Origin of the sequence: Ferruginibacter sp. HRS2-29 (assembly GCF_024343615.1) — a bacterium.
Classification (GTDB): domain Bacteria; phylum Bacteroidota; class Bacteroidia; order Chitinophagales; family Chitinophagaceae; genus Ferruginibacter.
Genome location: NZ_RJUB01000015.1, coordinates 1 through 57,671 on the forward strand (window position 1 = coordinate 1; position 57,671 = coordinate 57,671).

Here is a 57,671-nt window from a genome sequence, read left to right on the forward strand (position 1 = left end):
ATTATCCATTATTCAATTATCCATTATTCAATTATCCATTGTTTTATTTTCCCGCAAAATATTTCTGTGCCAACGCCCTGTCATCCCCATAAATATCATCGTAAAAGCGGATGCTTCCATTTACCAGTTCACAACCGAAATAGCGGATAAACAAAGGAAGCCTGTTTTTCACAGGGATCTTATGCCGTTCTTTGGCCGCGATCCAGCTCACGATAGAATCGCTGTTGTATTTCAAGGAATCCGGTTGTTTGGATAAAATGCTATCGTTTCTTACCAGGTAAAACGCCAGTTTCTGCCATTCCTGCACCCGTACACAGCCATGGCTCAGGCTGCGCATGCTGTTGCCAAAAAGGTATCGCTGGTTGGTATCGTGCAGGTAGACGGAGTACGGGTTATCAAAATTAAATTTGATCACGCCCAATGCATTGTCGTCGCCGCTCCCCTGCTGCACCCTGTACGGGATGCCTTTGGAATATTTCGCCCAATTCACACTGTACGGATCCACACGCTCGCCTTTGTTATCAAGGAGGTAAAACCCTTTGCGGGCAAGATATCCGGGATTGCGTTTCAAAGCCGGCAATGTTTCTTTTGAAATGATGCTGGTAGGTATTGTCCACGTAGGATAAACCATCATATCCGTGATGGCGCTGGTGAGCAATGGCGTTGGCGTGCCGGGCTTGCCGCAAATGATCTTCGATTCGAGTGCAACAGAATCGCCTTCGTACAACTTCAGGTAATACGCCGGAAGATTCACCCAGATATATTTCTCCGGCATTTTCTCCGGAAGCTGTTTATAACGGTCAAGCGTAAGCGCAATTCTCCTGAACCTTTCTTTATCCGTCATGTTCATTATTCTCACCAGGGCCGTCGAAATTTTTCCATCTGCTTTCAATCCTTTTTTTGCCTGGTAATGTTTGATCGTATTGCTCAGGGCTGCAGAATCGAATTGGCCCGTAGAAGAAGTGATACCGCTTTCGGTCATCCGTTTCTGTATCTTTTTTATGAAAACCAACGAGTCCTGTGCATTTTTATAAGGGTATTCTATGTAGGTATAAACCTTATTATCCATGCTGTCTACAAACTTGCGTATGCCCGATTTCAGCAGGCTATAGCCCTTATTTTTCGGTTGCAATGCCGTGGTCACTGCCGCGAAAGAAGCGCCATTTCTTATCTTTTCCATCTCAGGGGTAAAATAAGTTTTGTACAACACTTCTTTATTTTTCCAGGCAAGGCTATCCGGCTGAAGTCGCCCTTGTTTGAGATCCTGCAGCAGGTGCATGAATGCATCGGTAAACAGCAATTCGGCTTTTGCCCACGCAACTGCATCGGTTCTGTTCACCGAATCAGCATCCATCATTTTTTTGAAATTATTTATTTTACCAAACTGGTAATCTTCAGCGAACAGCCCATCCAATGCAGCCTCTTTGAGGTATGCGACAAGGCTATCCGCAGGCTGCTTCCATTTTTCCGAACTGCTCCATACGGGGGTGTAGTCATTCTGCCTGTAATAATATTTCAGCACGGGTAAAAAACGTAACTGCAGGCTGTCATCCATTTTTCCTTTATTGGCTTCGGCATTTTCGAGCAGCAAACGAATATTTTTGCTCACAAAACCATCCATGGAAGCAGGATCCGAAACAAGCTGTCTCTCTTTTTCTGTGCGTTTGGTATTACAGGAAAATAGCAGGATCGAAAATGCAGCCAGCAGGCAACAATATGTCTTCGTTAGGTTCATATCAGGACGAAATTGAGTATCTTGAAGAAAGCTTTTATGAAAAAAAATCCTTCACATACATACAAGATAATAATATGTTTCAGATATGTTATTATTTTAATGGTTGTTTTTTCAACAAGTATCGCCACGGCCGGTGCACAGGATACTACGCTGAATAAATACGGTCTCTGGGTGATCGGCAAGCCGGTTGTCTTCCAGCAAACTGTTGTACATTCTCCTTATAAAAAGATGGTAAACATCTATCAATTTGTGCCGGGCATCAGGCTCGATCTGCGTTATGCGGGCAAAAACAATTTCATGAAGCAGATATTGTATCCGCCTACTGCCACCACTTACCTGCGATTGCCTGCGGCAACAGCATTGGCTAAAGTGCAAAACGAGTTGAAACAAAAAGGCCTCGGGTTGAAAATCTGGGACGCATATCGTCCATACAGTATCACCGAAAAGATGTGGGAGCCGGTAAAAGATGACCGATATGCCGCCAATCCTGCATTTGGCAGCGGCCACAACCGCGGCGTTGCTGTAGACCTTACCATCACAGACCTGCTCACCGGCAAGGAAATAGACATGGGCACGGGCTTTGATGATTTCAGCGATTCCGCTCATCATGATTATAAAAAATTGCCCGGGAATGTACTGGCAAACAGGCTGCTGCTGCGTACTCTCATGGAAAAATATGGCTTCAAGGCACTGGAATCCGAATGGTGGCATTATGCATTGCCGGAGGCAAAGAAATATGAACTGCTTGATCTTAGTTTTGAAGATCTGAAAAAACTGAAATAAGAGTTTCAAAGACACAAAGTTTCGCAATGAAATAATCTTTGCTTTAAGCCTTTGTGAAACTTTGTGCCTTGGTGACTTGGTGGTTCAAAACCGCTAAATTTGCATCTGAACCATTCTCAATGAAGTATTACATCATAGCCGGTGAAGCAAGCGGAGACCTGCACGGCAGCAACCTCATCAAGGAATTACACCGCCGGGATCCGGCAGCGGATATCCGTTGCTGGGGCGGCGATAAAATGCAGACTGCCGGGGCTACGCTGGTGAAACACTACCGCGACCTGGCTTTCATGGGTTTCACCGAAGTGATCAAAAATCTTCCGACCATTTTTCGCAATCTTTCTTTTTGCAAAAAAGATATCCTAGCCTATCAGCCGGATGCGTTGATACTGATCGATTACCCGGGGTTCAATCTGCGCATTGCAAAATGGGCGAAACAACAGGGATTGAAGATCATCTATTACATTTCGCCACAGGTGTGGGCATGGAAAGAAAACCGCGTGAACGGCATTAAAAAGAATGTTGACAAAATGCTGGTGATACTCCCATTTGAAAAAGATTTTTACAAAAAATGGAAATACGAAGTAGAATATGTTGGTCACCCGCTGGTAGAAGTGATCGATGAATTCATTGAAACACATGAGCATTCCGATCTTCCGCTTATGCAAAAAAATGCAGGCACCATAGCGTTATTGCCCGGCAGCAGGCAACAGGAGATATTAAAGAAGTTGCCCATCATGCTGCAGGTGGCCGAACATTTTCCTGACTATAGTTTTGTGGTGGCCAAAGCACCCGGCCTGGAAGATGATTTTTACAACGGGTTGCTCAGGCCTTATAAAAATGTATATGCTGTTGTGGGTAAAACCTACGACCTTCTATATCGCTCGAAAGCCGCACTGGTAACCAGTGGTACGGCTACGCTGGAAACTGCGTTGTTTGCCGTTCCGGAAGTGATCTGTTACAAAGGGAATAGCATTTCTTACGAGATCGCGAAGCGCCTGATCAAGATAAAATTCATCGGGCTGGTAAACCTCATCATGGATAAAGAAGTGGTAAAAGAGCTGATACAACACGAACTGACGGTAGAAAACCTCACTAAAGAATTGCAGGTATTGTTGCACGATACCGACCGCAAGATGACTTTGCAAAAAGATTATGCAGCACTCAAAAAATTATTGGGCGCCGGCGGGCATGCATCTTCCAATGCAGCTAAAAGCATTGTTACCTTCCTGCGGAACACCCCTTAATGCTTACGGAAAAGCCTAATGGCCAAAACGATCATGGCGAAAATAAACAGGAAAATAGATATCCTGTTGATGCCATGCATATATCTGGTAAACTTGCTGTTGTCGGCACCCGGATCTTTTTTCTTCAGATAAAGATATTCCGCTACCTGTTTTAATATTCCCATAAAACAAAAATAGTTCAAAAGTTGAAGGTTCAAAGTTTTTCGATCCGAGACGTTTTAACTAAAACGACGTATTTACAAACTGTAAGTACCCTTTGAACCTTCAACTTTCAACCTTCAACTTTGAACTTTTTAAACTTTTAAACTATCTTCGGGTATGACCAGGGAAGAAAAATTTATGCTGGAAGCGATCGGGTTATCGCAACAGGGAATCGATAATAATGATGGCGGCCCGTTTGGCTGTGTGATCGTGAAAGACGACAAGATCATTGGCCGCGGCAATAACAAAGTTACTTCTACCAACGATCCTACCGCTCATGCTGAAGTAGTAGCGATCCGGGATGCCTGTAAAAATCTGGGCACGTTTCAGCTTGATGGCTGCGAAGTATATACTTCCTGCGAACCATGCCCGATGTGCCTTGGCGCAATTTACTGGGCACGCCCTTCGGTGATTTATTATGCCAACAATCGTGAAGATGCGGCCGATATCGGCTTCGATGACTCGATGATCTATGAAGAAATGAAAGCATCCATCAACGAAAGAAGAATCCCCATCATTTCCCTGAGCAGGGAAACTGCCCTTGCGGTTTTCAATAAATGGAAAACAAAATCTGATAAGACCAGTTACTGATCCTTATTTTTTTCAAGAATGATCTCTGCAGCTATGCTCACCGCAATCTCAGCCGGCGTCTGGCTTTTGATGGGTATGCCTATCGGTGAATGGATAGTTGAAACGATTTCCGGAGGATAACCAGAAAATAATTTGTTCACTTTATACTTGCTGCCCAGAAGACCAATATACCGGAAATGTTTGTCCTGTAAGGCTTTCAGAGCTATATCATCTGTGCGGTATCCGAATGTCATGATCACCACGTAAATATTTTTCCCGGAATGGATCAATTGGCGAAGCGATTCATAGCCTGCCACCACATGTTTTTCATGGGCATATATATTCGCCTCCATCGTATTCAGATCACTACGTTCATCATACAGGTGAATGTAAAAATCCATATCACGCATCAGCTTTGCAAGCGACAATGCGCAATGCCCGCCGCCGATAATGTGCAGTGTATTTTTATATCCTGTTCTTTCAACTAACGTAAATGCCTGCTCGCTTTTCGGTTCAAAGCAGAAATCACCCGGAGGTATTTCATCAGAAAACCTGATCCCTTCTTCAGTCAGGTGAAGAGTGCCTTGTTCATTTTTTTCCAGTGATGACAACAGGGAATTTATGGCAGCCATATCTTTATCCTGCATGGGATAAAGGAAAATAGTTTGCTCTCCGGAACAGATCATCCCGCTTTGATTTTTGCCTGCCGATTTATCGTGTATCTGCCGGTAAACAGCAGCAGCCATGCCTTTTTCAGCCAGCCGGGCTTTAGCCATTTCCACAAACTTGTGTTCCATCATTCCCCCGCCGATCGAGCCGCAGAAGTCACCATCTGAAGCCACAGCCATTTTGAAACCCTGCCGCCCAGGCGAACTTCCCAGGCTATGCAGCACATACAGCAAAACAACATTTGTTTTTGCCTGGTATTTTTGCGCTATGAATTGCCACACTTCCATTCCTCAAATTATAATTATGCTTTCCTGTTTTCCAGGATTTTTTTGAATGAACGGCCACGAATCTCTTCCAATGTAAGTCCCGTCACCAGCACTTCTTCTTCGGTGATGGCGCCGCTGTTGAGGGCCCGCAAAAAATAATTCAACAATCCTTGCCCGGTTGCGGCATCATCAAATACATCGCCAATCAGCGTAGCGCGGGCAGCTTTTTCTACAAATGTTTTTAATCGCTCTACCGCATCATCATAACTTTCCAGGAAGAACGCGAATACAGCAGCATATCGCATCGGGAATTGCGCCGGGTTAAGATCCCAGCCCTGGTAAAAGCCATTCCACAACGAATGACGGATATGCTCGTAACCCTTGCGCCACGCCCTGTGCACAGTTTCCCTGTTTTCTTTCAATTGCTCCTCAGTCATATCATCGCCGCGATGCGGGCCGATAGGCATCGTATTCGTAGCGCCATCACTCAGCCAGATGCCGGTATGCGCCAACGCTACTTTTGTCATGTGATGCGCAAAGTCGCACACGGGGTGATCCATCTCCTGGTATTTAGCGGTAATGCTGCAGGAAGCAGTATAATCGTATGTTCCAAAATGCGTGGCAATGCATCGCCCTTTGCTCGCCTTCATAAAGCGGTACAACGGGTTTCGGCCATCCGCATCCATGATGGATTGCGTGGTTTCCACCATCATTTCCATTTTTAAAACACCCACCGCCAGGTTGAGTTCTTCTTCCAGTATCTCAAAAAAATCCACGAGCGTTGCCACCTGTTCCGGGATGGTAACTTTTGGCAACATTACAATGAAATTTTCCGGCAGTATACCGCCGGTTTCTTTAACCAGTGTGCTGATAAATATATCCAGCGTACGCAAACCACGCTCTTTCATTTCTTCTGTGAACGGCTTGATGCGTATGCCGATAAATGGAGGCAAAGATTTTTTCTTCAATCCTTTCGCTACTTCTTTCGCGGCGCTTTCAGCGGTCGCGTCTTCTTCTTCATTGCTGCGGTTTCCATAACCATCTTCAAAATCGATACGGAAATCTTCCACCGCTTCAGATTTCAGTTTCGCTATAACTTTTTTATACACCTGGTAAGAAAGGTGGGCCGGATGTTTTTTCTTTTCTTCCGCAGAAAGTTTTTCGTACTCCTCCGCTACTTTAGCAGCAGCACTTTCCTGATCGACCGCTTCAATACCTTCCAGCCGGAAAACTTTTCCGAAACTTAAAAAATCAGGTGCATAGGTATCGAACGTCTCCAAAGCCCTGGCCCCTAAAGTTTTTGCAGCATCATGCTTAAAAAGATTAGCGCCACCGTACACTGTATGTACGGCCTGTCTTTCGGGCCTGTCTCCGGGATATATTTTTTGAAAAGCCGTATTGGCTTCTTTCAGTTTTTCAAATATTTTCTTTCTCTTTTTTGAAGGAATTGATGTGCTCATATTATTTTTTTAGTGTCATCTTTTGTTACAAACGCTCCGGGGTTGGGGGAAACCCCGGAGGTTTCTTTTAACCTCCGGGTGTTTGGTCTAACCCCGGAGCTTTCTTTTAACCTCCGGGCGTTTGGTCTAACCCCGGAGGTTTTACTTTAACTCCGGGTGTTTGGTTTAACCCCGGATGTTTTACTTTAACCTCCGGGCGTTTGGTCTAACCCCGGAGGTTTTCTTTCACCTCCGGTGTTTGGTCTAACACCGGAGGTTTTACTTCAACCTCCGGGCGTTTGGTCTAACCCCGGAGGTTTTACTTTAACTCCGGGTGTTTGGTCTAACCCCGGAGCTTTCTTTTAACCTCCGGGCGTTTGGCCTAAAACCATGCCGGGTCAACTTCCACGATATGTCGAATATCCGTAAGGGTTGATCAATAATGGTATGTGGTAATGTGCTTCGTCCGGCACGGTGAAAAAGACTTCCACTTCCGGATAAAATCCTTTGATATTATTTGCCCTGAAATAATTAAATGTTTCAAATACCATTTTATAATTCCCCGGCACTACATACTTTTCTGCCGGAAGAAAATCACCTACACGGCCATCCGCATTGGTAACGCCTTGCGCCAATGTGTACCAGGTATTGTTTACAAAATGTTTCAACCGAACAGTCATATTTTTTCCAGGTACACCAAGCGATGTATCCAACACATGCGAAGTCAGTTGGCTCCCGTTCACTTTTGTCCAGTCTGCCGCAGGGATCACTTTTTTAAACCGCTGTATAGTTATTTTCAATTGTTCGCCCATGGCGATGATAAGTTCCTCTTCATAATTATTGCTGCTCCTGTCCTGCAGGATACGCAACATTTCGGGGGCAGTTTTCCCGTTGGCAAAAACAATAAATATGAAACCGAATTTAGCTTCATACAGATCATTCGCTTTCGACAGCTGTTCGATCACATCCTCGGAAGCAGCATCTACACCAGATTGCTCCGAACCTGCAAGGTGTTTTGTAGAAGGAAATTTTTCTGCAATACTTTTTGTATCACCGATCTTCGGGTGTTGCGAAAAAGCTTCCAGCCAATCCTGCCGCGAACAGCCATGATACCATATCTCCCCGGCAGAACGCACCAGTTCTTTTTCCGATTCAAAGGGAAACCTTGTCATGATCAGCGATTGCCAGGCACCCGATCCGCAGGTAGTTGCCAGCAACTCGTGTGCCTGATGTTTTTCCAGTTTGTTGAATTCCTGTAATGTCATAATCTTATTTTAATGATGCCCCCTGGTCTATCCAGCAGCGTATAAGTTCACGTTCCTTTTCGGTCATGTTTGTTTTGTTATTCTGCGGCATGCTCTTCGTAAGGACCACACGCTGCATGATCTTGTCCTTCAGTTTCACAATATTATCCGGCGTATCGTATGTTATTCCATTGGGCGGCGCTGTATAAAAATCGTCTGTCGGGCTCGCGGAGTGACAACTGATGCAGCGTTGCTGTATGATCGCATTTACTTCCGCGAAGCTAACTACAGACTTACATTCGCCGGGTTTTTGCGGAGCAGAAATATAAGCAGCCGATAAAAGGATAAGGATGGAAACAGGCAATACCCAAACCGACAATTGCCCTTTCTCTTTGATGTTAAGATAATGTTTTACCCCCGCTGCTCCCAACGAAATGATAGCAAGTATCACCCAAGGATACTCGAAACCGAATGTAGAGGGAAAATGGTTACTGATCATTACAAATAATACCGGCAGGGTAAAATAGTTATTGTGCAATGAGCGCAAACCCGCATTCTTACCCAGTTTGGGATCAAGGGGTTTATTTTCAGCAGCGGCTTTTACCATAGCTTTCTGCGCGGGAATGATCACAAAAAAAACATTGGCCACCATGATAGAACCAAGCATCGCACCAAAATGCATATATGCAGCACGTGCGCTGAATACATGGCAATAAAAATAAGCGAAGCCGGTACAGATGATAAATCCTGTGAGCGCAAACCAGATACCTTTTTGTACAAGCGATGTTTTGCAGATAAGATCGTACAATATCCAGGCTACCACAAAAGAACCAACACCGATCGATAGTCCCGCCAGCGGCGAAATATCCAGTACATTCTTATCGATCAACAAGGCTTTCGCATTAAAATAATACACTACAAATAATAAACAAAAACCTGAAAGCCACGTGAAATACGCTTCGTATTTGAACCAATGCAAATGTTTGGGAATTGTTTTGGGAGCAACTTTATATTTTTCCAGGTAATAAAAACCACCGCCATGTACCGCCCACAGATTACCTGCAAGTTCTTCGCGTACATCTTTTGTCCGGTTCAATGCATTCTCTAAAAACACAAAATAGAACGATGCGCCAATCCACGCGATACCAAATGTGATGTGCATCAGTCGTATCACAATATTCATCCATTCCATCAGGTGCCCTTCCCAGATAGTGCCTTTAACGATGAGGTATAACGATACTACCATACATACCGACGTTAGCACGATAGCAGTGTACACAAAAGTTTGAGCCGTTACTACATCTCTTACTTTGACAGTTGCGGGAGCATCTTCCCCGTCTTCGTCCTGCACCTCCTGTTTGTCTACGGCACGCAGATAGTAGGTCATGATAACCAGCATGACCAACACAATAAATAATATGGATAATAAAACGTACCCGCTCATAGTTATGCTTTTTTGCCAAATAACCTCAGCCTGCTTACACCTCCATCGGGAAAAATATTCAATCGCACATGCGAAAAAATTTCTTTATTGCTGATATCAAATTCATGTTCGGCATCCGCACCCAATTTTTGCGAAGGCAAGATCGTCTGCCATGCTACTTCATCATTGATCACTTTAGAATCCTCTTCCGCGTAGCAGGCTTCGATGGTACAACTATCAGGATAATTGCCTTTGAAATGACCCGTATCCACCAAAGCTTTCTCTATTGTTCCTTTCGTAGCCAGCTTCACGATCACCCAATCCCTGTTGCCGGGAGTCCGGTTGCGCTTGGTTTCCCAGCCATCGCCCATGTTGGCGCCACGATTAGGCATGATAAGATTTCCCATATGACTGAAGAACATATCGTTGCAGGCGATGGAAACAGCACCATTGATGGCGGCAGCCAGATCTATCGTTTCATCGTTACCGGTAGTATCCCAGTTTTTGAAAATTTCTCCGTAAACCCTGAACCTCGCTACACCGCCATCAGGATAAATATGCAGACGGACATGTGTAAAAATTTCACTGCTGATACTTTCGTAAAAATTCTGACTGCCTGCATCGAGAGGTGATTTCGGCAATATTTCTTTCCATGGCACTGCTTCCCAATCGGTAACCTCTTCGCTGAGGTAAGCCGCTTCCACAGAAGCATGTGGCGGATGATTGCCAAGGAAAAAATTCGTATCAATATCAAAACCTTTTATACGGCCCGGCGCAGCCAATTGAATAACTGCCCAATCATGTCCCGGAGTACGTTTGCGCCTGCTTTCCCACCCATCCATCCATTTTCCCCGATCGGTATATTTATCGGTGATAAAGATCCCGCGACCTTGCAGGATAAGATTCTCTTTCTCCGCGAAAAAATCATCCGTTGCATATAATACCTTTCCACCAAGTCTTGCCGCCGCAAGATCATTGAGCGCCGCAAAAGCAGGAGGGTTTTTAATTATTTCTTTTACTTTTTCAAAAGCCATCGGCCAGCATTTTTATGAATGATCGTATTGTTTTTATAAACAGAAAAACCATTTACAATTGTTTCTTTTATAACACCAGTAAGGGTTTTACCGACATAAGGACTCGCTTTGTGCCGGTGCAAAATATCTTCTTCTCTGATCAATGACTCTTCTTCGGGATGCCACACCACCATATCGGCATCGTATCCCTTTTTCAAATATCCTTTTCTGTCATTTATTCCAAGAAAAATAGCAGGCTTCTCCGTCAGCATCGGTATGAACTGTTCCAGCGTTGCAGTGTCTTTCATCGCCGAATATCCTGAAGTTAATAAAAATTGTAAACCGGCTATTCCGCCCCAGGCTTTCAAAAGATTCCCGGTATCCAATTCTTTTACCGAAGGTGGCGCGGGTGAATGATCTGTTGCCAGAAAATCAAGCGTACCATTTACCAGCGCAGCTTTCAACAATTGATTGTTGGCCGCTTCGCGGATGGGTGGTGCACATTTGTAAAGTGTATCGTTATCCGGGATCGATCCGGCATTAAAGAAAATATAGTGCGGGCAGGTTTCAGCAGTCAATGGCAGACCGGCTTTTTTTGCCGCAGCAATTGAGTCCAATGCTTCGGCAGAAGAAACATGAACGATATGTGTTTTACAATCATATTCCTCACACAACGAGATCATCAGACCGACCGCATCATTCTCCCATTTTTTTGGCCGGCTGGCAAGGTATTCCCGGTAATTTCCTGGAATTGTTTCGAGCCGGGTCTCTACCGGAGTATCATACAATTCACAATGCGCCAGCAACGGAATACCGTATTTCGCGATGAGTGGCATCGCCTGCTCCATATCACTTCTGGTTACATTCGGAAATTCATCGATACCCGAATGCGTAAGAAAACATTTTATCCCCAGCACGCCTTCGTTCATCAGTCCTTCGAGTTCATCAACATTTCCGGGGACCAGGCCACCATAAAAACCAACATTCACATTCAGTTTGCCTGCAGAAGCTTCCAGTTTTTGTTTCAGCTTATCCGCTGAAACCGTTACCGGATCGGCATTCAACGGCATATCTATGATAGTGGTAATACCACCTGCGGCAGCTGCCTGCGTGGCCGTATCAAAACCTTCCCAATCGGTGCGGCCAGGTTCATTCACATGTACATGCGCATCGATCACGCCGGGCATCAACACCGCACCCTGCTTATCTTCAGCCCCGGGTATTTTTTCAAAAACAACCTCCGAGATCTTTCCATCGGTGATCGTAATTGTTGCAGGTTGCAGGCGGCCATCTATCCAGCACCGGTCACTATATATGGTTCTTTTATTTATCAAACAACAACTTTAAGATTCAGTGAAATAGTTATTTATCATACAACCCCATCAACACTTTTTCCGGTGTCATGGGTGCTGAAAAACCGATCGAGCTTTTTGGGTTAAAGGCTTTTACAGCATTTCGCAAGGCAAAAAATGTTCCGATACCATACATCAGAGGTGGCTCCCCTACTGCTTTTGAGCGAAATATAGCAAGGTTATCATTTTTTGTTTCAAGGAAATCTATTTCCAGCATTTGAGGAACCGAATAAATATCCGGCACTTTATAAGTGCTCAAAGTATTACTTCGTAACCGTCCCGCTTCATCATACACGATCTCTTCCATCGTCATCCAGCCGATACCCTGCACGATCCCGCCTTCTATCTGCCCCCTGTCGATCAATGCATTCATGGTAGTGCCAAAATCATGTACCACATTCACCGCATCGATCTTATATGTGCCGCGTAGACAATCAACCGTAACTTCCGTGATGGCTGTTCCGTATACATGATAGGCGAAAGGATGGCCTTTTTCTTTTGATGCATCAAAGTGGATATCCGGCGTAGCGTAATGGCCACTTTCACTCAGGCTGATCCTTCTCAGGTAACTTTCCAGCACCAGGAAATCCCAGGATATTTCTGTTGCAGCATCATTTACATGTACAATTTCGTTTTTAATAGAAACCTCTGTAGCTGAGCATTTCAGGATATCTGCCGCAACTGTTTTCATCCGGTCAAGAATATTATTACAGGCTATTTGCACCGCTTTCCCGTTCAGATCTGCAGTTGCACTGGCCGCTGAAGGAGAAGTATTTGCTACACGAAATGTACTCGTCGAATTCATTTTCACTTTCGCGGGATCTATTGAAAAGATCGTTGAAGCCACCTGCAACATTTTTGTATTAACGCCTTGCCCCATCTCCACCGCACCGGTACTCACATTCACGCTTCCATCCATATACACATGTACCAGCGCACGTGCCTGGTTCATCAATATTTTTGTAAAGGATATCCCGAAACATATCGGCATCATCGACATCCCTTTTTTATACAAAATATTTTCTGCATTAAATTTTTCGATCTCCTTTTTCTTCTTTGCATGATCAAACAAACTCAAAGACCTATTCCAGCAAGGTAGTGCTTCACTCACCGCAAGCTGTCCGTAAGGAAATTCATCACCACTCTTTATCAGGTTTTTCTGTTGTATTTCAAATGCACTCACACCGATTTTTTCCGCGGCTTTAGCAATGGCAGCTTCTATCACAAACATTCCCTGTGGCCCACCGAATCCCCTGAAAGCTGTATTGGGCGGCAGATTCGTGCGACAGCTGTAAGCAGTGGCCGTTACATTTGGAATAAAATAACTATTGGTACAATGAAATAAAGTGCGCTCCAAAACCGCCGGAGAAAGATCGGCTGCCGCTCCTGCGTTTTGATGAAAAGTTGCCTCGTATGCAAGGATGTTCAATTCAGCATCGAGGCCGATCCGGAAATCGGAAGAATATGGGTTCCGCTTTCCGGTCATGCGCATATCTTCCATCCTGTGAAGGCTGTATTTTACAGGTTTCTTTAAATGATAAGCAGCCAATGCACAAAAGATCGCCCAGGATGTAGCCTGATCTTCCTTTCCCCCAAATCCTCCACCAAGGCGGGTTACATCAATTTCCAGCTGATGCATCGGTACGCCGAGTACCTTTGCCATATGGCGTTGCACCGCAGTAGGCCCTTGTGTTGAAGAGATCACTTTAATGGCCCCATGTTCCTGTGGCAATGCATAGGCACCTTGTGTTTCTATATATAAATGCTCCTGGCCGTTTGTTTCAGCAATTCCTTCAACTACATGCACACAATCTTTGAAGGCTGCATCGCTATCGCCTAATCGGAAAGTTCGAGGTGGCACGATCAGCGAATTATTTTGCCTCGCTACCCGTGGATCTGTAACCACGGTTAACGGATCTATTTCGATGATAATTTTTTTGATCGCCGCCTGTGCATGTTCCACAGAAGTGGCTACTACAAAGGCTACCGGCATGCCATTGAAGTCTACGATGTCTTCTGCAAACAATGGCTCATCTGGTACGATACCTCCTATCTGGTTCACTCCCGGAATATCTTTCCAGGTAAATATCCGAACAACTCCTTCTGAAGCCATCGCTGCCGAAAGATCCAGTTTTTTGATTTTACCATGCGCTGCCGGCGAGCCGAAAATTGCGCCAAACAATGTTCCCTGCGTAAGCGGAACATCATCAAGATAAATTGACTCGCCTCTTGTATGTGTATATGAATCGATGTTCTTCATCAGCCGTGCAACAGGTTTTGTATGGGTAATGCAGGAAAAGATTTGATAAAATGAGCTTTGATAAGTTGGGATAACAACAATCGTTTATAGGCTTCCGAACCGCGGGCATCGCTGATGGGTGATATCTCAGACTGTACGATCTTCAGCAATTCCTCAATGTTTTCGGGCGTGATCTCTTTTCCTGTAAGAAATGCCGACCCATTGGAAAGCCAGGCTGGTATTGGGCCCACGCCACCTGCAGAAATGGACGCAGATGAAACAACATTGCCTTCCATGCTTATTTTTATTGCAGAATTTACACTCGCAATATCAAGATGCGTGCGTTTACTTACTTTTTCAAAATTGAAACGATCGGTTTCCGCAGGTAAAACAAAACTTATCTTTTCGATAAATTCATCCGCTTTTTTATCCAGTTGTTTATATCCTTTATAAAATGAACGCAGACTGATTGTTCTTTTTTGTGCGCCATCATTCAAAGTCAATTTTGCATCGAGCGCCAGGAAAATTATAGTAAGGTCTCCGATCGGCGATGCATTTGTAAAATTACCAGCCACAGTCGCCATGTTCCTGATCTGTGTGCTGCTCACCAGCTCGATATATTCTTTAAGTGCAGGAAAATATTTCTGAAAAACGGGAGATACAGCAATATCCGCTACAGTAGCGGCCCCGCCAATTTCACAAACATCATCGTATTGATTGATACCTTTCAATTCAGTTTTATCAAACAAAAATCCGATGGCTTCACCGGGCATGGTATCATGTTGCTGAACATACAGATCTGTACCACCTCCCAGGAATTTATTTCCTGCTGTTGCAGACTGAGTATCCTGCCCATTCAATTTAAGCAGCCGCTCTTTTATCTTTAAAAAATAAGCCGGGATGATCCTGTTATCAACAGCAAACTCAACAGGTTCCTGTGTACTACGTTGCCCCAGGATTTCTGTAAAATTCTTTGCTGCCCTTTCAATTGATTTGTAACCTGTGCAGCGACAGATGTTGCCATTCATGGCATCAATAGATCTTTCGTAAGTCGGGGTAGATTTATCAAGGCTGAAGCCCGCGAGTGAAACGATAAAACCAGGTGTACAAAATCCACATTGCGTGGCGCCTTCTTTTGCAAAAGCCTCTTGTATCGCGTTGAGGCCGTCGATATTAATTCCTTCGATGGTAACAATGTGTTTTCCACAGGCATTCCCTATGGCCATCAGGCAACTGGTTGCGGTGGAATATTCAAGATGCCCGTTTTTTATTTCGCCAACGAGCACGGTACATGCGCCGCAATCTCCTTCCCGGCAACCGATCTTCGTTCCGGTAAGTTGCTGATTGTAACGTATAAGGTCTAGCAATAACATCCCGGGCTTCAGATCAGTCTTTATTTCAACATCGTTGAGAATAAACTTTATCAAGCGTTAAGTTTTAGTTACGCTAAAGTTAAGGGAAATGAGCTACGAAAAGACAATTGCAGCAAGGTTTTCGGAGATATCCGCTCCTTAATATTTACCTTCAAAAAGCCACCATGCCTTTTTTTCACGGGCTTTCAATCCGAATTGCTTGATACTTTTTTCCTGCAGGTATTCGATCGCTTCATCTACAGAATCGGTGAAGAGGCACAGATCAAGGTCTTCGGGAGATATGGTTTGTTTATCTTTCATCAATTCAATATGCGAAATGATATCCTTATGAAATCCCTTATCGAAAATAATGATCGGGAAACCGCTGATCTTTTTTGTCTGGATAAGCGTGAGCGCTTCAAAATACTCATCCAGCGTACCAAAGCCACCAGGCATTACCACAAAGGCATAGGAATATTTTATGAGGAGATTCTTACGGACGAAAAAGTATTTTATGTCGACCCATTTGTCGAGATATTTGTTGTGAAATTGTTCGTGAGGCAACACAATATTACATCCAACACTCCTACCGCCAACAGCTTTTGCCCCGCGGTTGGCAGCCTCCATGATACCGGGGCCTCCGCCTGTCATGATCGTAAAGCCAAGCCTAGCGATCCTTCCGGCGATCTCTTCTGTTTGTTTGTAATATGGATGATCTTCTTTGAAACGTGCGGAGCCAAATATCGTAACGCATGGCCCCACGAAATGAAGCGTGCGGAAACCTTTTATAAATTCAAACAAAACACTTACCGTAAACTTAAAATCCTTCCAGCGGTTTTGCGGGCCGTCTAAAAATTTTATCTCTGATTTTGTCATGCGCTTATTTTGGGCTGACAATTTAATTCAAAATGCTGAAGATAACTTACGAATGAGGGATTTTTAACAAGGATAATGGATAATGGAGCGAAGAACTGAGCGAACTTCAGTTATTACGAACATCCAGTATCCAGTATCCAGCATCGTTTTTATCCGTGCCTTTTCGGCATCATCGATTCCACATCCACTCCAAGGCCTTTCGCTATCTGCATTCCAAGCCCCATGTCGGCCCTGAACCAATGGCAAAGCTGGCGATTGATGATCTCGTTTCTTTTCGGGCCTTCTATACCACTCATGGCGTCAACGATGTTTGCTACCGTATTCGCCTTTTCTTCCGGCGTCATCACATCGCGGAAAAGTATGCCTGGCTGAGTGTAATGATCGTCATCCCCGGGCCCGCTGTTGCGGTCATAATAATCCGCACGGCTGTTGCCTAATTCCATTGGATAGTCTTTGTATTTTTCATCCGGTATCACATCACCAAAACTGTTCGGGAAATAATTGGGCGAACTTCCTCCATTGTCATCAAAACGCATGGCGCCATCACGATGAAAATTTGCAGTCATGTACGGGCATTTGTTTACTGTAAGTTGTTCATAATTTACGCCAAGCCTGTAACGGTGGGCATCCGGATACGATAATATTCTTCCCTGCAACATCCTGTCGGGAGAAAACCCAACGCCATCTACTACATTGGTAGGAGCAAATGCAGCCTGTTCCACATGTGCAAAATAATTATCCGGGTTTTCATTCAATTCAAGTACACCAACATCAATGAGCGGAAATTCTCCCTGAGGCCATGTCTTGGTAAGATCAAACGGGTTCCATCGAAAATCCGCAGCCTGTTCTTCCGTCATCACCTGTATCTTCAGGTCCCATTTTGGAAAATCTCCCTTGTCTATCGCTGCCACAAGATCACGCTGTGCAAAATCAGGGTCTTTCCCTTTCATTTCAACAGCTTCGGCATTGGTAAAATTGCGAATGCCTTGTTGCGTCTTGAAATGGAATTTCACCCACACCCTCTCATTCTGTGCATTGTAAAAAGAAAAGGTGTGGCTGCCAAATCCATGCATGTGGCGGTATCCCTGCGGTGTACCCCTGTCGCTCATCAGGATCAATACCTGGTGAAGGCTTTCGGGATTCAGGCTCCAGAAATCCCACATCATTGCCGGGCTTTTGCAATGTGTACGGGGATCACGTTTTTGTGTATGGATGAAGTCGCTGAATTTTTTCGGATCCTTGATGAAAAAGACGGGAGTGTTGTTTCCTACCACATCCCAATTACCATCTTCGGTATAAAATTTCAAAGCAAACCCACGTGGATCACGTTCAGTATCGGCACTTCCCTGCTCGCCCCCGACAGTGCTGAATCGCAAAAAAGTTTTTGTTTTCTTTCCGATCTCGCTGAATATTTTTGCTTTGGTGTACCTGGTAATATCGTGCGTAACGGTGAATGTGCCATAAGCGCCGGAACCTTTGGCGTGCACTACCCGCTCCGGGATCCTCTCCCTGTTGAAGTGTGCCATTTTTTCGTGAAGGATAAAATCCTGCAAAAGGATCGGCCCGCGTGGGCCAACGGTCATACTGTTTTCGTGCTCGTAATATGGCCTCCCGGAAGCGGTGGTCAGTTTTCTATTTTCCATAATGATAAATTTATTGGTGATGGATTGCAAACCTATGACAATTGTAATATAATTTTAATCGATTAATTTTATAGTACCATAGTTTAAAACTATCATCATGACTTTAACCCAATTGGAATACATCATCGCCCTCGATACTTTCAGGCATTTTGGAAAAGCTGCTGAAAAATGTTTTGTAACGCAACCCTCCCTCAGCATGCAGGTGCAAAAGCTGGAAGAAGAACTGAACGTGAAGATATTTTCGCGTAACAGCATTCCCGTAGAACCCACAGAGGTCGGGCTTTTGATCATCGAGCAGGCTAAAAAGATCCTGGCCGAATCGGCTTACATCCGGGAACTGATCCATGATCATAAAAAGATCATCACAGGTTCCATAAAACTTGGCATCATTCCTACACTGGCTCCGTACCTGTTGCCATTGTTTTTACATACATTCATAAAAAAATATCCCGATGTTAAATTGTCTGTGAGCGAACTTACTACCGATAAGATATTGAAGCGGCTTCGCAACGGTACGCTTGATGCAGGCATCATGGCGACGCCGCTGCACGAACAGGGCATGATGGAAGAAGTATTGTTTCAGGAAGAATTTGTGGCATATGTATCCAAAAAAGAAACCTTGTTCAGGAAAAAATACCTGCTCCCTGCTGATATAGATGTCAATAAACTGTGGTTGCTGGAAGAAGGCCATTGCCTGCGTTCGCAGGTGATCAACCTGTGTGCTTTGCAAAAAAGTGCGGCGATGGAAAAACATTTTGATTATGAAACGGGGAGTATCGAAACGCTCAAACGGTTTGTAGAGCTTCATCATGGCATCACCCTCCTCCCCGAACTGGCAACATTAGGCATGCCTGCATCGAGAAAACAATTGCTCCGTTATTTCAAAAGTCCGGCGCCGGTAAGGGAGATCAGTATGGTAACACAAAAGAGTTTTATCAAGAGGAATCTTGTAGCATTACTGAAATCCGAGATCGTGGCGGCTTTGCCAGCTACCTTCCGGAAAAAGACTTCGCCCCTGATCCTGGATATTTAATTAAAATTGATTTTGAATAAAAGAACTATGCTCCTATATTTGCAGTCCATTCTAATAAGGGGAATTAGCTCAGTTGGTAGAGCGCTTGCATGGCATGCAAGAGGTCAGCGGTTCGACCCCGCTATTCTCCACGGAAAAGGTGTCTGATAATAGGCACCTTTTGTTTTTATTAAACTTTGATGTTTAAGGCCAAGCGTCGCGCCGCAGGGCGGGAAGGTCAGCGGTTCGACCCCGCTATTCTCCACAGAACATTAACGGCATTCGGCCCAGGATATCTTTTTTATTTAATAACTGAAGAAGATATTTTTTTGAAAAGAAAAAAGGGGACAAGATCTAAATGAAGTCCCGATTTTCTTATAGGATATGGCTATTACTTTCGTAGGATATTGGATACGGTTGAGGTTATTGGATCAAGACGGTTTCATAGGTACCTACACATAGTTGCGATTAACATGCCAATAAAAATATATCTGTAGTATTATATCTACCTTTGAGATAATAAAAAGATAGCAGGCTACTGGTTAACACTTTAAGAATATATAATAAGGTATTGATCCGCAGTGATTTTTTATGTAGCAGGCAAATAAAATTTTTAATTTTCATATTATAGTTTAATAAAAAAACTGCATCACTGCAGAATATTTTAAAACAACATTCTGCACTTCCATCCGCAAGAAAACAGGCACAACTATTGGATTAAAAAAGTTACGAAATCGACTACCATGACTTTCCAACAAATGATAAATTCCGAAAAACCTGTGCTCGTAGATTTCTTTGCAGAATGGTGCGGGCCTTGCAAAATGATGTCGCCGATATTGCAGGACGTGAAAAAAGAATTGGGCGACAGTGCTTCCATCATAAAAATAGATGTAGATAAAAATCAGCAGGCGGCAGGCGTATACCAGGTACAGGGCGTTCCTACGTTGATCCTTTTTCAAAAAGGAAAGATCGTGTGGAGGCAGAGCGGCGTAGTACAAAAAAATGCCTTAGTCAATGTCATAAAAAATTTCACCGTTTAATAACGGGGAAAAATAACGATGCTTTTAATTATCCTTACATTCGTTCCGTAAAACTTTTTTTTATGGAAAAGAAATTATTGCTTTTACTCTTCTCTTTCGCTTGCGTGTTTCCTTCATTTTCGCAGCAGGGAAATGTCATCCTCATCACCATGGATGGAATGCGTTGGCAGGAAATTTTTACCGGTGCCGACACTTCATTGTTGAACAGCAAAAAATTTACTTCGCAGGATTCTTTAACTCTTGTAAAAAAATATGCACAGCCTGATGCCAACGACCGGCGAAAAATGCTCATGCCTTTTCTCTGGAACACGATCGCAAAAGATGGCCAGATCTATGGCAACCGTAAGTACAATAATTTTGTGAATGTCAAAAACCGCTACTGGTTCAGTTATCCCGGTTACAATGAAATATTTACCGGCTACCCGGATACGTTAGTCAACAGCAATAAGTTTCCCGCGAACTACAATGAAAATATTCTTGAGTTTATCAACAAGCAACCGGCGTATAAAAACAAAGTAGCTTCTTTCGGAAGCTGGGATGCGTTCAGGCGGATATTGAATAAAGAGCGCAGCGGAATTTATATCAATGATGGATTTGATGATGTTCCTGCGGATAAAAGTTCGCCGGCTATGGATGTGCTTAATAAAGCCCAACATTTATTACCCGCTATTTATGGCTCCGAAGAAAGGCTGGATGCCATGACAGGCCTGATGGCGCTGGAATACATGAAACTGAAACATCCGAAAGTGTTGCATATTTCACTCGGCGAAACGGATGAATTTGCACATGAAGGAAAATATGATTATTACCTGGAAGCGGCGCAGCACAATGATGCGATCATCCGGCTGATCTGGGAACAAGTACAATCGGATCCATTTTATAAAAATAATACGACGTTGCTGCTAACTACAGATCATGGCCGCGGGCTCAACGATCTCTGGACAAGCCACTGGAGCGATGTACCCAACAGCAATGAGATATGGTTTGCAGTAATAGGAAAAAATATTGCAGCAAAAGGAGAAATGAAAAATGAAGGACAATTATACCAGCAGCAATTTGCGCAAACTATTGCGTACTTAACAGGAATAGAGTTTAAAACGAACCATCCGGTTGGAGAGAAGATATCGATACTCTTTAAATAGTTCAAAAGGTTCAAAAGTTCAAGAGGTTCAAAAAGTTGAAATGCATTCAGTTAGAATGTCAACCTTTTGAACCTCTTGAACTTTTGAACCTTTTGAACTTTATTAATCTCCCCAGATATTATCTTTCCCTTCGAGCCATAACTTCACCAGATCTGTAGTGATTGATTTCGGCCTTTCGAGCGGGAAACCCAAAGCCCTGTCCCAGCAAAGGCTGGCGAGTACTCCCAATGCACGTGAAACGCCGAACAATACGGTGTAAAATTCGTATTCTTTCATGCCGTAGTGTACCAGCAAAGCACCGCTATGGGCATCCACATTCGGCCATGGATTTTTAATTTTGGCAATGGAGCCAAGTACCGGTGGAACGGCTTCGTATACATTCCATACAGTTTGTACCAGCGGATCATCCGGCATATGTTTCTTCCCGAATTCCATTTGCGCTGTAAAGCGTGGATCGGTTTTGCGTAAAACCGCATGCCCGTAACCCGGCACTACTTTTCCTTCGCTTAATGTTTTCTTTACGTAATCTTCTATCTGCTCTTTTGTTGGCGCATCACTTCCGATCTCTTCACGCAATTCGAATATCCATTTGATCACTTCCTGGTTGGCAAGGCCGTGCAGCGGGCCGGCAAGGCCGTTCATGCCTGCGGCAAAACTCAGGTAAGGATCGCTCAACGCCGAACCTACCAGGTGCGTTGTGTGGGCGCTTACGTTACCACCTTCGTGATCGGCATGAATGGTCATGTACAAACGCATCAGCTCTTTAAAACCGTCATCCTCATATCCCATCATGTGGGCAAAGTTTCCTGCCCAATCCAACAAACCATTCGGCTGGATATGTTCTCCCCATTTGTACTTACGGCGGTATATATATGCTGCGATCCTTGGCAGGCGTGCAATCAGGTCGAGTGCATCGTCAAAAGTCGCATTCCAGTAATCTTTTTTGTTCATGCCTTTCGCATACTTTTTTGCAAACTGGCTTTCCGTCTGCAGCGCCATGATGGCCACAACGAATTGTGTCATCGGGTGTGTACTGATCGGTAAAGCTTCAATGCTGGCGAATACATGGTTTGGTACATGGCTGCGGCGTTGCAGCGTACTGCTCAGGTGGTTTACATCATCCTCGCTTGGTAATTCTCCCACCAGCATAAGATAAAACAATCCTTCCGGCAGTGGCTCGCTTCCACCTGGTGCCTTGGGCAATTTTTCCTGCAATTCAGGAATTGAATAACCGCGAAAACGGATACCGTCCTGCGAATCCAACAAAGATGTTTCGGTTACAAGCCCTGTGATCCCGCGCATACCCTGGTATACCTGCGACAAAGTAACTTCACCAATCTTTTTATCCCCGTGCTCTTTCAGCAATGCTTTTATTTCAGCGGAAACAATATCTGCTTTCTCCTTAAACCTGTCTTTAATTATTCCCATAATATATTATTGAGTGTTTAAATTATTTACGCAATCTGATGTTTGTTACCGGTATTGTTTTATGCATTATTTTCCCGGGAATCCCGGCTGCCATAACAATCGTGTGATAAGTTGATGGTTTCAGATAAGACTGATCGAAGCGTTCAACCAGGTTAAAAAAACAATGCTTAAAATTACGATGACAAAGGCGGGTAAACAAAACTTTTGTTATAAAGTTTCATCGAAACCCGGAGAAAGATTTTGCTTATTTCGGGGCTTTTTTGTAGAGGTATAAAGCGAGCAGCCCGAAGATCACATTGGGTAGCCAGGCCGCCAGCCAGGGGCTGAAAGTGCCTTTAGTGGAGAATACCACACTGAACCTGCTGAAAAGTATGTACGATACGCTGATAAGTACGCCTATGGCGAGATGTGCTCCGCTGCCCCCCCTTACTTTTCGCGAAGCTAGAGCGGTACCGATGATCGTCATGATCACCACCGAAACGGGTATGGCATCACGGTTATAACGTTCTACCAGCAGGGAACTCAACGACTCAGAGCCCCGCATCTTTTCCATTTTTATGAAATTATTAAGTTCCGAAGTGGTCATCTGGTCTTTCAGGTAATCATCTTTACGAAGATCGATGGGTTTGAAGTTGTAATTCATCAGCAAGGTATCCGTGCGCTTCACCGTTTCATTTTCCGCATGCAGGTTCCTTTCCTGCACATTGCCCAATTGCCATTTATTGCGTAATGTATCCCAGCGAAGGGTTGCAGCCCGGAGATTATATTTCAGCTGATTGTTTTCAAAACGTTGTACAAAGAAACGGGTACCTTCTTTCCTTACTGTATCATATGTGCCGATACCTGCATAGGTGGAAGCATCAATGCGGAAATAAACATCCCTTTTGGAGGTATTGTCATTTAACCGTGCCGCTCCTTTGTTGACATCAATATAAGTCTTTTCAAAATCAGCCCATTTGCGATTGGCCTTTGGTACCAGGAACTGGTATCCGAGCCATAACAGTAAAGCCAGGAAAACACCTCCGAAGATAAATGGCATAGCAAACCTCCTGAAACTTACCCCGCTACTGAGAATAGCGATGATCTCCGAACGGCCCGCCATTTTGGAAGTGAAAAATATGACTGAAATAAAAACGAATAAGGGAAAAAGCATCGCGACGATGCGGGGAATGAAACCGAAATAATAATCGCGGGTGATCTGCCAGGCCGTAAGGTTCGCTTTCACAAAATCGTCCGTTTTTTCGCTGATATCCACCACCACCACGATTGCCGTAAACAGGAGCAGGCAAAAGAAAAACGTGGTCATGTACTTACCTAATATGTAGCGGTCGATCTTTTTCATCCAATGCGGCAAGATACTTCAAAATAGTGAATGGTGAATAGCCAATGGTCAAACCTTCGGACTGTTTCTGTTATAGGTGATGTTAAAATTGGGCAACGCTGTATCAGGGCACATTCATTCTTAATTTCTACTTCTTAATTGCGCTGCTATCCATCCCGTCGTCCAGGCGTTCTGAAAATTGAAGCCGCCGGTTACGCCATCTACGTCTATCACTTCCCCGGCAAAAAACAGGCCTTTCACCAACCTGCTTTCCATCGTGGACGGATCTATTTCTTCGAGATTGATACCACCGGCGGTTACAAATTCTTCCTTGAAAGTGGTTTTGCCTTTCACATCAAATTCGTGGGCGCACAATATTTTTACCAGCTTGTTTTGTTCCTTTGCAGGAAGATCGGCCCAGCGTACGTCGTCTTTTACGCCGCATTCGTTGAGCAAATATTCCCACAAGCGGGAGGGCAAACCAAAAGGATTGCGATTGTAAATCTTTTGTGCTGCCACATCAAACCTGACCTGCAGGATTTTTTCGCGAAGCGAATTCTCATTGTACTGTGGCAGCCAGTTGACCAGTATTTTGTATTCATAATTTTTTTCTGCCAATACTCTTGCCGCCCAGGCAGATGTTTTCAAAATTGCAGGTCCGCTCAGCCCCCAGTGTGTAATGAGCAGCGGGCCGCTTTGCTGTAGCTTTGTGCCAACGATCTTTACCACCGTTTCAGGCACGGCAATCCCCATCAGCGAAGTGATGTTATGGTGGGGAATATTAAAGGTAAATAATGATGGAACGGGTGATTGAATGCTGTGGCCGGTTTGAGTGAGCCAGTCGAACTGTGAAGATTTTGGGAAACCACCACTGGCAATGCAAAGATGATCGGCATGCAACACGCGATCGCCCGACAATTTTATCTCGAACCGATCATTCACTTTTGCAAATGATTCTACGCCTGCATTCATCCTGATCTCCACTTTATATTTATTGGCTTCAGCGAGCAGGCAATCGATGATGGTCTGCGAATTATTGGTGATGGGAAACATCCTTCCATCGGCTTCGGTCTTTAATGACTCCCCGCGTTCTTTGAACCATTCAACAGTATCTGTTGTAAAAAAATGATGGAATGTTTTCTTTACAAAATTCTCCCCTCGTGGGTAACGCTTTACCATTTCGGAAATGCTGAAACAGGCATGCGTTACATTGCAACGCCCGCCACCACTCACTTTTACCTTACTTAATAATTTGGAACTTTTTTCCAGGATGATCACCTTCAGGCCGGGATGCAGGCGGGCGGCATTTACTGCGCAGAAAAAACCTGCAGCGCCTCCGCCGATGACGATAAGCGATTTTTGTGAATAGTCAATAGTGAATAGTGAATGGTCCATTCGGTTGAAATGTCTTTCAAAAATTATAAACTTATATAAAAAGTAGGTTCTCGTGAAAGTAATTGACTATTGACCATTCACTATTGCCTTAATAGCTCCACGTCAGGTTCGGATTCCCCTTCTCTGCCGCTTCAATTTCTTCAAATGAAGAAAGAATGTCCGGTTCGCCTTTGGTGATGCAGACATCATGTTCAAAATGGGCAGATGGTTTACGGTCTTTGGTAAGGATCGTCCAGCCATCTTCAAGATGAACTACTTCCTTTACCCCAAGGTTGATCATCGGCTCGATGGCCAATACCATTCCTTCTTTCAGCTTTGCCCCCGTGCCTCTTTTGCCATAATTAGGCACCTGTGGTTCTTCGTGCAGGTTGCGGCCAACGCCATGTCCTACCAGTTCCCTGACCACACCATAACCATGTTTTCTTTCCGTATGCTCCTGGATAGCATTAGCGATATCACCCACACGATTTCCCTGGCGGGCTTTTTTAATTCCGAGATACAATGATTCTTTAGTAACCCTGAGCAACTGTTTTACTTCATCCGCAATTTCTCCTATAGCGTAAGTGTAAGCACTGTCTCCATGAAAACCATTTTTATAAACGCCGATGTCCAATGAAATGATATCGCCACTCTTCAACACGTGTTCGCCGGGAAACCCGTGTACCACCGCTTCATTCATGGAGATGCAGGTAGCATAAGGAAAGCCGTTGTAATTTTTAAAAGTTGGTGTGCCGCCATTATCGAGGATAAATTGTTCTACAATATTATTCACCTGCATGGTGGTCATCCCTTCTTTCATCACTTTTGCCGCTTCGGCATGCGCTTTACCTACCAGCAGGCAGCTGTGGCGCATGATCTCAATTTCTTCTTTCGATTTATACTGTATCATCGTGAAATAGTTTATTAAAAGAAGCCCCAACGATTATTTCGTCAGGGCTTTATAAAGTAAGTGTATGTTGTTTTTAGATACCAGATGTTACCGCTTGCCTGCCCTGCATCCTTCCACTGCTCATCAACCCGTCGTACTGACGCATCAACAACTGTGTTTCGATCTGCTGCAATGTATCGAGAATAACACCTACCATGATCAGCAATGAAGTACCGCCGAAGAAGGTAGAAAAATTCTGCTGCATACCAAACAATAACTGGATCAATCCGGGCAGGATACCAACAGCCGCGAGTAATACCGCACCTGGCAAAGTGATCCTGTCCATGATGGTACCGATGTAATCAGCGGTTGGCTGACCTGGCTTAACACCCGGGATGAAACCGTTGTTACGTTTCAACTCGTCGGCCATCTGTTTTGGATTAAAGATCAAGGCGGTGTAGAGGAAAGTAAATGCTATCACGCAGACAGAATAAACAACCATATATACCCAGTTGGTATGATCTGTAAAATATTTAGCCCAGCCATCACCGGTGAAACCTGTGAAGATGGTAGGTAAGAACAAGATTGCCTGTGCAAAGATGATCGGCATAACGCCGGCAGCGTTCACTTTCAGCGGCAGGAAGTTCCTTGCTCCACCGAACTGGCGGTTACCAACGATCTGTTTTGCATAGTTCACCGGAACTTTTCTTGTACCCTGAACCAGCATGATCAATCCCATGATGATACCGATCAGGAGCAATATTTCTACGAGGATGAACAAAAGTCCACCTGCGCCCCTTGTGGTACGTGCTGCCCATTCCTGGCCGATGGCTTCAGGGAAACGTGCAAGGATACCGATCATGATGATGAGAGAAGTACCGTTACCCAACCCTTTATCAGTGATCTTTTCACCTAACCACATTACGAATAATGTACCTACGGTGAGGATGATGATAGTTGAAGGCAGGAACAAAGCGCTGTATCCCGGGATAAGAGCATCTTTAATTGCAGGACTGTTAAGGTACCCGATGTATGCGCCAGCCTGGAAAGCTGTAACAATCACTGTCAGGTAACGGGTCCATTGGTTGATTTTTTTTCTGCCGCTTTCTCCTTCCTTCTGGATTTTCGCCATTTGTGGTACCAGGATGGTAACCAGCTGCATGAAGATGGAAGCGGAAATGTATGGCATGATACCTAATGCGAAGATGGATGCTTTAGAGAATGCACCACCTACGAATGCATCCAGCAAACCAAGCATCCCTGACTGGGCGCTCTTATGCAAGGCATCGAGTTTATTCGGATCTATCCCCGGAAGAATGATGTAAGAACCAACGCGGTAGATAAAAAGCAATACGAGTGTAAAAACTATTTTATTTCGCAGTTCCTCAATGCTCCAGATATTCTTTAATGTTGTAACAAACTTCTTCACGAATTATAATCGGTTTAAATATTGTTCTAAAAGTAAAAATACCCCGCTACTCGCGGGGTAACAAATATCGTGAAATTATTTCACTATTTCAACAGTACCGCCGGCTGCTTCAATTGCTGATTTAGCTTTTTCGCTAATGGCGTTTACTTTGAAAGCGAACTTACCTTTGATCTCACCATTACCCAACACTTTCAGCAGGTCTGTCTGGCTCAACAGGCTGTTGATGTAAAGTGTTTCCGGGCTGATCTCAGTGAAACCGTATTTTTCAGCAAGCTGATCTACCTGTCCGATGTTGATCACTTTGTAATCTACACGGTTGATATTAGTGAAACCACGTTTTGGTATACGACGCTGAATTGGCATCTGTCCACCTTCGTGAGCTTTTTTGCTTTTGTAACCTGCACGGCTCTGACCACCTTTGTTACCTTTTGTAGAGGTACCACCTTTACCACTTGCCTCACCACGGCCGATACGTTTTTCTTTGTGCGTTGCGCCTTTTGCAGGCTTAAGAGAATGTAAATTCATTGTTGTTGATTTTTGACTTACGGGGTATCACCCCTCGCGTTAATTAATTACGAATTATCAATTACGAATTACGAATTATCTTCTCAACGGGAACTACATTCGTAATTCGTAATTGATAATTCGTAATTGCTTTTATTTTACTTCTTCCACTTTCACCAGGTGGTTCACTTTAGTGACCATGCCCAGGATCTGCGGAGTAGCTTCTACTTCTACAGTAGCGTTGATTTTTTTCAAACCCAAAGCCACCATTGTTCTTTTCTGGCGCTCTGACCGGTCGATCACGCTTTTCACCTGTGTTACTTTAATCTTTGCCATTTTCTTTAATGTATGATGTATGATGTAGGATGTATGATGTGTGATGGAAGAAGATCAACCATCATACATTTGTATTATCCGTTAAATACTTTCTTTAATGATACGTTGCGGATCTTAGCTACTGCGATTGGTTCACGCAAAGTTGCCAAAGCTTTTACTGTTGCTTTCACTACGTTTGCAGGATTAGCAGAACCAAGGTTCTTCGCCAATACGTCGGTGATACCAGCGCTTTCCAAAACCGCACGCATGCTACCTCCGGCGATAACGCCAGTACCATGGGCTGCTGGTTTTATCAGCACCTTTGCAGCACCTTCTTTGGTGAACTGCTCGTGAGGAATAGTACCGTGCATAACCGGAACCCTGATCAGGTTCTTCTTAGCATCTTCGATACCTTTTGTGATAGCTTCCTGAACCTCTTTAGCTTTGCCAAGGCCATGGCCTACAACACCAGCTTCGTTACCAACAACCACCAGGGCAGAAAAGCTGAACGCACGTCCACCTTTGGTTGTCTTTACAACACGGTTGATCGCTACTACCTTTTCTTTCAACTCAAGGTCACCAGCTTTCATTTTATTTGTTATTACGTTTGACATTTAAACCTATTTAATTTTTTCTTTTAATTAAAATTCCAGACCAGCTTCCCTTGCGCCGTCAGCTACTGCTTTAACGCGTCCGTGGTAGATGTAACCGCTACGATCGAAGATCACTTTTTTTACACCCAGTTCGGTTGCTTTCCTTCCGATAGCTTCACCAACCAGTTTGCTTTTTTCGATCTTCGGTGCTTTCTGGGCACTGATATCTTTCTGACGGGAAGATGCTGCCGCGATGGTTACACCGTTTGCATCATCTATCAATTGTGCATAGATATCGCTGTTGCTCCTGAAAACTGTAAGACGTGGAGCTGCGGCAGTTCCGCTGATCTTTTTGCGGATACGGTACCTGATCTTTTGTCTTGCGCTTGATTTACTGTTACTCATTGTATTTTATTTTGCGATTCCCGATACTGCCGGAAATTCAGTTGATTAGTTGTTATTATTTACCAGCAGATTTACCAGCTTTCCTACGTAATACTTCACCCACGAATTTAACACCCTTCCCTTTGTATGGTTCTGGTTTACGTAAGCTGCGTATTTTAGCACATACCTGGCCCAACAGCTGTTTGTCGATACTCTGCAAAGTGATGATCGGGTTCTTCCCTTTTTCCTGAGCTGTAGCGATAGTCAGTTCTTTTGGTATTTCCAACACGATGTTGTGAGAGTACCCCAAAGCAAGGTCAAGCAGGTTGCCCTGGTTAGATGCTTTGTAACCCACACCCACCAATTCAAGTTCTTTTTTAAAACCTTCAGTAACACCTTTTACCATGTTGCTGATCAATGAACGGTACAGACCGTGCATTGCCCTGTGGCGGATCTGGTCTGTAGGACGTACGAATTCTACAGTTTCACCTTTTACTTCTACTTTAATATCCCTGTCGATGGTTTGTTTCAACTCACCTTTAGGACCTTTTACGGTTACGATATTATCCGGGCTAACTGTGATGGTAACACCACTTGTTATGCTTACCGGCTTTTTACCAATTCTAGACATAGTCGATTTTTGTTTTTTGTTATGAAAGATGGTCTGTGTTCAGCCACGACTAAGAGGCTTAATTATCGGACCAGTATATTTAACGGTCCCAACTGTACAGTCGGGACCATTGTATTAATAAATGTTACACAAAACTTCACCACCTACATTCTGAGCTTTTGCTTCTTTATCAGTCATTACACCTTTAGATGTAGAGATGATGGCAACGCCCAAACCATTTTTCACACGTTTGAAGTCTTCTGGTTTTGCGTAAGTACGCAAACCCGGACGGCTGACCCTTTCGAGGCTCTGGATAACCGGTAATTTGGTAGATGGATCATATTTCAAAGCGATCTTGATAACGCCTTGTTTGCTGTCATCTTCAAATTTATATTTCAAAATGTACCCTTTATCGTACAAAATTTCAGTGATACGTTTTTTCAGGTTGCTTGCAGGAATTTCCACAATACGGTGATTAGCCATCTGTGCGTTACGAATTCTTGTCAAATAATCTGCAATTGGATCAGTAACCATTGTTATTTCTGTTAATTGATTTAATAATTTTTTTACAATGCGATATCCTCGTTCCCCCTTCAGGGGGTCAGGGGGTATTACCAGCTGGCTTTAGTTACACCTGGAATTTTACCTTGTACTGCCATGTCCCTGAACATGATACGGCTGATCCCGAAATGACGCATATAACCTCTCCCACGGCCGGTAAGCTGGCAACGGTTTTTAAGGCGAACCGGTGAAGCGTTCTTAGGCAGCAGATCTAATGCTGCGTAATCACCTGCTTCTTTTAATGCTGCTCTTTTTTCTGCAAACTTCGCAACAATAACTGCTCTTTTCCTTTGCCTGGCTTGTATTGATTTTTTTGCCATAATTGTTTTTTATTAAAAACTTATTCTTAATTATTTTTTTACATTCTTAAACGGCATACCCAGCTCTTTCAACAATTCGTAAGCTTCTTCGTTGGTATTAGCTGTAGTTACGAAAGTGATGTCAAGACCTGTGATCTTATTTACCTTATCGATATCGATCTCAGGGAAAATGATCTGTTCGGTAACACCCAGTGTATAGTTTCCACGGCCATCGAATGCTTTATCATTGATGCCTTTGAAATCACGTACACGTGGCAGGGAAACGGATACCAGCCTGTCCAGGAACTCATACATTTTCACACCACGCAAAGTAACACGAGCGCCGATCGGCATGTTCTTACGCAGTTTGAAGTTTGAGATATCCTTCTTGGACATGGTAGCTACTGCTTTCTGACCAGTGATGTTTGTCAGCTCATCGATGGCAACATCAATCAGCTTCTTATCAGTTACTGCGCCGTTCACACCACGATTCAAACAAATCTTGGTCAGCTTAGGAGCCTGCATTACAGTTTTGTAACTGAATTTTTTCATTAGAGCAGGTATCACTTCTGAAGTGTACTTATCTGCTAATCTTGGGTTGTTTGTTTTTGTGCTCATTATTTGATTACCTCCCCTGATTTTTTAGCTATACGAACTAGTTTACCATTTTCGCGGGTGCGTTTTACCTTGCTGGGTGCGCCTGCTTTAGCATCCCAAAGCATAACGTTGCTGATAGCAATCGGTGCTTCTACTTTTACGATACCGCCTTTGGTGTTCTGTGCGGTAGGCTTAGTGTGCTTGGTTACGATGTTTACACCTTCCACCAATACACGGGCTTTATCGATGATCACTTCCAACACTTTACGTGGTTTCTTCAGGTCCTTATCTTCACCAGTAATGACTACTACTGAATCACCTTTTTTAATGTTGAACTTTGGTTTAAATCTTGTACTCATTGTTTATCTATTTGCAAACCTGCAAATATGCAGGCCGCATATTTCAGATTCATGTTGTTTTTTAAATTATAACACTTCAGGAGCAAGAGAAATGATCTTCATGTAACCTTTATCCCTCAATTCGCGGGCTACCGGGCCGAAGATACGTGTACCTCTTGGTTCGTCTGAGTTATTCAGTAATACAACCGCGTTGTCATCAAAACGGATGTAAGAACCATCTTTACGACGCAATTTGTTCTTTGTCCTTACGATAACAGCTTTACTAACTGTACCTTTTTTAACACCACCTGCAGGCATGGCATCTTTTACAGTCACAACGATCTTATCGCCGATCTTTGCGTAATCCTGGCCGCTGTTACCAAGTACACGGATACACAATACCTCTTTGGCACCACTGTTGTCCGCTACGTTTAGTCTACTTTCTTGCTGAATCATTTTTCTATTTTTATGACCTGCGATGATCGCATCCAGATCAGTTTAAACTTTTATTAAGTAAAGCGGCAGTAAGAATTTGCATTCCGGATCCGCCGATCGAACGAATAGTATTATTTTACTTTTTCGATCACTTCTACCAATCTCCAACGTTTTGTTTTGCTCATAGGGCGGGCTTCCATGATACGAACTGTATCACCGATGCTGCACTCGTTCTTTTCGTCATGAGCATGAAAACTGGTGGTTTTCTTTACGAATTTTCCGTAAAGCGGATGTTTTACTTTCCTTTCCACTTTAACAGTGATGGTTTTATCCATTTTGTTGCTGGATACCACACCTGTCCTGGTTTTCCTTAAATTCCTTTCAACGCTTGTTGTAGTTGCTGTTGCTTCCATCATTTATTATTTTATTGGATTAAGCTCCAATTTGTGTTTTGCGTAATTGAGTTTTTAAACGTGCTATATCCCTCCTCAAAGAACGGATGCTCTGAGGATTTTCAAGCGGAGCGATCGCATGAGCAAAACTTAATTTTTTCATACGCAACTCATCTTCCTGGATCTTTGCTATCAGTTCTGCCTCACTCAATCCAGTCAGGCTTTTTTGGAAATCAACTTTTTTAGACATTTTGTTTATTATTTGATATTCTGTAAAATGTGCAAATCTGCAAATGGGCCGATGTGCAAATCAGTGTGCGGTCTGTGCACTTTTGCTAGTTGCAAATGTGCACTTCTGCAAATTATTAGGCTGTTGCGTTATAATCCCTGCTTACGATGAACTTGGTAAGGATCGGTAATTTCTGAGCAGCCAATGCAAATGCATGCTTTGCTACTTCTTCGGTTACACCATCCGCTTCAAACAGGATACGGCCTGGTTGTACGATAGCTGCCCAACCTTCAGGGTTACCTTTACCTTTACCCATCCTCACTTCAGCTGGTTTTGCAGTGATCGGTTTATCCGGGAATATCCTGATCCATACATTACCTTCTCTTTTCATCGCACGCGTCATTGCCTGACGGGCACTTTCAATTTGTCTGCTGGTAAGCCAAACACTGTCAAGGGCTTTCAAACCAAAGGTTCCAAAAGCTAAGGTAGCACCACGTTTAGTGTCTCCCTTCATTCTGCCTTTTTGTGTTTTCCTGTGTTTGGTTCTTTTTGGTGATAACATTTTATATCAGTTTAGAGTTGAGAGATCAGTGTTCAGAGTTACCTTTTCTAACACCTGCTCTCCACAATTTTTAATTCTTAATTTTTAATTCTTAATTGAGCATTAGCGCCTTCCGCCCTGTGCACCGCCGCGTGAGCCACCCTGGCCACCACCTCTGCGGTCACCACCACGGTCTCCGCCCCTGCGGTCGCCGCCACGGTCATCCCTGCGGTCGAATCCACCTGGCCTTTCCGGTCCATCGTTCTTACCACCGGCAAGTACGTTCGGGTTAAGATCCCTTTTACCAAGTACTTCACCTTTACAGATCCATACTTTGATACCTATTTTACCATATACAGTCAGGGCAAATACATTTGCATAATCGATATCCATACGCAAAGTATGCAACGGTGTACGGCCTTGTTTGATTTCTTCGCTGCGAGCGATCTCAGCACCACCCAAACGACCACCAACTTTTACTTTGATACCTTCTGCACCCATACGGAGAGCTGAAGCGATCGCCATTTTGATAGCACGTTTGTAGTTGATACGATTTTCCAATTGACGGGCAATTGTATCTGCAACAATGTTTGCATCCAGTTCAGGGCGACGGATCTCGAGGATGTTGATCTGCACGTCTTCTTTACCACACAGTTTCTTCAACTCTTCTTTGATACGATCCACTTCGCCACCACCTTTACCAATGATGATACCTGGTTTGGAGGTGTGGATAGTAACGATCAGTTTGTTAAGCGTACGCTCAATAACGATCTTAGCGATACCACCTTTGTTGATACGAGCGTTCAGGTAATTCCTGATCTTATCGTCCTCGATCAATTTGTTGGCGTAGTCTTTTTTGTGAGCATACCAGTTACTATCCCAACCACGTATGATCCCTAACCTTTGACCTATCGGATTTGCTTTCTGACCCATAGTATTTATTTAGCTCCTCCCGAATATGATCGGGAAGAATTTATTAGTTTATTATGCTGTTTCTGAATTAGTTTTTTTCCTGGCAGGAGCTTTCTTCTTAGCTGGTGCTTTTGGAGCTTCTACTTCTGCTTTTACAGTTTCGGTTTTAGAAACCTTCACCGCTTTTTCAGTTGCCACGCCTGCTGCATCAACAATCACTGTTACGTGGTTGCTGCGTTTGCGAACCCTGTAACCACGACCTTGTGGTGCCGGCCTCATACGTTTGATAACCCTTGCGCCATCTACCATGATCGTTTTAACGATCAAAGCATTTTCGTCAGCACCTTCGTTCTTTGCCTTCCAGTTGCTGATGGCAGAAATTACCAATTTGCGTAAAGGAACTGCAGGATGTTTTGGATTGTGATCCAAAATAGCCAGCGCTTTTTCCACCTTCATTCCACGGATCAGATCTGCCAATAAGCGCATCTTGCGTGGTGATGTTGGATAATTATTCAATTTTGCTACTGCTTCCATTTTTATTTAGTTGTCAGTTGTCAGTTGTCAGTTGTCAGCACTCAGTACTTACGACTTAAACTTATCACTTAGTTATTACATTTTTTTACTTGAGTGACCACGGAAATTCCTTGTTGGTGCAAATTCACCTAGTTTATGGCCTACCATAAATTCAGTTACATAAACCGGGATGAATTTGTTCCCGTTGTGTACTGCGAAAGTGTGTCCAACGAAGTCAGGAGAAATTGTGCTCCTGCGGCTCCAGGTCTTGATAACACCTTTTTTGTTTTTCCCTTCATTGATAGCGAAGATCTTGTTCTCAAGCTTTGCTTCGATATAAGGGCCTTTTTTTAACGAACGACTCATAGTATGTATTTGTTTGTTGATTTTCCCGATTGATCACCGGGATATTTTAACAATGATGAATGCTTATTTGTTAGGCAGTTTTTTACCGTTACGACGGGTAAGGATCATTTTGTCAGAACCTTTACCCCGGGTACGGGTGATCTGGCCTTTAGCGTATTTACCTTTACGGCTACGTGGATGACCACCTGAAGCACGACCTTCACCACCACCCATCGGGTGATCTACCGGGTTCATCGCTACCGCACGTGTACGTGGACGGATACCTTTCCAACGGTTACGGCCCGCTTTACCCATGCTTTCCAGGCTATGATCGCTGTTGGAAGTAACACCAACTGTTGCATAACAATTGATCAATACTTTCCTCAACTCACCACTTGGCATTTTGATTACGGCATATTTGCCTTCTTTGTTATTCAGCTGTGCAGATGTACCGGCACTACGTACCAGGATACCACCCTGTCCAGGCTGCATTTCAATGTTGTGAACGTTAGTACCGAGAGGCATGTTTTTCAACATCAACGCGTTTCCTAATTCAGGAGCTACGTCATCGCCGCTTTCTACTTTTTGTCCAACCTGGAGACCTTGCGGAGCCAGGATATAACGTTTTTCACCATCTGCATAAGACAAAAGAGCGATGAACGCTGTACGGTTCGGATCGTACTCAATGGTTTTTACAGTTGCCGGAATGTTCTTTTTGTTCCTCTTGAAATCAATCACACGGTACATAGTTTTGTTACCGCCGCCCATGTAGCGCATTGCCCTTCTACCCTGTGAGTTACGACCGGCAGTATTCTTTTGCGGTTCAAGCAAAGATTTTTCAGGAATGTTGGTAGTGATCTCTGCATAAGCATTTCCTATTCTCCAACGGGTACCTGCTGTGACCGGTTTGTATTTTCTAAGTGCCATTTTTAATTACTTTTACCCTAAATCCCTAAAGGGACTTTCGGACCTTTTTTAAAATCTCTGCATTTTGCGGTAGCAGAATTACCATACGTTATAAGTCTTATTCTTCGCTCCTGTTCCCCTTCAGGGGTCAGGGGTGATTATACTGTTGTATACAGGTCGATCGTTTCGCCTTCAGCAACTGTTACTACAGCTTTTTTCTTAGCTGGCTTACGGCCAACGATGAAACCGGCTTTGGTATATTTTGCTTTCAGTTTGGAAGGCATTACCATAGTATTCACTTCTTCAACCTGTACGCCGTAGAAAGATTCTACTGCTTTTTTGATTTCGAGTTTGTTAGCCTTACGAGCCACTACGAAAGTGTAACGGTTCATTTTTTCTGATTGCTTGTTAGCTTTCTCAGACAAAATCGGCTTAATTAAAACGTCAGATGGTTTCATCTTTTCTATTTTGTAATTTGCTATCAGCTAAGCTGATGAAATCGGTTTGTTATTTATTATGCTTCGGCAGCTGCTGCTTCTGAGAATAATTTCGCTGCGCTTTCTGTCAACACCAGCACGTTTGCGTTCAGAATATCGTAAGTGTTCATGTCATTTACAACAGTACCAGCTACACCTGTTACATTACGTAAGCTCAGGTAGAAGTTGTCGTTGTATTCAGGGATCACGAACAGAGTTTTCTTACGGCCTACGTTCAGGCTTTTCAGGATACCAGTGAACGTTTTTGTCTTTGGAGCTTCCAGGTTCACATCTTCGAGTACCACGATGTTGTTTTCCTTCGCTTTGTAAGACAATGCGCTCATCTTAGCCAGGTCTTTCACTTTACGATTCAGTTTGATATCGTATTTGTGTGGTTTCGGGCCGAAGATGCTACCACCACCTTTGTAGATAGGGTTACGCAGGTTACCCTTACGGGCACCACCTGTACCTTTTTGTTTGTGAAGCTTCTTGGAAGAACCTTTCACTTCCATACGGGTCTTTACCTTGTGCGTACCCTGGCGCTGAGCACCCTGGTATTGTTTAACAGCCAGGTAAATAACGTGGTCGTTTGGCTCGATACCGAAAATATCTTCCGGCAGTTCAATTGTCCTTCCGGTTTTTTCGCCTTTTGTATTTATAATATCTAGTTGCATTTTCGTTGTTTTATTAAGTTCAATGTTGATGGTTTGTGATACGTTTTGTTGTTATTATTTCTGTATCAAAACGATTGAACCGTTGTGGCCCGGAACTGATCCGCTTACCAAAATGTAATTTTTTTCTGCGAAGATCTTCACCACTTTCAGGCCTTTCATCTTCACCCTGTCGCCACCCATACGGCCTGCCATGCGCATACCTTTGAATACACGGCTCGCATCGGAAGAGTTACCGATAGAACCCGGTGCACGCTGACGGTCATGCTGACCATGGGATTGCTCACCAACACCACTGAAGCCGTGACGTTTAACAACACCCTGGAAGCCTTTACCTTTGGTGGTACCGACAACTTCAATGCTATCGCCCTCAGCAAAGATGTCAACCGTAATGGTTTCACCAACTGCCTGGGTAAGTTCGCTATCGCGGATTTCCTGAACGAATTTTTTAGGAGCTGTATTAGCTTTTGCGAAGTGGTTCACTTCGGCTTTGATGGAGTGCTTTTCTTTCTTGTCGCCGAATGCGATCTGAAGGGCGTTGTAACCGTCTGTTTCTACGGTTTTCTTTTGAGTGACTACACACGGGCCAGCTTCAATGATAGTAACCGCAGTCTGTTTGCCGGTCGTATCAAAGATACTGGTCATGCCAATCTTCTTTCCAATAATACTTTTCATTGTATCTGTTTTATGCTCAGCGGTACCTTATGAAGGGTACTTGAGCGTTCATATTTTTCTTTTTAAGAGCTTACCTGGTGCCTTTCTTCGCCGGGGCGAAGAGGTTCATCAAGCCTTGATTTCTACATCCACACCACTAGGCAAATCCAGTTTGCTCAGAGCATCAACCGTACGGCTGCTGCTGGTGTAAATGTCTAACAAACGTTTGTGCGTACACAATTGGAACTGCTCACGAGCTTTCTTGTTAACGTGAGGAGAACGCAATACAGTAAAGATTTTCTTATGCGTAGGTAAAGGAATTGGACCTGTTACCACTGCGCCAGTACTGCGTACAGTTTTTACAATCTTTTCAGCTGACTTATCTACTAAGTTGTGGTCGTAAGACTGTAATTTGATTCTGATTCGTTGTGACATATGTAAAGAACTTTAAAAAATACCGTTTTTTAATTTGGAGTGCAAAGGTAAGGGTCTGTTCTTAAATAGAAAAGAAATAACTAAAGTTTTTTTAGAAAAAATATACCTGCAGTTTAGGAATGGTTTTTGGTAAAGGTTAACACACACCATTTTCACTTATCATTCCTTAATATTATATGAAAAAATACCTCCCGCTGATATGCATTGCACTGATGCCTTATCTTGCTCATTCTCAACGCCTTCACGCCGATCTGCAACTGGGTGTGGCCAATTACCAGGGCGATCTGCAAACCAAAGGATATACTTTCAAAGGAGCGAAACCAGCCGTCGGGCTCGGACTTTCCTACGATATAAACGACCATGTTGTTCTACGCGGAATGGCAAGTTTTATGTCGCTCCGTGGCGATGATAAGGATAAGGAAGGTGTCATCAACCCCCGAAACCTCAATTTCAAGTCGCGGATATGGGAGGCCCAGCTCGGACTCGAATACAATATTTTCGATATACAGGAAAAAAGTTTCACCCCTTATCTTTTTGCTAGCGTAGCGGCTTTCCATTTCAACCCCTATTCGTACGATACTTCCGGAAACAAGGTCTTCCTGCGGACGCTCGGCACCGAAGGGCAGGGCCTGGCTGCCTATCCTGAAAAGAAATTATATAAGAATAACCAGCTGGCGATCCCTTTTGGCGGCGGTATAAAATTCGCTTTCACCGAAAACCTGCAGGTAGGTATCGAAGTGGGCCTCAGGAAGTTATTTACCGATTACCTGGATGATGTGAGCGGCACTTATGCCGATTCTACCCTGTTGCTGGCTGGGCGTGGCCCGCAAGCCGTAGCATTTGCTTACCGCGAAAGCGAGATACATGGCGCATCATCCTACCCCGCTGCCGGAGCGGTGAGGGGCAATCCCGATAAAAAAGACTGGTATTACGTTACCGGCCTCCGTATCAGCTATCGCCTGGGTGCAGGCGGCGGAGGTGGTGGCAGGGGCGGCGGAAAGAACAAGCTGGGCTGCCCTAAGCCGGTTTATTAGAAGTTAAAAAGGTTTAAAAGTTCAAGAGGTTCAAAAAGTTGACATTCTATCGGAATGCATTTCAACCTTTTGAACCTCTTGAACTTTTGAACTTTTGAATTCTTAATTCTTAATTTTTAATTTTCTTTACTTACACTTCCCCCACTGCTTTCCTGTTTCTTCACTACTGCTGCCGCACCTTTGTAATCAATATCGCTGCCGCTGCTGGCATTGGCTTCGATGGATACGCTGGCAAAAACGTCGATGCTGGAACCACTGCTGGCTTCCGCTACAGTATTTTCGCTCAGCAATTCGAATGCTTTGATAGTAGAAGCGCTGGAGCTGTTGGCATTTACATTGCGGGTGCGTCCCGATACTTTTATTTCGGAAGCACTGCTGGCTTCCATGTGCACTTCCGGCGCTTCTACCGAAGTGGTGATGCTCGCCGCACTGGAAGCATCCAGCGAAACAGTGCCTGAACTTACAAGTGGATCCTTTACTTCCACGGAAGCCGCGGACGAAGCCTTGATGGAACTGATATCATTCGCCGTAACAAAAACCCTGATGTGTACATCGTGCAGGCTGGTATGATCCTTTATGCCTATTTTCAATGTACCATTTTCCACTTCCGTTTCGATGAATTCCATCAGGTTGTCATCCGCTTCCACGGTAACGGATCCTGGACCTTTACGAAGTTCTACTTCGATGCCTGAACTAACACTCAGTTTGGTAAATCCGGTTGCAGAGCGTTTTTGGGTGATCACATGGCCACTCCCGCTTTCACTGTCGCAACTGCTGAAAAGCACGCCTGCGGCAATAATGATTAATAATTTTTTCATGGTTGATGTTTTTATACTTTGCGCAAAGATATTTTTAAGAATTAAAAATCAAGAATTAAAAATCAAGAATTCCTAAACTACTCCTGCTGTCAGCCTGAGCTTGTCGAAGGCAAATCCATACCAATTTTATTTCACCTTCGACAAGCTCAGGCTGACAGCCGTTTTCAAGATCAAACTTACAGTTGTAACATTCATTCTTAATTTTTAATTCTTAATTATTAATTAGATTTGCGCTTTATGACAGAAAAAATAATCATCCTCGATTTCGGATCCCAATATACCCAGCTGATAGCCCGTGTTGTAAGGGAAGCCAATGTATACTGTGAGATCATTCCCTTTCACAAAAACATCGAATATACCCCGGAATTGAAAGGTGTGATCCTTTCCGGCTCGCCTTTTTCAGTAAATGAAGAAAATGCTCCAACAGTTGATGTGAGCGCCATTGCGGAAAAAGTTCCGGTATTCGGCGTTTGTTATGGTGCCCAGCTTACTGCCAAACTATATGGCGGGCAGGTGGCCAAAAGCGACAAGCGGGAATATGGCAGGGCGAATTTTACCGTAGTAAGAGGAGATGAGATACTGGAAGACGTTTCCATCAATTCGCAGGTATGGATGAGCCACAGCGATACCATCAAGCAGCTTCCTTCCGGCTTTGAATTGCTGGGCACAACAGAAAGCATTCCGGTAGCTGCTTTCAAAAGTGGATCAACCAATGCACACGTGATCTATGGATTACAGTTCCACCCTGAAGTATATCATTCTACGGAGGGTAAAACCATTATCCGTAATTTCCTGGTGAATACCTGTGGCTGTTCGCAGGACTGGACTTCGGCGCATTTCATCACCGATACGGTGGCTGCGCTGAAAGAAAAACTGGGCGACAGCAAAGTGGTGATGGGATTGAGTGGTGGTGTAGACAGTACCGTTGCGGCCACGCTGATCCATCGCGCCATCGGCGATAATCTTTTCGGGATCTTCGTGGATAACGGGGTGCTGCGCAAAAATGAATTTGAAGAGGTTTTAAAAATATACAAACAGCTTGGCCTGAATGTAAAAGGCGTAGATGCCAAAGAGCATTTCTATTCGAAGCTGGCAGGTAAAACGGATCCTGAAGAAAAGCGCAAAGCCATCGGCAGCGGTTTCATCGAGATATTCGACCAGGAAGCGCATAAACTCACCGGTATCGAATACCTGGGGCAAGGCACCATTTATCCTGATGTGATCGAATCCGCGGCGGTACACGGCCCTTCGGTCACCATCAAATCGCATCACAATGTGGGCGGGCTTCCCGAAACCATGAAGCTTAAGCTGGTAGAGCCTTTGAGGGCATTGTTCAAAGATGAGGTAAGGAAGATCGGCGCAGAACTTGGTATCCCTGCGGAAATGCTGAACAGGCATCCTTTCCCGGGCCCGGGACTCGGTATCCGCATCCTCGGGGAAATTACTCCGGATAAGGTACGGTTATTGCAAGATGCAGACCTGATATATACAGATTGCCTTAAAAAATTCGGATTGTATGATAGCGTCTGGCAGGCCGGCACCATTCTTTTACCTGTAAAAAGTGTAGGTGTAATGGGTGACGAAAGGACGTATGAGTTCACTGTTGCCCTCCGTGCGGTAACTTCAGTAGACGGGATGACGGCGGATTGGGCGCACCTGCCTTACGAGTTCCTGGGGGCCGTAAGCAACGAGATCATCAACAATGTAAAAGGCATCAACCGGGTAGTATACGACATCAGCAGTAAACCCCCGGCCACTATCGAGTGGGAATAACAGCAAAGAAAACCTCTATATGAAAAAAAGATTCGGACTCGTTTTATTGCTTGTTGCCATCTGCGCAGCAAACACTTTTGCTCAGACCGGTGCGCCAAAAAATTACAGGACCTACAAAGTGGGCATTTTTGCACCGCTCTACCTTGATTCTGTTTTCAACGAGAACGGCTATCGCTACAGCAGCAGGAGCTTCCCGAAGTTTACGGTTCAGGGGCTCGACTTCATACAAGGGGCACAGATAGCCCTCGACAGCATGCCGCTTTTCAATGGCAATATCGATGCAACTTTTTACGATTCGAAATCATTTACCAAACCGGTAAGCGATCTTATCCTCAATAAATCCATCGACAGCCTCGACCTCATCATCGGTGCGGTAAAGGATCAGGAATATGTACAGCTGGCAAATTTTGCGCAGCAAAGAAATATCCCGTTCATATCTGCGGTATACCCGAATGATGGTGGCATTGTAGCGAACCCGTTCCTGGTGATTGTAAACTCCACACTGAAAGCGCATTGCGAAGCCATCTATAGTTATCTCCTGCAAAATCATGGGAACGAAAAGATCGTGCTGGTAAAAAAGGCGGGGACACAGGAAGATAAAGTGGCGGGGTATTTCAAAAATATCAATGATCAGGATGGCAAATCGTTGCTGAACATTACGGTGGTGAACATCACAGATAATAATTTCAGCGGGTTGAAATTTAAGCTGGACAGCCTTCACCGTAATATCATCATCGGCGGCAGCCTCAACGAAGAATTTGCCCTGAAACTGGCTACGGAATGCGCTGCCATCAATAAAACGTACAGCAGCACATTAATCGGCATGCCCAACTGGGATGGTTTTGCATTTGTAAGCAAAAAAAACACATTAAAAGATTACCCGATCTATTATACTACTCCTTATTACAATGCAAAGTGGGATGCACAGAGCAAAATGATACAGGCATTTTATAAAAAAACGTACAAGTCTACCCCGTCAGACATGACTTACAAAGGTTTTGAATCTGTATTTCTCTTTGCCCGCCTGCTTACCAGGTACCCCGACGATTATATGGGGCACCTGAATGATTATCCTTATAAAGTTTTTAACGAGTATATTTTCAAGCCGGTTTTCCTTTCAAAAAAGTCCGGTGTTCCTGATTATTTTGAAAACAAAAGATTGTACTTTATGAAGGCGGTGGGTGGTAATGTGACGAAAGCCTGGTAAGTGAATGGGCAATAGTGAATGGTCAAGCCTCCAAAGTTTAATATATTTCTACAACTTTTTAATTTGCCGAAGCTAAGCTTCGGCTTTTTTATGGAATCTTCCACGGGAATACCACGAGTATACCATCTCCATACGATCTAATGAGTAAATTCACCAATGTTCCACGAGCGAAGCTTGAGCGAACCTACAGCGAACCTACAGCGAACCCATCCTCTTCGTTATCTCTGCGGCATTACTAAATGTTCCACGGCAATTTTTACCTTAATAATTCTGCGATCACCCTATTCAAGTCTTCCGCTTTATTCAAGGTCATCAGATGATTGCCATTATTGATAGTAATATCTGCAGTGACAAATTTGAGCGGCAACACTTTGTCCGCACTGCCATGAATATGCACCAGGTTATCATAAATGATCCTGTTGTCCCAGTTCACTATTTTATCAATAGCCCATTTTAAAAACACGGGATCTGTATCTTTTAAAATGGCTGCAAGCATAAGTTTCTCTTCCGTGGAACCTGCTCCAAAAAACCAGCTGCTGATCCTGTTAGGATATTTCAGCAGGCCGGCAGGAACCAGCTTATGCAAAGAAACCCATCCCGCTAAGCGGTAATAAAAAGGAAGTTCGTTCCGGTTTTTTACCGATGCGATGATGATGACCTTTTCAGTTGGTATGAGTTTCGAAACCTCAATGGCCATAATTCCCCCGAAAGATAAACCTATCAGAATGGGATGCTCAGTACTTACCTGCTCAAGCAACCGTTTTGCATACGCTGCAAGCGGTTCGTTCCGCAAAGCTGTTATCCATTTGATATGCACAATATGATGACCCGGGAATTTCAGGTATTTGAAAACCCTTTCATCTGCCCCCAACCCACTGAATAGGTAAATTGTCTTCATTTGCACGCAAAGATGCAAAGAAGTTTCATGTAAAGGCACAAGTGCAGTTATTGACTTCTGTAATTACTCTTTAAGGAAAATAAAAAGGCCGCTTCCTTTCAGAAGCGGCCTTCAATTTTATGGTAATTGATTATTCTATTGATTACCTGCGGATCACCACTTTACCGGTAGCGATACGTTTGCCAGCTGCATCGGTCAGGTCGATGAAGTAAACACCTGCTCCTGCGCCAACCATGTTAACAGCCATTTTCGCATATACACCTGTAAGAGTGTATTGTTGCTTGAATACCTGTGCACCCTTTGAATCATAGATAGACAGTGTGCGTGTGTGCGCTGCACCACCCCTGTTGTAGTATCTCACTTCAAACTTGCCGCTTGATGGGTTAGGATAAACGAACAGTGCATCTGAAGCAAGATCAGACAAGGTAACTGCGTCTGATACATCGAAACAACCGGTAACGGTATTGGTAGCCATCACAGTATAAGTTCCGAAATCATCCACAGAAACCGGCAATGGTGAAGTTCCAACGCCATTCAGCAAATTGCCATTTTTATACCATGCATAGGTGTAAGGACCAACTGCAGGGCTTACTACAGGGAATAAACCTGTCCTGATAGCCGGAGTGATATTGGCATAAGATTGTAATGCCAGTTCAACGGTCGGGGTCTGATTCACAGTCAATGTAGCTTCCGCTGAGTTAACCGCTCCGCAAGGAACACCGGATACCACCACACGGTATTTGTAACCGTTATTCAATGTTGTAACGCTAGTAAGGGTAAGCGTATTGGTAGTAGCACCGCTGTAGATACCAGCGTTGGTAACATTTACATAAGGGCCGCCGTTCACGCTCACCTGCCATTGGTAAGTGATGGTAGAACCGGTTGCAGTTACAGCAAATGTGGCGTTATCGCCAGAACAGATACGTTTGTTCTGAGGCTGTGCGCTGATGTTTACCGGAGTATTTACGGTAAGGGTTGCTACAGCTGAATTCAATGAAGGAGTACATGTACCGCTCAATACAACACGGTATTTGTAACCGTTCATTGTTGCAGTAAGGTTGGTCAATGTAAGTGTAGCCGCAGTAGCACCGGTGATGTTGGCGAAGTTTGTTCCGCCATCAGTGCTTTGCTGCCATTGATATGTAAGGCCGGTTCCTGCTGCTGCAACAGTAAATGTACCGTTAACAGTGCCGGTTACTGGCAAACAGATAGAGAAATCTACAGGCTGAGTAGAGATCGTTACAGGAACGTTCACTGTCAGCAACACACAAGATGAAGTGACAGGTCCGCAAGCTCCACCTACGATCACCCTGTAAGCACCTGCGTTTGCAGTGGTTACGTTAGTGAGCGACAAGGTTGCTGCAGTCTGTCCGGCCAGGTTGGTAAATGTACCTGCGCAGGTCGCGGCATATTGCCATTGGTAAGTAAGTGCTGTTCCTGTTGCAGCTACGCTGAAGGTAGCAGTAGCGCCAGAACAAACTGTAGAAGCTGCAGGCTGTGTACCGATCGAAACCGGAGTATTCACAGTAAGAGTGGCAGCCGAAGAAGTGATGCCTGTAGGAGTACAGCTGAATACGATCACCCTGTACTGGTTGCCGTTTTGAGCAGCAGTAGTAGCCGGAATAGTATAAGTTGCTGAAGTAGCACCTGCAATATCTGCAAAAGCAGGAGCAGCGATCGTACTCACCTGCCATTGGTAACCTGTTGGTGTACCGGTAGATGTTACGGTGAAGCTGGCAGCAGCTCCTGCACAAACTACCTGCGCTGCAGGGCCTGTAAGGGTTGGAGCTGTACCCGGAGATACTACAAAGCTAACTACCTGGGTCTGGTTGATAGCGCCCGATATACCTGTGATAGTAATATTATAAGTACCTGCAGAAAGAGTATTTACGTTATTCAATGTAACAACAGAGCTGTTACCTGGTGTAACAGGGTTTGTTCCGAAAGTAACGGTTGTACCGGCCGGAACTCCTGCTGTTGCAGACAGGTTGATCGGAGTGGTATAACCACCGAGTGAAGTTGTAGCCAAAGTTACAGCCGCAGTTGCTGGTCCGCCGCACGCTACAGTTGCAGGAGAAGGAGGAGTGAAACCGAATCCAGAAACCGGAGCAGTGATGGTGAAGTTGGTATTAGAAATATCGTAGAAGATATTTCCGATCGCTTCTACCTTGATCCTCGCTGTAGTGGTTGCTGTAGCAGGCATAGTAACCGGTTCAGAACCGTCATTAGCCGTACTTGCTGCAAGAACAGTCGGGAAGGTGAGGCCACCATCCGTTGAGATAGATATTTTTACGTTGGTAACGTTGAAAGGAGCAGCATTTGTTCCTACAACGTTCCAGGTTACAGTCTGTGTGGTATTACCTGCATAACTTTCGCCACCATTTGGTGAAGTAATGGCAAACGGCTGTGTACCTGAAGCAGTGATAATGATATCAGCTGGTCCCTGGCAACCGCTGCCGCTGCTTACAACACCGCCGCCACCTGCACGGTTATCCCTTACAGTCAGCCTGAATTTCATCGGCCTGGCCACCTGTGGCAAAACTTCCCCCCTTAACCCGTCCATTGCAGAAGGAGCTGCAAGGCCCGGATAGTTGGCTGCAATTACCCTTGGATCAGGGAATGTGCGGCTACCGGTAGTTTTAGATAAACGGGTCCTGAACAAAGGACGGGTAGTGCTGGTTCCAGCGCTGATCCACGTGCCTGCTGTACCAAAATCCCATCCATCCCAATTATAAGAGATAGCATCACCGTCCGCATCAGTTGCGGTACCTGTGAGGGTAAATGGCGTTCCGATCGGAATAGCAGTTGCAGGAGTTACTGAAGTGATCACCGGTAATGTATTACCTGTTGGAGTACTTACACCACAACCGCCATTTCCTGAAGTCAGGAAGTTGCTGATCGCATCGAAGCTGTCCGGATGGAAGATCGCATCACTGTTCGGCTGAATGTTTTCATTGGCAGCGCAAATACCCGCATACGCCATGATGGTGGTACCACCACCTGGTTCGTAAGAACCACCGGCACTGGCGCAGGTATTACTATTAAATGTGTGCGGAGCACCAAACTGGTGACCCATTTCATGCGCTACGTAATCGATATCGTAACCATCACCTACCAGTACCTGCGCACCTGTTGCACCACCACCTTTGTTAGGTCCGCAAACAGAAGCAAGATAGGCTACACCATTATCATTGGAAGTAAACAAGTGACCAATGTCATAGTTAGCGCTTCCGATCACCGCATTGATGTTGGAAGTGTTCTGGTTCAACTGGCCAGTGTTAATCAGGTTGGTGTAAGGATCTGTTGCAGGATCGAGGTATTCGATCAGGTTGTTATTAGCGATCAATACCATCCTGATAGCCAGTTCTACTTCATATACACCAGTAATCCTGTTGGTAGAAGTAACAATAGCCGCATGTGTTGGGCCTGCAGCACCGCCACCAACAGCCTGAGCATATTCACCTGTACAGGCGATTGCAAGACGGTAAGTAGTTAACTGAGTACCGCGGCAAGGACCGGCCAATGTACCCCTGTTCTGTACCGGAGAAACTACCGGATCAGGAGTAAGACAAGAGAAATTGGTTTTACGGTGGTTATCTGCATGGAAATAGCTGATGAAAGCATCCGTGTTTCCTTTGATGTAAGGATCGATGTAGATCCTTCCTGTAGCAGCAGACAATATCTGTGCGTGGAAACCAGTGTACGGGTTGTAATCCATCCTTATTGTAGCGTAAGGATCATCGATCCCCTGGCCGGCAAAGGTTTTGATCTCAGGAAAACGTGCTTCAAGAGCCGCTTCCTGGATACTGCTTTCCCATACGTTGAAACGGGCCATGGTACCATCCGGCATGGGGATGAGCATCACCGGCGCATTGATACGGCTGGGAAGAATATTTTTTTCTGATGGCAAAGACCAGAGAAAGCTTTTCAGCTCGTCTTTCTTAATACCGATAGTACGGTATTTGTCGGGGATGAGCAACCTTTTAGCAGTTCCTTTCTGGATGGAACTTTCGGCGATGTCCGGGAAGAAGCTCTTCTGGGCCGATGCTGAAAAAGATGTCACCAGGACAGCTAGGACTGCCCATAAAGTTTGGTAGATTTTTCTCATAAATAAATTAATTAATGGCGTAAATTAGGGAAAAACGTTGTAATTATTTCTTTTGACCAGGAAAAAACGGTAAAAAGTGCGTAAAATAGTGAATGGTCAATGGTCAATAGTGAAACCTTCTGAGTTTTACCGGGCCTTGGTGTTTATTTTAAGGGTATATATTAATATATATGTGTACGAAGAAATGATCTTTGCCCGGGTGTGGCAAAAACGGAAAGCAGATATTTATAAATATCTGCTTTCCGTTTTTATCTTAAGCTTACACCGATACGTTGAAATCGCGTAAAGCATCGTTCAGGCTCGTCTTGAGATCGGTGCTTGGTTTGCGCTGGCCGATGATGAGCGCACAGCTTACCCCATATTCCCCTGCCGGGAATTTTTTATTGTAAGTACCCGGTATCACCACGCTTCTGGGAGGTACATATCCTTTTGTTTCTATCGGCTCGCTGCCACTTACATCGATGATCTTAGTGCTTTGTGTCAATACCACATTTGCCCCCAGCACTGCTTCCTGCCCTACCCTTACACCTTCTACCACAATACAACGGCTTCCGATAAAACAGCCGTCTTCAATGATCACAGGGCTGGCCTGCACGGGTTCCAGCACACCACCGATCCCCACTCCACCGCTGAGGTGTACGCCCTTGCCGATCTGAGCACAGCTTCCAACAGTTGCCCAGGTATCCACCATAGTACCTTCATCCACATAAGCGCCAATGTTGACGTAGGAGGGCATCAGTACCACATTCTTTCCAAGGAATGCGCCATAACGGGCCACAGCATGCGGCACCGCTCTCACACCAAGTTCCTTGTAGCCCGTCTTAAGTTTCATCTTATCATAAAACTCAAACGGCGGAAGGCTGTGAGTAAGCATCTTCTGCACCCCGAAATATAATAGTATCGCCTGTTTCACCCACTCATTCACCTGCCAGCCGTCACTAACGGGCTCGGCTGTACGAAGCTTTCCTTTATCCACACTTTCGATCACATCCTTGATCGCTTCCACATATGTTTCATCTTCCAGCAACGCCCGGTTTGCCCATACTTCGGCTATTAATTGTTTCACTTCCATGGTTAAAAATTTCTTGCAAATTTAAGCCATTAGAAGTTCAGAAGGTTCAAAAGGTTCAAGAGGTTCAAAAGGTTGCCGGACCTCCTGAGACTTTTAAAAACTCTGAACTTTTGAACTTTTGAACTTTTGAACTTTTGAACTTTTGAACCTCTTAAACCTTTTGAACTTTTATTTACCTTCGGTTCATGAATACCCCCAACATATTGATACGGTTGCCCAACTGGCTTGGGGATATGGTGATGAGTACTGCTTTTGTACATGCTGTAAAAGAAGCTTATCCGGGTGCAACGATAGACCTCATCGCCAAAAAGGGGGTCGATTTCCTGCTGGATTATTTTCCGGATCACGGGCACCGGTATATATTTTCCAAAGATGAATACAAAGGGCTGAGCGGCGCATTGAAATTTGGCAAAAAGATAAAAGCACGCAAACGATACGATATATTTTTTTGTCTCCCCGATTCGTTTTCTTCTGCAATGATGGCGTATGCTTCGGGAGCAAAAAAAAGAGCAGGGTTTAAAAATGAGATAAGGTCGTTGTTACTCACAGATACTTTCACCAGGAAAAAAGACACACACCGGGTAGAAGAATATGTGAACCTGCTGCAGCAATACCTGAAAAAAGATATCACCATTCCGGAAGTGCGGCTGGAAAATAATGCGACGCAGATCAAGAACAGCCTGCTGATCAATATCAACTCCGAAGCGGCTTCGCGACGGTTGCCGGTGGCGAAAGCCATCAGCATGATACAGACCTTACGCGAAAAATTACCGCAGGATTTTGTATTACTCGGAAGCCCGAAAGAAAAAACTTTTGTAGATGAAGTGTACGAAGGGCTTGCTTCTAAAAAAGGCATCCGTAATATGGCGGGTAAAACAACTCTTCCGCAGCTGATCGAAACCATAGCCGGCATCCCTGTGATGCTCACCACCGACAGCGGCCCTGCCCATGTGGCCAATGCGCTTGGCACCCACAGCATCGTACTTTTTGGTGCGGGAAATGAAAACAACACTGCGCCTTATAATAAAAAAGACAGGACAATCATCCGCCTTGGTGAACTCGGGTGTGAACCCTGTACAAAAAATACCTGTAAATTGTATGATCAGCCCAAATGCCTGACACTGCTCGATGATAACTTCATTGCGCAGCAGGTGGAAGAAGTATTAAATAAAACCAACCACAAATAATCATCAAGTGATCTTCGAACACGATATTGAAGCCTGCCTGGAAGTATTGCACAACGGCGGATTGATACTTTACCCTACTGATACCGTATGGGGCATCGGATGTGACGCCACCAATGAAAAAGCCGTATCAAAAATCTATACATTAAAGAACCGTAACGAACAGAAGAGTATGATCATCCTGCTGGCGGATGAAGCGGATGTTCCCGCGTATACGGACCAGGAAAATGTGACCATTTTTGATTACATCAAAGGAATTCAGAAACCTACCACCGTCATTTACGACAAAGCGAAAAACCTTGCCAGGAACCTGCTGGCCGAAGATGGCAGTGTGGGCATGCGCATTGTAAAAGATAAATTCTGCAAAAGACTCATCACCGAATTCGGCCGCCCCATCGTATCTACCTCCTCTAACGTTAGCGGCTACCCGCCGCCAATGGTATTTTCGGATATCGATGTGCGCATCAGTGAGGGAGTGGATTATGTAGTGAAATACCGGCAGGACGATACGGAACCCGCATTGCCCAGCACGGTGATCCGATTGAATGAAAATGGATCGATAACAATTTTACGGCCGTAGGCCGTAAAACAGGTTCAAAAGTTGAAGGCATTCTATTAGAATATATCAACCTTTTGAACCTCTTGAACTTTTAAACATCTGGAACATTTATAACGTTATCCCCAGCCCCACCTGGAAGCTCTGGCTTTTCCATTTTTCCGAAGAAGTGATATCATTGAGATTGCTCAAGCCAAGTGCGTAACGGCCATACAGGCGCAGTTTGAGGATATTGAGCTGTATGCCTCCCACCATGCTGAAGTCCCCACCTTTGAATGCATTTTTACCGTTTTCGATGGCAGTCTTGTCCTTATCGAGCAATACACCAAATTGCGGGCCTACCTGTAATGATACGAACTGATTGGCGTTGTAATTAAGCAGGATCGGGATCTTCAGGTATTTCAGTTTTGCATCAGGGAAACCATTGATCTTATAAATGTCGCTGAAATTGCTGGTGGTATCTATATTGATCTGGCTCAGTAATATTTCGGGTTGTATGCCCCATTTATCATTTACATTGATCTGGCTGAAAACCCCGAGCTGGTAACCATAAGAAAAAGCTTCTTTAAAGGATTTACCGTTTATCTTGTTGATATCGGCTCCGCCTTTGATACCAAATTTTACACTTTGCGCCTGCGCACCGGCAGAAGCCGCCATTATTAAAATGGTTACGAGGAAAGGTTTTAGTTTCATTTCTGTAGGTTTTAAAGTTCATAATCATTTTCAACTTATATGCCAATCATTTAACACGATGAATACTACCTTGTTAATATAAATGCAATTATTAAAAATAAAAGCCGTACATTTGCGGCGATTTTAGAATTTCTGAGAATTACATGACTATGCTCAGACGCTGTTGATAGCAGGTAGTTTAAATTACTACCACCAGGATTACAAAGTTTCCCCAACGGCCAGAAGCATTACATGTGACCATCAAAAAGCTTTTTTTTGACCACATGAGTTTTGCTATCGGCCCATAACTGGCCTGGCAGTATTACACGGTCTTCATTTTAAAAAACATTATACAATGAGTGCATCTTTTGAAGCATTGGGCCTAAACGAAAACATCGTTCAGGCAATTTCCGACCTTGGCTTTTCCGAGCCGACACCTATTCAGTCACAAGCTATTCCGGTACTGTTATCAGGTACGACGGATTTTGTAGGGCTTGCACAAACCGGTACCGGTAAAACAGCCGCGTTTGGTTTACCGTTATTACAATTGATGAATGCCGCCGATAAATTTCCGCAGGCATTGATCGTTTGCCCTACAAGGGAATTGTGTTTACAGATCACCAATGATCTGATGGATTTCATGAAACACAGCAAAGGCATCATGAGCGAAGCCGTTTATGGTGGAGCATCCATCATGATGCAGATACGCAACCTGAAAAGGGGCGTGCAGATCGTGGTAGCCACTCCCGGTCGCCTGATCGATCTGATCGAACGTAAAGCAATCGATCTTCAGAAAGTAAAATATGTAGTGCTGGATGAAGCCGATGAAATGTTGAACATGGGTTTCCGTGATGATATCGACTTCGTATTGAAAAATACCGTGAACAGGGAAAGCATCTGGCTATTCAGCGCTACCATGCCACCTGAAGTAAGGGCAATCGCCAAAAACTTCATGGAGAATCCCAAAGAAATTACTGTGGGTAAAAAGAACAGCGGTAATGTAAATATCGATCACCAGTTTTATGTTTCGCCTGCGCATAGCCGTTATGAAACATTGAAACGCCTGATCGACTTCAACCCGGGCATGTATGGCATTATCTTCACAAGGACCAAAGCCGATGCTCAGGATATTTCAGAACGCCTTTCCAAATCCGGATACGAGATAGAAGCCCTGCATGGCGATCTTACGCAGCAGCAGCGCGACCGCGTCATGGCTCGGTTCCGTACGAAAGCGCTGCAGTTACTGATTGCAACCGACGTAGCGGCACGTGGTATCGACGTGGATGGTATCACTCACGTGATCAACTACGAACTGCCGGACGATATGGAAGTATATACTCACCGTAGCGGCCGTACCGGGCGTGCAGGGAAAACGGGTATCTGTCTTTCTATCTGCCACAGCAGGGAAACCTACAAGATCCGCAGCCTGGAAAAAATGGTGAACTCGCAGTTCCACAAACTGGATATCCCGAGTGGCAAAGATGTGTGCCGCAAACAATTCTTCCATTTCATGGACAAACTGATCAGTACGGATATTTCTCATGGTGATTATGAAACTTATCTTCCGGACCTGATGACGAAGTTTGAGAACGTAAGTAAAGAAGAAGTATTGCAACGTGTGGCTGCGCTGGAGTTTGACCACTTTTTGAAATACTATGAAAATGCTGAAGATCTGAATGCAAAAGACAGCAGCCGCAACAGGGAACGTTTTGATGGCAACAAGGACGACAGCAGCCGTAAAGAGCGTACATCGTTCAACAGGAAAGACAATGGTTACACCCGTTTGTTCATTAACCTTGGAACGAAGGATGGGTTTTACAAAGCCAGTTTTTTGCAATTCATCCTTGATGAAAGCAGCCTGAAAAAAGAAGTGCTGGGCAAGATCGATATGCGTGATATGAATACATGGGTGGAAGTGGATCACAGCAGCGCTGCGAGCATGATAAAAGCGATCGACGGCAAACGTTACAACAACCGAACTGTACGCATGAATGAAGCCGATGGGGGTTTCAAACGCCCCAGCGACGAACAACGCGGTAACCGTGAAGTTGGTGGACAACGCAGGGAAAGCGGCGAAAGAAGAAGAACTTTTGCTCCAAGGGATAGAAAATAATCCGTAAAAAATTATAGTAATAGAGCCCTGGCGAATGCCGGGGCTTTTATTTTAATTACCAAGGGCTTAAGCTCTGGGGGCAATTAAAAAACTTTCAGAATTGGAGGACGCAATTTGCGTCCTCCAATTCTGAAACCCTTGCTGGTTAAGGTTTAAAGCCGATTCGCCTTCTTGGTTCGGGAGGTGGATTAATGAGTTGTTTTAGGTAAACAAAGATCAGTTTTATGTCATCATCATGCGCAGTAAGCCTGGTCTCTATCTTCTGTAGCTGAAGCAAAATATCTTTATGTGCTATCAGCATTTCCTTCATCCTGGCAAAAAGCCTGATGATCTGGATATTCACCTGTATTGACCGTTCACTATTTAAGATACAGGAAAGCATGGTAACTCCCTGTTCGGTAAAACAAAACGGAGGATGCCTCAGCCCCACTTTATCTTCATTGGAGGACGCAAATTGCGTCCTCCAATTTTCAAATTCCTTTTTATTCATTTCAAACATGAAATCTTTTGGAAACCTTGTACTGTTGCGTCGCACAGCCTCCTTTAAACGTTTTGTTTCCACTTCATACAAAATTGCAAGATCACGATCGATCATTACTTTTTTGTCCCCTGATAAGATATATCTTACTCAGTATTTTTTCGTCAGTGGCACTGATTGGATGAATTGACTTAGCCATAAATTATTACTATGGTCAAATGTAAATTTCAAGAGCCTGAAAAAATCTGTTGAAATCACCGGTAAATGATGTTATTTTCCTACCGTAATTGTAGTTTATTCACCAGATTTTCAATCTTACATTTTACCCACATGACAAAGTCAACCTACCGTGGAGCAGTAAAAGCATTGCTTGCAGAAAATGAAAAAGCCATCCGCGAACTTCAGCAGGTACTCGTAACCGTAAGTGATCAACAACTCGCCGCTATTGTTGATCACGATACGCCTAATCCCGATTGCCGCTCGATACAAACTATCATGACCCATGTAGTGGCTGCCGGTTTTTCGTATTGCGTGTACATCCGCAATCATCGCGGAGGTGATGACCAGCGGCCGCAGCGAAGAACTTTTGCCACAGCGGCCGAATATATCGCTGCGTTGGAAGATGTAAATGTTTACACACACGAGACTTTCAATAACATCTATGATCATGAGCTGGAGTTTTTCAACGAGTCGGAAAAGATCCTGACCCGCTGGAAGCAGCATTACGACTACGAGCAACTGATGGAACATGCGATCGTACACATTCTGCGTCACCGCAGGCAGATCGAAGGGTTTCTTTAAATACTATCAAACAAGTAAAAAGTACCACAAAAACCCTGTAATATTCTATAAAATCATTTTTCATCTGCGTAGTTTTGTACCATAAACGGATACATGCTCAAACAGGTGCTCCCCATATATGCGATCTGCAATCTGAATGATCATCCCGGCGGGGATGACGAACTGATAGCGGCCCGTTTTTCGGATTACCTGCTGGCGCACCAGGACCTTCATTTTCCACACAAACATTCCTTTTTTCACCTGGTATATTTCACCAAAGGAAGTGGTACACACTCTATCGATTTTGTGCAATATCCTGTAACGCCCGGCCAGATCTATTTCATGATCCCCGGCCAGGTGCATACCTGGGATTTTGAAAAAGCACCCGATGGCTTCATCGTAAATTTTTCCGCTCATTATCTCGAAAGCCTGATCGCTGATCCGAGATACACGGACAGGTTCAGTTTTTTTTCAGGCGCCTCCAACGACCAGGTATTGCAGCTTCCTGCATCAGCTCAGCCGGTGATCAAAAAAGTATTGGAAAATATCGTCAAGGAAAATCATCTCCGGAGCAGGCTTTACAAGGATCTGGTGAGGGCACTGCTGATCGAATTATTCATTCTTACCGAAAGGTGTGTATCAAAAGAGGAATCGCTGCCGTCAACCAGGCGTAAACAATCGCTGGTCCGTGAATTTCAGCAACTGGTAGAAGTTCATTACAAAGAAAAAAAACTGACGAAAGATTATGCCGACATGTTGCATATAACACCCAATCACCTGAACGCTTTGTGCAAAAGAAATTCAGGCATTCCGGCTGGTGAAGTTATCCGTGAAAGAATATTGCTCGAAGCAAAAAGATTACTCATCAATGCACAGATGACAATAGCGGAAATAGCGCTGGAATTGAATTTCGCCGACAATTCCTATTTCTCCAGGTTCTTTAAAAAATACGCAGGGGTAACTCCTCAAACATTCAGAAAACAAGTTTTAAAATAAGATATATGGAAACGATACACCTGGCTTCCGCCAAAGAGCTCAATCAACAGGAGAATTATTCCCCAACTGTGCTCAGCCTGCTTAAATGCAAATGCCCGCGCTGCAGAAAAGGCGATATGTTTGCCGAAAAAAATCCATGGAACCTGAAAAAGACCATGAAGATGAATCACGAATGTGCGGTGTGCGGACAAACGTTCGACCTTGAAGTTGGCTTTTATTATGGATCAGGTTATATCAGTTATGCACTCACCGTCGCATTGAGCGTGGCTACATTTGTTGCGTGGTGGGTATTATTCGGCTTTTCGATCCGCGATAACCGGATATTTTACTGGCTGGGTGTAAATGCATTCCTGTTGATTGCTTTGCAACCTTACCTGATGCGGGTTTCGCGTACAGGTTGGCTCGCATTTTTTGTACGCTACGATCGCAACTGGAAAAACAATAAGCCGAAAGCACCGGAACGCACCAATAAAGATCTGGAGAATTACTGGTAGTACTACGGGCAATGGTGCCGGGTATTTTCCCTATCGCAATAACATAACAGTGCCTTTGATGTCATGTATGGAGTTAGCCGTAGGCCTCAATATATATACATAAGATCCCTGTGGCTGCGGCTGTCCTTTAAATGTTCCGTCCCACCAGCGTCCTCCGCCTTTTGACTGGAAAACTATTTGTCCATAGCGGTTGAATACTATCAGCATTGCATCAGGATAAAATTCCAGTGCAGGTATCTTCCAGGTATCGTTGCGGGTATCGTTGTTAGGCGTAAACGCAGATGGTACATAAATGTCCGTCACTATTTTCACTATCATACTGTCGTAGCCAATGCATTTGCTCGCAGGGTTTATAGCCATCAGCCTGTAAGTCACATTGGAAGCCGGCGTTGTTACTGGATTTAATATAGCAGCATTGTTAAGATATGTTGACGGCGACCATAAGAACTGGTATTGTGAAGGATTCGAAATGCTGGCCTGGATGGTTTTACTGCTACCCGATTCTATGGTCAGGTCCGGACCGGCATTCACCAAAGGTGTGGCCCCGATGGCGATCGTTTTATTTGCAAGGTTAGAGCCACATCCTGCAGTGTTGAACACTTTCAGGCTAACGCTGTAATTTCCTGCAACAGCATAGGAACGGGTAAAAGGGGGAACACTGCTTCCTGTTCCGTTTCCAAAATTCCAGTTCCAGCTCGTGACCGCTGTATTTACCGGCGCAATAAAACTGAGTGGTTTATTTTCACAAAGTGTATCTCCCAGTATGCTGAAAACAGCTGCCGGATTAGGGTTTATTATGGAAATGATGGTATAAACAGTATCGCTGGCACAGCCTGTTTTTACTGCATGGCGTACGGTAACATTTGTCAACTGTGAACTGTAGGCATGTGTGGCTGAATTGGATGTGTTGCTGACCAGTGTTTGACCATCACCAAAATCCCAGTACCAGGTGGCAGGAGCACTGCTGTTGAAAGGAAGGGATGAAACAAAGCTTACGGCACTGTCGATACACATTTTTCCATTGCTGGTAAAGCTGACTACCGGCTTAGCAGTAACCAATACCGGCAATTTAAATGAATCACTTTTGCATCCGT

The 57,671-nt window shown here is 44.3% G+C and carries 59 protein-coding genes, 1 tRNA gene and 1 pseudogene (1 of these 61 running past the window's edge); 16 read left to right on the plus strand and 45 right to left on the minus strand.

What is annotated here, in order from left to right; genetic code table 11:
* Positions 1 to 43: 43 nt before the first annotated feature.
* Positions 44 to 1,735, minus strand: coding sequence for a murein L,D-transpeptidase (locus EGI32_RS07000; RefSeq protein WP_255154671.1), 1,692 nt, complete (start codon positions 1,733 to 1,735; stop codon positions 44 to 46).
* A gap of 99 nt (positions 1,736 to 1,834) precedes the next feature.
* Here EGI32_RS07000 and EGI32_RS07005 point away from each other — a divergent pair, with 99 nt between their 5' ends.
* Together EGI32_RS07005 and lpxB are read left to right on the plus strand one after the other, a co-directional pair.
* Positions 1,835 to 2,518: a M15 family metallopeptidase gene (locus tag EGI32_RS07005; protein ID WP_255154672.1), complete on the plus strand. Its 684-nt coding sequence runs from the start codon at positions 1,835 to 1,837 to the stop codon at positions 2,516 to 2,518.
* 119 nt (positions 2,519 to 2,637) lie between these two features.
* Complete coding sequence (gene lpxB, locus EGI32_RS07010) at positions 2,638 to 3,762, plus strand: lipid-A-disaccharide synthase (protein WP_255154673.1); 1,125 nt, start codon at positions 2,638 to 2,640, stop codon at positions 3,760 to 3,762.
* Here the strand turns inward: lpxB and EGI32_RS07015 are convergent.
* Positions 3,759 to 3,926, minus strand: coding sequence for a DUF6728 family protein (locus EGI32_RS07015; protein WP_255154674.1), 168 nt, complete (start codon positions 3,924 to 3,926; stop codon positions 3,759 to 3,761). The genes lpxB and EGI32_RS07015 overlap by 4 nt on opposite strands.
* A gap of 154 nt (positions 3,927 to 4,080) precedes the next feature.
* Here EGI32_RS07015 and EGI32_RS07020 point away from each other — a divergent pair, with 154 nt between their 5' ends.
* Positions 4,081 to 4,554 (plus strand): nucleoside deaminase, encoded by a 474-nt coding sequence (locus EGI32_RS07020; RefSeq protein WP_303626617.1) that lies wholly within the window; start codon positions 4,081 to 4,083, stop codon positions 4,552 to 4,554.
* Here EGI32_RS07020 and EGI32_RS07025 read toward each other — a convergent pair.
* The 10 genes from EGI32_RS07025 to EGI32_RS07070 form a co-directional block, all read right to left on the minus strand.
* Positions 4,548 to 5,489 (minus strand): XdhC family protein, encoded by a 942-nt coding sequence (locus EGI32_RS07025; RefSeq protein ID WP_255154675.1) that lies wholly within the window; start codon positions 5,487 to 5,489, stop codon positions 4,548 to 4,550. The genes EGI32_RS07020 and EGI32_RS07025 overlap by 7 nt on opposite strands.
* 14 nt (positions 5,490 to 5,503) lie before the next feature.
* Complete coding sequence (locus EGI32_RS07030; RefSeq protein WP_255154676.1) at positions 5,504 to 6,928, minus strand: aldolase/citrate lyase family protein; 1,425 nt, start codon at positions 6,926 to 6,928, stop codon at positions 5,504 to 5,506.
* A gap of 377 nt (positions 6,929 to 7,305) precedes the next feature.
* Positions 7,306 to 8,172: a hydroxyisourate hydrolase gene (gene uraH, locus EGI32_RS07035; RefSeq protein ID WP_255154677.1), complete on the minus strand. Its 867-nt coding sequence runs from the start codon at positions 8,170 to 8,172 to the stop codon at positions 7,306 to 7,308.
* A gap of 4 nt (positions 8,173 to 8,176) precedes the next feature.
* Positions 8,177 to 9,595, minus strand: coding sequence for a urate hydroxylase PuuD (locus tag EGI32_RS07040; protein WP_255154678.1), 1,419 nt, complete (start codon positions 9,593 to 9,595; stop codon positions 8,177 to 8,179).
* A 2-nt stretch (positions 9,596 to 9,597) separates the two neighbouring features.
* A complete protein-coding gene (gene alc, locus EGI32_RS07045; protein ID WP_255154679.1) occupies positions 9,598 to 10,608 on the minus strand; it encodes an allantoicase in 1,011 nt (336 codons plus the stop codon).
* Entirely contained in the window at positions 10,590 to 11,921 is a 1,332-nt protein-coding gene (gene allB / locus EGI32_RS07050; RefSeq protein WP_255154680.1) for an allantoinase AllB, read from the minus strand. The genes alc and allB overlap by 19 nt, the downstream gene beginning before the upstream one ends.
* A gap of 28 nt (positions 11,922 to 11,949) precedes the next feature.
* Entirely contained in the window at positions 11,950 to 14,199 is a 2,250-nt protein-coding gene (locus EGI32_RS07055) for a xanthine dehydrogenase molybdopterin binding subunit (protein ID WP_255154681.1), read from the minus strand.
* Complete coding sequence (locus EGI32_RS07060) at positions 14,199 to 15,605, minus strand: FAD binding domain-containing protein (protein WP_255154682.1); 1,407 nt, start codon at positions 15,603 to 15,605, stop codon at positions 14,199 to 14,201. Before EGI32_RS07060 ends, EGI32_RS07055 begins: the two co-directional genes overlap by 1 nt.
* An 84-nt stretch (positions 15,606 to 15,689) precedes the next feature.
* The gene (locus tag EGI32_RS07065) at positions 15,690 to 16,406 is read right to left on the minus strand and encodes a TIGR00730 family Rossman fold protein (RefSeq protein WP_255154683.1); all 717 of its coding nucleotides are present in this window, start codon (positions 16,404 to 16,406) and stop codon (positions 15,690 to 15,692) included.
* A gap of 149 nt (positions 16,407 to 16,555) precedes the next feature.
* Positions 16,556 to 18,049: a catalase gene (locus tag EGI32_RS07070; RefSeq protein WP_255154684.1), complete on the minus strand. Its 1,494-nt coding sequence runs from the start codon at positions 18,047 to 18,049 to the stop codon at positions 16,556 to 16,558.
* Positions 18,050 to 18,146: 97 nt separating this feature from the next.
* Between EGI32_RS07070 and EGI32_RS07075 the strand changes: the two genes are divergently transcribed.
* The 4 genes from EGI32_RS07075 (at position 18,147) to EGI32_RS07090 (ending at position 21,243) form a co-directional block, all read left to right on the plus strand.
* Positions 18,147 to 19,082, plus strand: a complete 936-nt coding sequence (locus tag EGI32_RS07075; RefSeq protein WP_255154685.1) for a hydrogen peroxide-inducible genes activator — start codon at positions 18,147 to 18,149, stop codon at positions 19,080 to 19,082.
* Positions 19,083 to 19,140: 58 nt separating this feature from the next.
* Positions 19,141 to 19,213 (plus strand) — tRNA-Ala (locus EGI32_RS07080).
* Between the two features lie 564 nt (positions 19,214 to 19,777).
* Positions 19,778 to 20,101, plus strand: a complete 324-nt coding sequence (trxA, locus tag EGI32_RS07085; protein WP_255154808.1) for a thioredoxin — start codon at positions 19,778 to 19,780, stop codon at positions 20,099 to 20,101.
* A gap of 62 nt (positions 20,102 to 20,163) precedes the next feature.
* Entirely contained in the window at positions 20,164 to 21,243 is a 1,080-nt protein-coding gene (locus EGI32_RS07090; RefSeq protein WP_255154686.1) for a hypothetical protein, read from the plus strand.
* Between the two features lie 102 nt (positions 21,244 to 21,345).
* Here the strand turns inward: EGI32_RS07090 and EGI32_RS07095 are convergent, their stop codons facing one another.
* From EGI32_RS07095 to rpsJ, 26 genes and pseudogenes are all read right to left on the minus strand, one after another.
* Complete coding sequence (locus EGI32_RS07095) at positions 21,346 to 22,671, minus strand: citrate (Si)-synthase, eukaryotic (RefSeq protein WP_255154687.1); 1,326 nt, start codon at positions 22,669 to 22,671, stop codon at positions 21,346 to 21,348.
* 244 nt (positions 22,672 to 22,915) lie between these two features.
* Positions 22,916 to 24,013, minus strand: a complete 1,098-nt coding sequence (locus EGI32_RS07100; protein WP_255154688.1) for an LptF/LptG family permease — start codon at positions 24,011 to 24,013, stop codon at positions 22,916 to 22,918.
* Positions 24,014 to 24,133: 120 nt separating this feature from the next.
* Positions 24,134 to 25,387 (minus strand): NAD(P)/FAD-dependent oxidoreductase, encoded by a 1,254-nt coding sequence (locus EGI32_RS07105; protein ID WP_255154689.1) that lies wholly within the window; start codon positions 25,385 to 25,387, stop codon positions 24,134 to 24,136.
* 88 nt (positions 25,388 to 25,475) lie between these two features.
* Positions 25,476 to 26,276: a type I methionyl aminopeptidase gene (gene map / locus EGI32_RS07110; protein ID WP_255154690.1), complete on the minus strand. Its 801-nt coding sequence runs from the start codon at positions 26,274 to 26,276 to the stop codon at positions 25,476 to 25,478.
* A gap of 73 nt (positions 26,277 to 26,349) precedes the next feature.
* Positions 26,350 to 27,684, minus strand: coding sequence for a preprotein translocase subunit SecY (gene secY, locus EGI32_RS07115; RefSeq protein WP_255154691.1), 1,335 nt, complete (start codon positions 27,682 to 27,684; stop codon positions 26,350 to 26,352).
* A gap of 75 nt (positions 27,685 to 27,759) precedes the next feature.
* Positions 27,760 to 28,209, minus strand: coding sequence for a 50S ribosomal protein L15 (rplO, locus tag EGI32_RS07120; protein WP_255154692.1), 450 nt, complete (start codon positions 28,207 to 28,209; stop codon positions 27,760 to 27,762).
* A 132-nt stretch (positions 28,210 to 28,341) separates the two neighbouring features.
* A complete protein-coding gene (rpmD, locus tag EGI32_RS07125) occupies positions 28,342 to 28,524 on the minus strand; it encodes a 50S ribosomal protein L30 (protein ID WP_255154693.1) in 183 nt (60 codons plus the stop codon).
* A gap of 74 nt (positions 28,525 to 28,598) precedes the next feature.
* The gene (rpsE, locus tag EGI32_RS07130) at positions 28,599 to 29,093 is read right to left on the minus strand and encodes a 30S ribosomal protein S5 (RefSeq protein ID WP_255154809.1); all 495 of its coding nucleotides are present in this window, start codon (positions 29,091 to 29,093) and stop codon (positions 28,599 to 28,601) included.
* Positions 29,094 to 29,144: 51 nt separating this feature from the next.
* Entirely contained in the window at positions 29,145 to 29,501 is a 357-nt protein-coding gene (gene rplR, locus EGI32_RS07135) for a 50S ribosomal protein L18 (protein ID WP_255154694.1), read from the minus strand.
* 55 nt (positions 29,502 to 29,556) lie between these two features.
* On the minus strand, positions 29,557 to 30,111 hold the full coding sequence (rplF, locus tag EGI32_RS07140; protein ID WP_255154695.1) for a 50S ribosomal protein L6: 555 nt from the start codon (positions 30,109 to 30,111) through the stop codon (positions 29,557 to 29,559).
* Between the two features lie 114 nt (positions 30,112 to 30,225).
* Positions 30,226 to 30,624: a 30S ribosomal protein S8 gene (gene rpsH / locus EGI32_RS07145; protein WP_255154696.1), complete on the minus strand. Its 399-nt coding sequence runs from the start codon at positions 30,622 to 30,624 to the stop codon at positions 30,226 to 30,228.
* 77 nt (positions 30,625 to 30,701) lie between these two features.
* A complete protein-coding gene (rpsN, locus tag EGI32_RS07150) occupies positions 30,702 to 30,971 on the minus strand; it encodes a 30S ribosomal protein S14 (protein WP_255154697.1) in 270 nt (89 codons plus the stop codon).
* Between the two features lie 30 nt (positions 30,972 to 31,001).
* Entirely contained in the window at positions 31,002 to 31,568 is a 567-nt protein-coding gene (gene rplE / locus EGI32_RS07155) for a 50S ribosomal protein L5 (protein ID WP_255154698.1), read from the minus strand.
* Positions 31,568 to 31,906, minus strand: coding sequence for a 50S ribosomal protein L24 (gene rplX, locus EGI32_RS07160; RefSeq protein ID WP_255154699.1), 339 nt, complete (start codon positions 31,904 to 31,906; stop codon positions 31,568 to 31,570). The genes rplE and rplX overlap by 1 nt, the downstream gene beginning before the upstream one ends.
* Before the next feature lie 66 nt (positions 31,907 to 31,972).
* Positions 31,973 to 32,341 carry a 50S ribosomal protein L14 gene (gene rplN, locus EGI32_RS07165; RefSeq protein ID WP_255154700.1) on the minus strand — a complete coding sequence of 123 codons (369 nt, stop codon included), beginning with the start codon at positions 32,339 to 32,341 and terminating at the stop codon, positions 31,973 to 31,975.
* A gap of 110 nt (positions 32,342 to 32,451) precedes the next feature.
* The gene (gene rpsQ, locus EGI32_RS07170; protein WP_369681635.1) at positions 32,452 to 32,733 is read right to left on the minus strand and encodes a 30S ribosomal protein S17; all 282 of its coding nucleotides are present in this window, start codon (positions 32,731 to 32,733) and stop codon (positions 32,452 to 32,454) included.
* Positions 32,734 to 32,752: 19 nt separating this feature from the next.
* The gene (gene rpmC / locus EGI32_RS07175; protein WP_255154702.1) at positions 32,753 to 32,962 is read right to left on the minus strand and encodes a 50S ribosomal protein L29; all 210 of its coding nucleotides are present in this window, start codon (positions 32,960 to 32,962) and stop codon (positions 32,753 to 32,755) included.
* Between the two features lie 115 nt (positions 32,963 to 33,077).
* Positions 33,078 to 33,503, minus strand: a complete 426-nt coding sequence (rplP, locus tag EGI32_RS07180; protein WP_255154703.1) for a 50S ribosomal protein L16 — start codon at positions 33,501 to 33,503, stop codon at positions 33,078 to 33,080.
* 102 nt (positions 33,504 to 33,605) lie between these two features.
* Positions 33,606 to 34,415: a 30S ribosomal protein S3 gene (rpsC, locus tag EGI32_RS07185; protein ID WP_255154704.1), complete on the minus strand. Its 810-nt coding sequence runs from the start codon at positions 34,413 to 34,415 to the stop codon at positions 33,606 to 33,608.
* A 189-nt stretch (positions 34,416 to 34,604) separates the two neighbouring features.
* Positions 34,605 to 34,928, minus strand: a pseudogene (gene rplV, locus EGI32_RS07190) (50S ribosomal protein L22); the annotation flags it as partial.
* Between the two features lie 75 nt (positions 34,929 to 35,003).
* Complete coding sequence (gene rpsS, locus EGI32_RS07195) at positions 35,004 to 35,273, minus strand: 30S ribosomal protein S19 (protein ID WP_255154706.1); 270 nt, start codon at positions 35,271 to 35,273, stop codon at positions 35,004 to 35,006.
* Between the two features lie 63 nt (positions 35,274 to 35,336).
* Positions 35,337 to 36,179 carry a 50S ribosomal protein L2 gene (gene rplB / locus EGI32_RS07200; RefSeq protein ID WP_255154707.1) on the minus strand — a complete coding sequence of 281 codons (843 nt, stop codon included), beginning with the start codon at positions 36,177 to 36,179 and terminating at the stop codon, positions 35,337 to 35,339.
* A gap of 137 nt (positions 36,180 to 36,316) precedes the next feature.
* On the minus strand, positions 36,317 to 36,616 hold the full coding sequence (rplW, locus tag EGI32_RS07205; protein ID WP_255154708.1) for a 50S ribosomal protein L23: 300 nt from the start codon (positions 36,614 to 36,616) through the stop codon (positions 36,317 to 36,319).
* A gap of 56 nt (positions 36,617 to 36,672) precedes the next feature.
* The gene (rplD, locus tag EGI32_RS07210; RefSeq protein ID WP_255154709.1) at positions 36,673 to 37,308 is read right to left on the minus strand and encodes a 50S ribosomal protein L4; all 636 of its coding nucleotides are present in this window, start codon (positions 37,306 to 37,308) and stop codon (positions 36,673 to 36,675) included.
* Between the two features lie 54 nt (positions 37,309 to 37,362).
* The gene (gene rplC / locus EGI32_RS07215; protein ID WP_255154710.1) at positions 37,363 to 37,980 is read right to left on the minus strand and encodes a 50S ribosomal protein L3; all 618 of its coding nucleotides are present in this window, start codon (positions 37,978 to 37,980) and stop codon (positions 37,363 to 37,365) included.
* A 108-nt stretch (positions 37,981 to 38,088) separates the two neighbouring features.
* Positions 38,089 to 38,394, minus strand: a complete 306-nt coding sequence (gene rpsJ / locus EGI32_RS07220) for a 30S ribosomal protein S10 (RefSeq protein ID WP_123122649.1) — start codon at positions 38,392 to 38,394, stop codon at positions 38,089 to 38,091.
* 176 nt (positions 38,395 to 38,570) lie between these two features.
* Between rpsJ and EGI32_RS07225 the strand changes: the two genes are divergently transcribed.
* Positions 38,571 to 39,428, plus strand: coding sequence for a DUF6089 family protein (locus EGI32_RS07225; RefSeq protein ID WP_255154711.1), 858 nt, complete (start codon positions 38,571 to 38,573; stop codon positions 39,426 to 39,428).
* A 116-nt stretch (positions 39,429 to 39,544) separates the two neighbouring features.
* On the opposite strand, the gene EGI32_RS07230 is transcribed toward EGI32_RS07225, so the two are convergent.
* Positions 39,545 to 40,246: a head GIN domain-containing protein gene (locus tag EGI32_RS07230; RefSeq protein ID WP_255154712.1), complete on the minus strand. Its 702-nt coding sequence runs from the start codon at positions 40,244 to 40,246 to the stop codon at positions 39,545 to 39,547.
* A gap of 237 nt (positions 40,247 to 40,483) precedes the next feature.
* Between EGI32_RS07230 and guaA the strand changes: the two genes are divergently transcribed.
* Both guaA and EGI32_RS07240 read left to right on the plus strand, forming a co-directional pair.
* The gene (gene guaA, locus EGI32_RS07235; protein WP_255154713.1) at positions 40,484 to 42,019 is read left to right on the plus strand and encodes a glutamine-hydrolyzing GMP synthase; all 1,536 of its coding nucleotides are present in this window, start codon (positions 40,484 to 40,486) and stop codon (positions 42,017 to 42,019) included.
* A 19-nt stretch (positions 42,020 to 42,038) separates the two neighbouring features.
* Entirely contained in the window at positions 42,039 to 43,226 is a 1,188-nt protein-coding gene (locus tag EGI32_RS07240; RefSeq protein ID WP_255154714.1) for an ABC transporter substrate-binding protein, read from the plus strand.
* A 256-nt stretch (positions 43,227 to 43,482) separates the two neighbouring features.
* On the opposite strand, the gene EGI32_RS07245 is transcribed toward EGI32_RS07240, so the two are convergent.
* The 3 genes from EGI32_RS07245 to EGI32_RS07255 all read right to left on the minus strand — a co-directional run bounded on the left by EGI32_RS07245 (position 43,483) and on the right by EGI32_RS07255 (position 49,304).
* Positions 43,483 to 44,124 carry an alpha/beta hydrolase gene (locus tag EGI32_RS07245; protein ID WP_255154715.1) on the minus strand — a complete coding sequence of 214 codons (642 nt, stop codon included), beginning with the start codon at positions 44,122 to 44,124 and terminating at the stop codon, positions 43,483 to 43,485.
* A 142-nt stretch (positions 44,125 to 44,266) separates the two neighbouring features.
* The gene (locus EGI32_RS07250; protein ID WP_255154716.1) at positions 44,267 to 48,232 is read right to left on the minus strand and encodes a reprolysin-like metallopeptidase; all 3,966 of its coding nucleotides are present in this window, start codon (positions 48,230 to 48,232) and stop codon (positions 44,267 to 44,269) included.
* A gap of 259 nt (positions 48,233 to 48,491) precedes the next feature.
* Positions 48,492 to 49,304 carry a 2,3,4,5-tetrahydropyridine-2,6-dicarboxylate N-succinyltransferase gene (locus EGI32_RS07255; RefSeq protein WP_255154717.1) on the minus strand — a complete coding sequence of 271 codons (813 nt, stop codon included), beginning with the start codon at positions 49,302 to 49,304 and terminating at the stop codon, positions 48,492 to 48,494.
* Positions 49,305 to 49,489: 185 nt separating this feature from the next.
* On the opposite strand from EGI32_RS07255, the gene EGI32_RS07260 reads away from it, so the two are divergent.
* Together EGI32_RS07260 and EGI32_RS07265 are read left to right on the plus strand one after the other, a co-directional pair.
* On the plus strand, positions 49,490 to 50,491 hold the full coding sequence (locus EGI32_RS07260; RefSeq protein ID WP_255154718.1) for a glycosyltransferase family 9 protein: 1,002 nt from the start codon (positions 49,490 to 49,492) through the stop codon (positions 50,489 to 50,491).
* A gap of 7 nt (positions 50,492 to 50,498) precedes the next feature.
* Positions 50,499 to 51,068: an L-threonylcarbamoyladenylate synthase gene (locus EGI32_RS07265; protein ID WP_255154719.1), complete on the plus strand. Its 570-nt coding sequence runs from the start codon at positions 50,499 to 50,501 to the stop codon at positions 51,066 to 51,068.
* Between the two features lie 87 nt (positions 51,069 to 51,155).
* Here the strand turns inward: EGI32_RS07265 and EGI32_RS07270 are convergent, their stop codons facing one another.
* Positions 51,156 to 51,737, minus strand: a complete 582-nt coding sequence (locus EGI32_RS07270; RefSeq protein ID WP_255154720.1) for a porin family protein — start codon at positions 51,735 to 51,737, stop codon at positions 51,156 to 51,158.
* Between the two features lie 334 nt (positions 51,738 to 52,071).
* Here EGI32_RS07270 and EGI32_RS07275 point away from each other — a divergent pair, with 334 nt between their 5' ends.
* Positions 52,072 to 53,829 (plus strand): DEAD/DEAH box helicase, encoded by a 1,758-nt coding sequence (locus EGI32_RS07275; protein WP_255154721.1) that lies wholly within the window; start codon positions 52,072 to 52,074, stop codon positions 53,827 to 53,829.
* 145 nt (positions 53,830 to 53,974) lie between these two features.
* Here the strand turns inward: EGI32_RS07275 and EGI32_RS07280 are convergent, their stop codons facing one another.
* On the minus strand, positions 53,975 to 54,424 hold the full coding sequence (locus EGI32_RS07280) for an ORF6N domain-containing protein (RefSeq protein ID WP_255154722.1): 450 nt from the start codon (positions 54,422 to 54,424) through the stop codon (positions 53,975 to 53,977).
* Positions 54,425 to 54,637: 213 nt separating this feature from the next.
* Between EGI32_RS07280 and EGI32_RS07285 the strand changes: the two genes are divergently transcribed.
* The 3 genes from EGI32_RS07285 (at position 54,638) to EGI32_RS07295 (ending at position 56,577) form a co-directional block, all read left to right on the plus strand.
* On the plus strand, positions 54,638 to 55,108 hold the full coding sequence (locus tag EGI32_RS07285) for a DinB family protein (protein ID WP_255154723.1): 471 nt from the start codon (positions 54,638 to 54,640) through the stop codon (positions 55,106 to 55,108).
* Between the two features lie 93 nt (positions 55,109 to 55,201).
* On the plus strand, positions 55,202 to 56,083 hold the full coding sequence (locus EGI32_RS07290; protein WP_255154724.1) for a helix-turn-helix domain-containing protein: 882 nt from the start codon (positions 55,202 to 55,204) through the stop codon (positions 56,081 to 56,083).
* Between the two features lie 5 nt (positions 56,084 to 56,088).
* Positions 56,089 to 56,577 carry a DUF983 domain-containing protein gene (locus EGI32_RS07295; protein WP_255154725.1) on the plus strand — a complete coding sequence of 163 codons (489 nt, stop codon included), beginning with the start codon at positions 56,089 to 56,091 and terminating at the stop codon, positions 56,575 to 56,577.
* Between the two features lie 30 nt (positions 56,578 to 56,607).
* On the opposite strand, the gene EGI32_RS07300 is transcribed toward EGI32_RS07295, so the two are convergent.
* Positions 56,608 to 57,671 carry the 3' end of a PKD domain-containing protein gene (locus tag EGI32_RS07300; RefSeq protein ID WP_255154726.1) on the minus strand. It continues 2,506 nt past the right edge of the window, so the window shows 1,064 of its 3,570 coding nt (coding positions 2,507-3,570); its start codon lies beyond the right edge, outside the window — the gene reads right to left on this strand; its stop codon occupies positions 56,608 to 56,610.

Coding starts and splice junctions, on each gene's coding strand:
- rpmD (WP_255154693.1), bottom strand. CDS start 28,524: ATGGCAAAGATTAAAGTAACACAGGTGAAAAGCGTGATCGACCGGTCA.
- EGI32_RS07020 (WP_303626617.1), top strand. CDS start 4,081: ATGACCAGGGAAGAAAAATTTATGCTGGAAGCGATCGGGTTATCGCAA.
- rpsH (WP_255154696.1), bottom strand. CDS start 30,624: ATGGTTACTGATCCAATTGCAGATTATTTGACAAGAATTCGTAACGCA.
- guaA (WP_255154713.1), top strand. CDS start 40,484: ATGACAGAAAAAATAATCATCCTCGATTTCGGATCCCAATATACCCAG.
- EGI32_RS07245 (WP_255154715.1), bottom strand. CDS start 44,124: ATGAAGACAATTTACCTATTCAGTGGGTTGGGGGCAGATGAAAGGGTT.
- EGI32_RS07090 (WP_255154686.1), top strand. CDS start 20,164: ATGGAAAAGAAATTATTGCTTTTACTCTTCTCTTTCGCTTGCGTGTTT.
- EGI32_RS07065 (WP_255154683.1), bottom strand. CDS start 16,406: ATGACAAAATCAGAGATAAAATTTTTAGACGGCCCGCAAAACCGCTGG.
- EGI32_RS07105 (WP_255154689.1), bottom strand. CDS start 25,387: ATGGACCATTCACTATTCACTATTGACTATTCACAAAAATCGCTTATC.
- EGI32_RS07070 (WP_255154684.1), bottom strand. CDS start 18,049: ATGGAAAATAGAAAACTGACCACCGCTTCCGGGAGGCCATATTACGAG.
- rpsN (WP_255154697.1), bottom strand. CDS start 30,971: ATGGCAAAAAAATCAATACAAGCCAGGCAAAGGAAAAGAGCAGTTATT.
- rplW (WP_255154708.1), bottom strand. CDS start 36,616: ATGAAACCATCTGACGTTTTAATTAAGCCGATTTTGTCTGAGAAAGCT.
- alc (WP_255154679.1), bottom strand. CDS start 10,608: ATGGCTTTTGAAAAAGTAAAAGAAATAATTAAAAACCCTCCTGCTTTT.
- rplB (WP_255154707.1), bottom strand. CDS start 36,179: ATGGCACTTAGAAAATACAAACCGGTCACAGCAGGTACCCGTTGGAGA.
- EGI32_RS07075 (WP_255154685.1), top strand. CDS start 18,147: ATGACTTTAACCCAATTGGAATACATCATCGCCCTCGATACTTTCAGG.
- rpmC (WP_255154702.1), bottom strand. CDS start 32,962: ATGTCTAAAAAAGTTGATTTCCAAAAAAGCCTGACTGGATTGAGTGAG.
- EGI32_RS07025 (WP_255154675.1), bottom strand. CDS start 5,489: ATGGAAGTGTGGCAATTCATAGCGCAAAAATACCAGGCAAAAACAAAT.
- rplE (WP_255154698.1), bottom strand. CDS start 31,568: ATGAGCACAAAAACAAACAACCCAAGATTAGCAGATAAGTACACTTCA.
- EGI32_RS07230 (WP_255154712.1), bottom strand. CDS start 40,246: ATGAAAAAATTATTAATCATTATTGCCGCAGGCGTGCTTTTCAGCAGT.
- EGI32_RS07290 (WP_255154724.1), top strand. CDS start 55,202: ATGCTCAAACAGGTGCTCCCCATATATGCGATCTGCAATCTGAATGAT.
- rpsC (WP_255154704.1), bottom strand. CDS start 34,415: ATGGGTCAGAAAGCAAATCCGATAGGTCAAAGGTTAGGGATCATACGT.
- EGI32_RS07095 (WP_255154687.1), bottom strand. CDS start 22,671: ATGGGAATAATTAAAGACAGGTTTAAGGAGAAAGCAGATATTGTTTCC.
- EGI32_RS07240 (WP_255154714.1), top strand. CDS start 42,039: ATGAAAAAAAGATTCGGACTCGTTTTATTGCTTGTTGCCATCTGCGCA.
- rplR (WP_255154694.1), bottom strand. CDS start 29,501: ATGAGTAACAGTAAATCAAGCGCAAGACAAAAGATCAGGTACCGTATC.
- EGI32_RS07285 (WP_255154723.1), top strand. CDS start 54,638: ATGACAAAGTCAACCTACCGTGGAGCAGTAAAAGCATTGCTTGCAGAA.
- lpxB (WP_255154673.1), top strand. CDS start 2,638: ATGAAGTATTACATCATAGCCGGTGAAGCAAGCGGAGACCTGCACGGC.
- uraH (WP_255154677.1), bottom strand. CDS start 8,172: ATGACATTACAGGAATTCAACAAACTGGAAAAACATCAGGCACACGAG.
- EGI32_RS07000 (WP_255154671.1), bottom strand. CDS start 1,735: ATGAACCTAACGAAGACATATTGTTGCCTGCTGGCTGCATTTTCGATC.
- rpsQ (WP_369681635.1), bottom strand. CDS start 32,733: ATGGAAGCAACAGCAACTACAACAAGCGTTGAAAGGAATTTAAGGAAA.
- rplC (WP_255154710.1), bottom strand. CDS start 37,980: ATGAAAAGTATTATTGGAAAGAAGATTGGCATGACCAGTATCTTTGAT.
- rplX (WP_255154699.1), bottom strand. CDS start 31,906: ATGAGTACAAGATTTAAACCAAAGTTCAACATTAAAAAAGGTGATTCA.
- rpsJ (WP_123122649.1), bottom strand. CDS start 38,394: ATGTCACAACGAATCAGAATCAAATTACAGTCTTACGACCACAACTTA.
- rpsS (WP_255154706.1), bottom strand. CDS start 35,273: ATGAGTCGTTCGTTAAAAAAAGGCCCTTATATCGAAGCAAAGCTTGAG.
- EGI32_RS07225 (WP_255154711.1), top strand. CDS start 38,571: ATGAAAAAATACCTCCCGCTGATATGCATTGCACTGATGCCTTATCTT.
- map (WP_255154690.1), bottom strand. CDS start 26,276: ATGATACAGTATAAATCGAAAGAAGAAATTGAGATCATGCGCCACAGC.
- EGI32_RS07030 (WP_255154676.1), bottom strand. CDS start 6,928: ATGAGCACATCAATTCCTTCAAAAAAGAGAAAGAAAATATTTGAAAAA.
- EGI32_RS07015 (WP_255154674.1), bottom strand. CDS start 3,926: ATGGGAATATTAAAACAGGTAGCGGAATATCTTTATCTGAAGAAAAAA.
- rplP (WP_255154703.1), bottom strand. CDS start 33,503: ATGTTATCACCAAAAAGAACCAAACACAGGAAAACACAAAAAGGCAGA.
- EGI32_RS07260 (WP_255154718.1), top strand. CDS start 49,490: ATGAATACCCCCAACATATTGATACGGTTGCCCAACTGGCTTGGGGAT.
- EGI32_RS07295 (WP_255154725.1), top strand. CDS start 56,089: ATGGAAACGATACACCTGGCTTCCGCCAAAGAGCTCAATCAACAGGAG.
- EGI32_RS07255 (WP_255154717.1), bottom strand. CDS start 49,304: ATGGAAGTGAAACAATTAATAGCCGAAGTATGGGCAAACCGGGCGTTG.
- EGI32_RS07270 (WP_255154720.1), bottom strand. CDS start 51,737: ATGAAACTAAAACCTTTCCTCGTAACCATTTTAATAATGGCGGCTTCT.
- rplD (WP_255154709.1), bottom strand. CDS start 37,308: ATGCAACTAGATATTATAAATACAAAAGGCGAAAAAACCGGAAGGACA.
- rplN (WP_255154700.1), bottom strand. CDS start 32,341: ATGATTCAGCAAGAAAGTAGACTAAACGTAGCGGACAACAGTGGTGCC.
- EGI32_RS07280 (WP_255154722.1), bottom strand. CDS start 54,424: ATGATCGATCGTGATCTTGCAATTTTGTATGAAGTGGAAACAAAACGT.
- EGI32_RS07005 (WP_255154672.1), top strand. CDS start 1,835: ATGGTTGTTTTTTCAACAAGTATCGCCACGGCCGGTGCACAGGATACT.
- EGI32_RS07055 (WP_255154681.1), bottom strand. CDS start 14,199: ATGAAGAACATCGATTCATATACACATACAAGAGGCGAGTCAATTTAT.
- EGI32_RS07250 (WP_255154716.1), bottom strand. CDS start 48,232: ATGAGAAAAATCTACCAAACTTTATGGGCAGTCCTAGCTGTCCTGGTG.
- EGI32_RS07100 (WP_255154688.1), bottom strand. CDS start 24,013: ATGAAAAAGATCGACCGCTACATATTAGGTAAGTACATGACCACGTTT.
- EGI32_RS07040 (WP_255154678.1), bottom strand. CDS start 9,595: ATGAGCGGGTACGTTTTATTATCCATATTATTTATTGTGTTGGTCATG.
- rpsE (WP_255154809.1), bottom strand. CDS start 29,093: ATGAAAGCTGGTGACCTTGAGTTGAAAGAAAAGGTAGTAGCGATCAAC.
- rplF (WP_255154695.1), bottom strand. CDS start 30,111: ATGTCTAGAATTGGTAAAAAGCCGGTAAGCATAACAAGTGGTGTTACC.
- rplO (WP_255154692.1), bottom strand. CDS start 28,209: ATGAATTTACATTCTCTTAAGCCTGCAAAAGGCGCAACGCACAAAGAA.
- EGI32_RS07275 (WP_255154721.1), top strand. CDS start 52,072: ATGAGTGCATCTTTTGAAGCATTGGGCCTAAACGAAAACATCGTTCAG.